This window comes from Roseateles sp. NT4, assembly GCF_051857475.1.
In the GTDB taxonomy this organism is placed as follows: Bacteria; Pseudomonadota; Gammaproteobacteria; order Burkholderiales; family Burkholderiaceae_C; genus Pelomonas.
Genome location: NZ_JBPZGZ010000006.1, coordinates 1 through 57,671, shown reverse-complemented (window position 1 = coordinate 57,671; position 57,671 = coordinate 1). Strand labels below are relative to the sequence as shown.

Below are 57,671 nucleotides of genomic sequence, written 5' to 3'. Positions count from 1 at the left end.
CCGGCGCGGCGCTTGCGAAGGCGGGTGTTCTTCATGGCAGCGTTGTCGGCCCGGATGTGCTGAGGTGTGGGGAACCGAAGGGGCGACATCAAGCGCAGAAGCGGTTGACGAGGTTCTCGAAGACTTCCTGGCGGCCCGAGACGGGCGCGACGTCGGTGTTGGTCTCGAGCACCTGGTCGGCGAGGTCGCTCAAGGAGCGGCGACCCTGCAGGATGTCCTGGCCGGCGGCGCTGTCCCAGCCGGCATAACGGCTGTCCACAGCGGCTTTCAGTCGGCCGTCGTTGATCATCTTTTCGGCGATCAGCAGGGCCTGGGCGCAGACATCCATGCCGCCGATGTGGCCGTGGAAGAGGTCGGCCGCGTCGATGGACTGGCGGCGCACCTTGGCGTCGAAGTTCAGGCCGCCCGAGCCCAGGCCACCGGCCTGCAGCACGTGGTAAAGAGCCACGGCCATCTCGGGCACGTTGTTGGGGAACTGGTCGGTGTCCCAGCCCAGCTGCGGGTCGCCGCGGTTCATGTCCAGGCTGCCGAGGATGCCCAGGGCGCCGGCGGTGGCGATCTCATGCTCGAAGCTGTGGCCCGACAGCGTGGCGTGGTTGGCCTCGATGTTGACCTTGACCTCCTTCTCGAGGCCGTAGCGAACCAGGAAACCGTAGACCGTGGCCGTGTCGAAGTCGTACTGGTGCTTGGACGGTTCGCGCGGCTTGGGCTCGATGAGGATGGCGCCCTTGAAGCCGATCTTGTGCTTGTACTCGACCACCATGTCGAGGAAGCGGCCCAGCTGGTCCATCTCCTGGCCCAGGCGCGTGTTCAGCAGGGTCTCGTAGCCTTCGCGGCCGCCCCAGAGCACATAGTTCTCGCCCCCCAGCTTGAGCGTCGCGTCCATCGCATCGCGCACCTGCAGGGCGGCCATGGCGAACAGGGCCGGGTCGGGGTTGCTGGCCGCGCCCGACATGAAGCGGCGGTGGCTGAACAGATTGGCCGTGCCCCACAGCAGCTTGAGGCCGGTGGCCTGCTGCTTCTCGCCGAGCACGTCGACGATGCGCAGAAAGTTGTCGTGGCTCTCGCGCGGCGTGGCGCCTTCGGGAGCGACGTCGCGGTCATGGAAGCAGTAGTAGGGCACGCCGAGCTTGGCAAAGAACTCGAAGGCGGCATCGGCCTTGGCCTTGGCCAGCTCCATGGGCGTGCCACCCTGGAACCAGGGGCGCTCGAAGGTCGCGCCGCCGAAGGGGTCCAGGCCAGTCCACACGAAGTTGTGCCAGTAGCAGGCGGCAAAGCGCAGGTGGTCTTCCATGCGCTTGCCCAGCACGAGGCGGTCCTTGTCGTAGTGCTTGAAGGACAGTTCGTTGGGGCTGTCGGCGCCCTCGTAGCGGATGGGCTGGATGTGTTCGAAGTAGCTCATGAGTCAGGCGCCGCGCAGGCGCTGGTACAGGTCACGGAAGCGCGCCAGGCGAGGGGCCAGGCGGGCATGGCGTTGGGGGTCGGGAGAGAAGAGGGCCGCGACGGGCGGGCGGGTGCAGACGGCGTCGATGGCTCCACCGCAGGCCAGCCAGCCCAGGCGTGCTGCACCGAGTGCGCCGCCGGCCTCGCTGCCGGTGTGCAGCACGATGTCGACCTTCACCGCGTCGGCGATCAGCTGGGCCCAGAAGTGGCTGCGCGAGCCGCCGCCCACCAGCGACAGCTGATGGACCTGCGTGCCCGCGGCCCGCAACGCATCCAGGCCGTCGGCGAGGCCGAAGGTCACGCCTTCCAGCACGGCGTAGGTGCAATGCGCGCGCGTCGTCTGCGCCTTCAGGCCATGGAAGACGCCGGGGGCAAACGGGTCGTTGTGCGGGGTGCGCTCACCGGCGAGGTAGGGCAGGAAGATGGGCGCATTGACTGCGCTGTCATTTGGCGAAAACGAAGCGAGCTCGGCCAGCAGCGTGGCCTCGTCGGCGCCCACGAGAGTGCAGAACCAGCGCAGGCAGCTCGCCGCCGACAGCATCACGCTCATCTGATGCCAGCGCTGCGGCAGCGCATGGCAGAAGGCGTGGACAGCTGACGCCGGGTTGGGCCGGTAGCGGTCGTTGACGACAAAGAGCACGCCCGAGGTGCCGAGGGAGATGAAGCCGTCACCGGGCTGGGTGGCGCCGATGCCGATGGCGCTGGCCGCGTTGTCGCCAGCGCCGCCGGCCACGATGACTTCGGGGGCCAAGCCCCAGGCCTTGGCGAGTTCGGGCTTGAGCACGCCGCTGGGTTCGCTGGCTTCGACCAGGCGTGGCATCTGCGCGCGCGTCAGGTCGCAGGAGGCCAGCAACTCGTCGGACCAGTCGCGGCGCGCAACATCCAGCCACAGCGTGCCGGCCGCGTCGCTCGGATCGGAAACCTTGTCGCCCGTGAGTTGCAGCCGCAGCCAGTCCTTGGGCAGCAGCACGCTCTTCACGCGCTCGAAGATGTCGGGCTCGTGCTTCTTCACCCACAGCAGCTTGGGCGCCGTGAAGCCGGGCATGGCGAGGTTGCCGGCGATGTCGTGCAGGCGCGGCGCTGCCGCGGTCAGCTCTTCGCATTCGGCGTGGCTGCGGCCGTCGTTCCACAGGATGGCGGGGCGCAGCACGGCGTCGGCCTCATCCAGCAGAACCGCGCCGTGCATCTGGCCTGACAGGCCGATGCCGTGGATGGCGGCGAATGCCATGGGATGGGCGGCGCGCAGCTTGGCCACCGCGTCTTGAGTGGCCGTCCACCAGTTGGCCGGCTCTTGTTCGGACCACAGCGACTCAGGCGAAGACAGCGTCAGCGCGCTGCCGGCTGTGCCGACGATATGGCCCGCGCTGTCGAGCAGCAGCAGCTTGACTTCCGAAGTGCCGAGATCGATGCCGAGGAACATCAGTGGGCTTCCTCAGCTTCCGCGATCACCGCACCGCTGTCGGCCAGCGGCAGGGCCGGGCGGGTCAGGCGATAGCGGGCCAGGGCCGCGGCGCCGACGGCGACGGCATTGGCGCCGAACATCGAGATGCGCACGCTGGGCGGCGGCAGGCTGGCCGCGTTGGCGTAGTCCAGCAGGGTGTCGAGCGCCGGTTTCAGGAAGGGCTCGCCCAGCTCGACGACCGAGCCGCCCAGCACGATGCTGGCGGGATCGTAGGCCGTGGCCAGGTTCTGCAGCAGCACACCGAGATAGCGGCCGGCGGAGTTGACGGCCTTCATGGTCTCGACGTCTTCGTCAACGAGATGGGCACGCACTTCGGCCAGCGAGCGCAGGGCCGCCTCTTCGCCGCTGCCGTGCAGCATGGCGCGTGTGGCGATCAGCGCTTCGGCGCAGCCGCGGCGGCCGCAGGAGCAGCGCGGGCCGCCCAGCTGCAACACCATGTGGCCGACCTCGCCCGCAAAGCCCCGGCTGCCGGTCAGCAGGCGGTCGCCGACGATGACGCCGGCGCCCAGGCCCTGGTTGATGGAGACGTAGAGCAGCGGGTCGGACGCCGGGGCGGGGTTGAACTCCATCTCGCCCAGGGCCGCCACATCGGCTTCGTTTTGTATGAAGAGAGGCACGCCGGCCAGGGCGGTGTCCTGCAGCTTTTCGGCCAGCAAGGCGCCGAAGGGGATGTCGCGCCAGCCCAGGTTGGGTGCGAAATGCAGCAGACCGCGCGCCTCGTTGACGCCGCCGGGCAGGCCCACGCCCAGGCCGAGCAACTGCTGGCTGGCGTCCAGTTGCTTGCTCAACTTGATCAGCGCATTGGCCAGGGTGGTGATGCAGGCCTTGGCCGTGCGGCTGGCGCCATAGTTGGCGACCGTGCAGGCCTTGACCTCGCCGGTGAGGGACGTGGCAACGACGCGCACCGATTCGATGCCGACCTCGGCGCCGAGCAGCAGCAGGCGGTCGGGGTCGATGAAGAGAGGGGTGGGGCGACGGCCCAGGTCGCCGGTGGCGACGACCTCGCGCTCGATGAGCCAGCCTTCGGCAATCAGCTCGCGCGTCAGCATGCTGACGGTGGACTTGGTCAGGCCGACGGCACCGGCCAGGTCGGCGCGCGACAGCCCCGGGTGGGCACAGAGGTGCCTGACCAGCGCCATGCGATTGATGACCTTGAGCAGCTGTTGGCTGCCGGCGGCTTCGGCCTGCATTTGTCTCCTGTCGTTGTCGGTAGCGCCCATGCTTCGACGGGCTTGAAGGCCATATTAGTTCGGCCATCGAACGAAGTAAATACGGTGTTGACCCCTATCGCGCTGCGACCGACCTCGCCGAAGATCGCGCCGCCCGCCGCTTGCGGTGAGGCCCCATAAAAACTGGCCCGAGACAGCCAATGCCTGATTCCCCCATCCGCAAGATCGTCATCGTCGGCGGCGGCACCGCCGGCTGGATGGCCGCCGCGCCGCTGGCCCAGCGCTTTGCGCAGGCGGGCCAGGGCGCTTGCGAGATCGTGTTGGTGGAATCGCCCGACATCGGCACCATCGGCGTCGGCGAGGCCACGCTGCCGCCCATCCGCGCCTACAACCGCACCCTGGGCCTGGACGGCGCCGACTTCGTCAGGAGGACGCAGGGCAGCTTCAAGCTCGGCATCGAGTTCCGCGACTGGGGCCGCATCGGCCACCGCTTCTTCCATGGCTTCGGCGACTTCGGCCCGGCCATCGAGAACCGCTCGGCCTGGCAGCACTGGCTGCGGCTCTCCAGCATCACCGACGGGCTGCCGGGCTACGAGGACTGGTCGACGTCCACCGTCATGGCGCGGCAGAACCGCTTCACGCCGCCCGAGGGCGGGGCGCCGTCGGCCGCCAACGCCTATTCATTCGCCTATCACTTCGACGCTGGCCTTTACGCCGCCTACCTGCGTGAATACGCGATGCAGCGCGGCGCCCAGCGCATCGAGGGGCTGATCGTCGACGTGGAATTGCGGCCCGAGGACGGCTTTGTCGCCGCGGTCAAGCTGGCCGATGGGCGTCGCATAGCCGGCGACCTCTTCATCGACTGCTCGGGCTTTCGCGCCCTGCTCATCGGTGGCGCCATGCAGTCGCCCTTCGAGGACTGGAGCGCGCTGCTGCCTTGCAACAGCGCTCAGGCCGTGCCCAGCGAGCGTGTCGAGCCGCTGACGCCCTACACGACGTCCACCGCAAAGGCCGCGGGCTGGCAGTGGCGCATCCCGCTGCAGCACCGCACCGGCAACGGCCATGTCTATTGCAGCCACTTCATCAGCGATGACGAGGCGGCCAGCACGCTGCTGGCTGGCCTGGACGGCAAGGCGCTGGACACGCCGCGCCAGTTGCGCTTCACGACCGGCCGACGCCAGGCCGGCTGGGTCAAGAACGTCGTCGCCATCGGCCTGGCCTCGGGCTTCCTGGAGCCTCTGGAGTCGACCAGCATCCAGCTCATCATGGACGGCGTTGGCCGCCTGATCCAGTTCTTCCCCGACAAGCAATTCAAGCCCCATCTCGCCGCCGAGTTCAACCGCCTGATGGCGCGCCAGTACGAGTCCATCCGCGACTTCATCGTCCTGCACTACAAGCTGACCGACCGGCGCGACAGCGAGCTGTGGCGGTATTGCGCGGCCATGCCCATCCCCGACACGCTGGCCCATCAGATCGAACTCTTCCGCAGCGCCGCCCGCGTCGCCATCTACGACCCCGATGGCTTCTCCGAGCCTTCCTGGGTGTCGCTGTACCTCGGCCTGGGCCTGCAGCCCGAGAGCCACGACCCCTTTGTCGACCACATCGAACCCCAGGCCCTGCTGCAGCACTTCGCAAGGTTGCGTCAGGCCATCCACCAGACCGTGGGCGGCATGCCCGGACACGGCGACTACATCGCGCGCCATGTGAAGGCGCCGTCCCTTTGAGGAGTTTGAGACAGCCATGAAGTTCACTGACGGACAGTGGATGCTCCAGCCGGGCGTCGCCGCGCATTACGCGGCCGAGGCCTATGCGCTCGAGGTCCACGAAGACCGCCTCGTCGTGCTCGCCACGACCCGCCCCATCAAGCACCGCGGCGACACGCTGCAGGGGCCTACGTTGACCGTGACGCTGAGCTCGCCGCTGCCCGGCGTCATCCGCGTCAGCGTCGAGCACTACTCGGCCTCGCAGGCGCCGCGCCTGCACATCCCCATGGTTGGCGCGGGCAAGCATCCGGTGCAGATCGTCGACGGCGAGACCAAGGCCACGCTGACCTCAGGTGCGATCTCGGTCGACGTGAAGAAGGGCGAGGGCTGGAGCCTGACCTTCCGCGAGGGCGACCGCATCCTGACCAAGAGCGACTGGCGCGGCCTGGGCTATATCCAGTGGGGGCCCAAGGGCAACCATGTGCACGAGCAGCTGACGCTGGCGGTGGGCGAGAACGTCTACGGCCTGGGCGAGCGCTTCACGCCCTGGGTCAAGAACGGCCAGATCGTCGAGAACACCAACAAGGACGGCGGCACGGCCTGCGAGCAGGCCTACAAGAATGTGCCCTTCTACCTGACCAACCGCGGCTATGGCGTGCTCGTCAACGAGGCTGGCCCGGTGTCCTTCGAGGTCGGCTCGGAGAAGGTCGCGCGCGTGCAGTTCAGCCGCGAGGGCGAGAGCCTGGACTACTGCGTCATTGCCGGCCCCACGCCCAAGGAAGTCGTTGGCCGGTTGACAGCGCTGACAGGCCGCTCACCGCTGCCGCCGGCCTGGAGCTTCGGCCTGTGGATGACGACCTCGTTCACGACCCAATACGACGAGGCCACGGCCACCCATTTCATCGACGAGATGGCACGCCGCGAGCTGCCGCTGTCGGTCTTCCACTTCGACTGCTTCTGGATGCGCGAGTTCCAGTGGTGCGATTTCGAATGGGACCGCCGCGGCTTCCCCGAGCCCGAGGCCATGCTGAAGCGCCTGCATGCCAAGGGGCTGAAGATCAGCTTGTGGATCAACCCTTACGTGGCGCAGAAGTCGCCGCTGTTCGCCGAAGGCGTCAAGCAGGGCTACTTCATCAAGAGAACGAACGGGCTGACCTTCCAGACCGACCAATGGCAGCCCGGCATGGCCATCGTCGACTTCACCAACCCGGCCGCCAAGGCCTGGTACCAGGGCCATCTGCGCCGCCTGCTGGCGACCGGCGCCGACTGCTTCAAGACCGACTTCGGCGAGCGCATCCCCAGCGAGGGCGTCAGCTACTTCGACGGCTCCGACCCCGTCGAGATGCACAACCTCTACGCCCTGCAATACAACCAGGCCGTGTTCGAGTTGCTGGAAGAAGTGCAGGGCAAGGACGCCATCGTCTTCGCCCGCTCCACCTATGCCTCGGGCCAACGCTTTCCCGTGCACTGGGGCGGCGACTGCTGGAGCACCTTCGAATCCATGGCCGAGAGCCTGCGCGGCGGCCTGTCGCTGACGAGCTGCGGTTTCGCCTTCTGGAGCCACGACATCGGCGGCTTCGAGGGCAACCCGCCGCCGGCCGTCTACAAGCGCTGGATCCAGTTCGGCCTGATGTCCTCGCACAGCCGCTTGCATGGCAGCAGCAGCTACCGAGTGCCATGGCTGGTCGACGAAGAGAGCTGCGACGTGCTGCGCGTCTTCACGCGGCTCAAGCACCAGCTCATGCCCTATCTCTACGCCAAGGCTCACGAGGCGACCGAGACCGGCGTGCCGCTGATGCGCTCCATGCTGATGGAGCATCCGCAGGACCCCGCCTGCACGACGCTGGACCGGCAGTACCAGCTGGGCGAGTCGCTGCTCGTCGCACCGGTGTTCACCGAGAGCGGTGAGGTGGAGGTCTATCTGCCCGAGGGCCGCTGGACGCACCTGCTGAGCGGCGAGAAGAAGCAGGGCGGCCGCTGGTACCGCGAGACGCACGGCTTCCTGAGCATGCCGCTCTACGCCGCGCCCAACAGCGTCATCGCCTGGGGTGCCGGAACCGAGAAGCCGGACTACGACTACAGCCGCGGCACGGTGTTGCGCGTGTTCGAGCTGGACGACGGTGCGAGCGTCGCCTTCACGCTCGTGGGTGTGGATGGTCGGGTTGCGGCCCGTGGTGTGGTCAGTCGTCAAGGCCAACGCTACGCGGCCGAGGTGACTGAAGGGGCGCTGCGCGACTGGTGCCTGGATGTCGACGGCCGGCGCAGCCCGGTGCAAGGCGACGGTGCGGCGCTGTACTGGACGGTTGCCTGAGGCAGCCCAGGCCCGTGGATGCGCCTGCCCAGGCCGTCCACCGGCTCATTGCTTGATGGAGTGATCATGGCCTGGCGTCGCCTTCTGGAAGTTCTTCTGCTGGCCCTGCTGGCAGTCTCCAGCTTCGCCCACGCCGGCCCGCGCGAGCGTCTGTCGCTCGACCAGGGCTGGCTCTTCCACCTGGGCGACGTGGCCACCCCGCCCATCAAGGGCCACGGGGCCTCGTACAACAGTGCCAAGGCAGGCTCAGCGCAGGGTGCAGCAGCCACCGACTTCGACGACTCCGCTTGGCGCCGGCTCGACCTGCCGCACGACTGGGCCGTCGAAGGCGGCTTCGACGCCAACGAGAACATCTCGCAGGGCTACCGAAAGCGTGGCATCGCCTGGTACCGCCGCTACTTCCAGCTGCCGCTTGCGGACCGCGGCCGCCATGTCGAGCTGCAGTTCGATGCCATCGCCACGCACAGCACCGTCTGGGTCAACGGCATCGTCGTCAACCGCAACTGGTCGGGCTACAACGGCCGCAACATCGACATCACGCCCTATCTGCGCTACGGCGAGGACGTGAATAACATCGCCGTGCGCGTGGACGCCGACGCGATGGAAGGCTGGTGGTACGAAGGTGCCGGTATCTACCGCCACACTTGGCTGGTCAAGCGAAGCGCCGTGCACATCGCCACTGACGGCATCCACGCCAACCCGGTGAGCACCGACGGCAAGCGCTGGTCGCTGCCGGTCGAGATCGAGGTGAACAGCAGCGGCCGCGCGGTGCGGGATGCCGAGGTCGAGGTGACGTTGATCGACCCCACCGGCAAGGAGGTCTCAAGCTCGCGCAGCAAGGTGCGCGTGCCACCGCTGGGCACCAGCACGGTCAAGCTGCAACTCGCTGTCCAGCGACCCAAGCTCTGGACGCTGCAGGATCCCAAGCTCTACCGCGTGCGCGCCCGCCTGATCGCGGGCCAAGCGCTGGACGAGGCCGAGACCACGACTGGCTTCCGCACGATTCGCTTCGACGCCGACAAGGGCTTCTTCCTCAACGGCCTGCCCGTCAAGCTGCAAGGCGTCTGCATCCATCAGGATCACGCCGGCGTCGGCGTCGCAGTGCCCGAAGCCATCTGGGCCTGGCGGTTGCGCCGCCTCAAGGACATGGGCGTCAACGCCATCCGCTTCGCTCACAACGCACCGGCTGCCGAGGTGCTGGACCTTGCCGACCGCATGGGCTTTCTCGTCATGGACGAGAACCGCAACTTCAACCCGTCGCCTGACTATCTTCAGCAGCTCACGTGGCTGGTGAAGCGCGACCGCAACCACCCCAGCGTCGTGCTGTGGTCGGTGTTCAACGAAGAGCCGATGCAGGGCACGGAGGTCGGCTACGAGATGGTGCGTCGCATGGTGCATGCGGTGAAGGCGCTGGACGCCACCCGCCCCGTGACGGCGGCTATGAACGGCGGCCTGTTCGCCGACATCAATGTGTCGCAGGCCGTCGACGTTGTCGGCTTCAACTATCAGATCGGCGAGTACGACCGCTTCCACAAGGCCAACCCCAGGGTGCCGCTGACCAGTTCGGAAGACACCTCCGCCTTCATGTCGCGTGGCGAGTTCAAGAGCGACCCCGCCAGGCACCTGATGGCGTCCGACGACAGCGAGGCCGCCTACTGGGGCAACACCCATCGCCAGGCCTGGAAGGCGATTGCCGAGCGGCCCTTCATCGCCGGCGGCTTTGTCTGGACTGGCTTCGACTACCGCGGCGAACCCACGCCCTTCGAGTGGCCCAGCGCGGGCTCGGTGTTCGGCGCGATGGACCTGTGCGGCTTTGCCAAGACGGCCTTCTGGCTGCATCGCGCGCAGTGGGTGAAGTTGGCTGAGCAACCGGTCGTCAAGATCGCGCCGCACTGGAACTGGCCGGGGCAGGAGGGCCAGAAGCAGCGCGTGATGGTGCTGAGCAATGCTCCGCGTGTGCGATTGCTGTTGAACGGTCAGGCGGTGGGCGAGGCCGATGTCGACCCCTACGAGATGGTCAGCTTCGACGTGGCTTACGCGCCGGGCAAGCTGGAAGCCGTCGCTCTGCAGGGCGGCAAGGAGGTCGCCCGCGACGTCGTCGAGACCAGCGGCGCGCCGGTTCGCCTGCTGCTGACGCCCGACCGCACCGCGCTGGCCGGCGATGGGCTGGACGCCATGCCCATCACCGTCAGCGCCTTAGATACCCAGAACCGGCCGGTGCCCACCGCCAACGTGAAGGTGCGCTTCGAGTTGAGCGGCGCGGCCAGCGTCATCGGTGTCGGCAATGGCGACGCGAACTCGCACGAGTCCGAGAAGGCGAGTGAGCGCAGCCTCTACAACGGGCTGGCCCAGGTCATCCTGCAGAGCCGTCGCGGCGGCAGTGGCGACGTGAAGCTGCGCGCCCTTGCTGATGGCCTGCAGCCGGCAGAAATCACCCTGGCCGTGCACGCCGCGCCCACACCGCCAGCCGTCGCCGCCGCCGAGCCCGTGACGCAGCTGCTGTACTGGCGCATCTCGCCCGCGCAGGCGCAGCAGCCCGACCCCAACGTGCAGCTCGCCGACAACGACATGAACACCTGGGGCTGGGGCGAGGTGCCGATCAAGCAAAAGGCCGAGTCGCCGGCCTGGCGCCTCTACCGCACCGATCTGCGCCTGCGCGCCGACCTCAACGACGGCCGTGCCCGCCTCGTGTTCCGTGAGTTGGCTGGCAAGGCCCAGGTGTGGCTGGCCGGCGTGAAGTTGGGCGAGAAGACGAATGCCGCGCCGGCCGAGCTCTCCGTGCTGCTGCCCCAAGGCGCAACGCAGCGGCAGCTGACCGTGATGGTCGAGTCCGACCCCGCGCAGCCTTCGGGTGTGAGCGGCAAGGTCGTCGTGCAGAAGCCATGAGGTTCTTGAGGTCGCTGCTGCTGGCGTGGTTGCTGTTGTGCGGCCAGGCTTGGGCGCGGCAGGTCACGCCTTTGGACGACGGCTGGCGGTTTTTGCGCGCTGATGTGACCGGCGCGAGCGCTGCGGACTTTGACGTCTCGGCTTGGGCTGCGGTGCGCCTGCCCCACACCTGGAATGGCGTCGACGGCGAGGCTGGCGGCGCTTACTACCGCGGCCCCGGCTGGTATCGCCGCGAGCTGCAGCTGCCGGCGACTAACCTGCGTCACTTCCTGCAGTTCGACGGCGCCGCACTGCGGGCCGAAGTCTGGGTCAACGGCCAACTGGCCGGCCGACACGATGGCGGCTACGCAGCCTTTCGCGTCGACATCAGCCGCTGGCTGCGCGCCGGTCGCAACCAGATCGCCGTGCGTGTGGACAACTCGATGGCGAAACACGTCGCGCCGCTGGGCGGCGACTTCACCGTCTTCGGCGGCCTCTACCGCGGCGTGAAGCTGCTTGTCGTGCCCGCTACGCACTTTGACTTGCTCGATGACGGCGGGCCGGGCGTCTATGCATCCGCCACCGACGTCAACGCCGAGCGTGCGCTGCTGACGCTGCGCGCTCGCGTGCGCAACGACGGCGGCGCGGCTCGCCCGCTGGCGTTGAGCCTCAGCCTGCGAGACGACACCGGCCGCGTCGTGGCACGCAGCGAACAGACGCTGCAGGCAGCACCCGACGCCACCGTCGTCGCCGAGCAGCCGTGGACCGTGCAGCGGCCCCGGCTCTGGCGAGGCCCCGCCGACCCTCATCTCTACACGCTGACCGCCGAGCTGCGCGACGGCGCCGCCGTGCTGGACACCGTGACGCTGCCCGTGGGCCTGCGCAGCGTGCAGATCGACCCGCAACGCGGCCTGCTGCTGAACGGCCGGCCCCATGCGGTGCATGGCGTCAACCTCTTCCACAGCGGCCGTCCGGGCCAGGGCCTGGCTGTCTGCGACGCGCAGATCGACGAGGACTTCCGCATCCTGGGCGAGCTGGGCGAGACCGGCCTGCGCTTCGTGCACTTCCAGCACCCGCAGCGTGCCTACGACAACGCCGACCGCGCCGGCCTGCTGGTGTGGACCGAGATCCCGTTGAACGCCGCGATGGACGAGGGAGAGGCCTTCCGCGCCAACCTCGCCCAGCAGCTGCGCGAACTCGTCAAGCAGAACCAGCATCACCCGTCTGTTTTCATCTGGGGGGTGGGCAATGAGGTCTATCGCTCGGACGACGCGGTGACCAAGCTGCTGGCCGACATGAGCCGCCTCGCGCATGAACTCGACCCGACCCGGTCCACCAGCTATGCCCACTGCTGCGCGCCGGACGACCACGCGATGGCGCGCCAGACCGACGTCATCGGCTTCAACCGCTACTACGGCTGGTACGACGGCCAGTTCGGCGACATCGGCCCCTGGGCTGACCGCGTGCATGCCGCGCTGCCGGCGCGCGCTATGGCCCTGGCCGAATACGGCGCCGGCGCCAGCGTGCTGCACCAGCAGGACCCGCCGACCCGTCCCAAGCCCACGGACCGCTGGCACCCCGAGCAATACCAGGCGCTCTTCCACGAGGCCTATTGGCCGCAGATCGCCGCGCGGCCCTGGCTGTGGGGCAGCTTCGTCTGGGTCGGCTTCGACCTCGCCTCCGCCGGCCGCAACGAAGGCGACCGCCCCGGCATCAACGACAAGGGTCTGGTGAGCTACGACCGCCAGACCCGCAAGGACGCCTTCCTGTACTACCAGGCGCAGTGGAGCCGCCAGCCGGTCGTCCACATCGCCAGCCGCCGCGCCACGCCGCGCGTTGCAGGCGGTGTCGACGTGAAGGTCTACGCCAATGGCACACGCGTCACACTCAAGCTCAACGGTGCCGACCTGCCCGCGCAGGACTTGCAGGGTGGCATCGCGACCTGGCCCGGCGTCAAGCTGCAGCCCGGGCGCAACCGCCTGCAGGCCCGTGCCGACAACGGCGCCACCGACACCATCACCTGGATCGCCACCCCATGAATCGACATCTCCGCCGCCTCGGCGCGGCCTGCCTGCTGGCCACCGGCCTGGCGCACGCCGATGGCATCGAGGTCAACCAGGTCGGCTTCACGCCCGGCGCGGCCAAGTGGGCTGCTGTTCCCGACACGGCCGCGCGTGGCTTCAAGCTCGTGCGCGCCGGCACCGACGAGGTCGTGCTGCGGGGGGTGCTGGGTGCCAGCGCGCGTTGGGCGCCGGCCGACCGCGTCGTGCGCCTGGCCGACTTCTCGGCGCTGAAGACACCCGGCGACTACGAACTGGTCGTCGACGGCCTGCCGCGCTCGCCGCGCATCCATATCGCGGCCGATGCCTATGCCGAGCTGAGCGCGGCGGCCCTGAAGGCCTATTACTTCAACCGCGCCAGCGCGCCGCTGTGGGGCGTCAACGCCGGCCGCTGGGCCCGCCGCGCCGGCCACGCGGACGACCACGTGCTGGTGCATGCGTCGGCCGCCGGGCCGGGCCGCCCTGAAGGCACGGTCATCTCCGCCCCCAAGGGCTGGTACGACGCCGGCGACTACAACAAATACATCGTCAACTCCGGCATCACGGTCTACACGCTGCTGGCGGCATGGGAGCACTACCCAGGCGTCTTCAAGGCCCAGCACCTCAACATCCCGGAGACCGGCAACGGCCTGCCTGATGTGTTGAACGAGGCGATGTGGAACCTCGAATGGATGCTGGCCATGCAGGACCCGGCCGACGGCGGGGTCTATCACAAGCTCACCAACAAAGGCTTTGACGGCGTCGTCATGCCGGCCGATGCCAGGGGCGAGCGCTACGTCGTGCAGAAGAGCACCGCCGCAGCCCTGGACTTCGCCGCCGTCATGGCCCAGGCCAGCCGTGTCTTCGCGGCCTTCAAGGGTCAGCGCCCGGGTTTATCGGCGCGCATGTTGTCTGCGTCCCAGCGAGCCTGGGATTGGGCGCAGGCTCATCCCAACGAGGTTTACAAGCAGCCGCCCGACATCCGCACCGGCGGCTATGGCGACGACAAGCTGGATGACGAATTCGCCTGGGCCGGCGTCGAGTTGTGGAGCGCGACGGGTGACAAACGCTTTCGCCCCGACCTCGCGAAACTCGCCATCAGCGTGCCCGGCTGGGGCGATGTGAAGGGCCTGGCATGGGTAACCCTAGGCCAGCATCTGGAGCAACTGAGTCAAAATGACAGCGTTGTCGTCAAGGCTCGGATTGTGGAACTTGCGGATGAACTCGCGGCGAATTGGCGTGCCTCGGACTATGGCGTTGGCATGCAGTCGCGCGACTACGTCTGGGGCAGCAACGCCGTGGTGTTGAACCAGGCATTGATGCTGATCCAGGCCTATCGCCTGCAGCCGAAACCCGAGCGCCTGGCCGCTGCCCAGGCCTTGTTCGACCATGTGCTGGGCCGCAACCCGCTGGGACAGTCCATGGTGACGGGCTTCGGGGCCAAGCCGCCGCTGCATCCGCACCACCGGCCGTCCGAGGCCGATGGCGTCGAGCCGCCGGTGCCGGGCTTCCTCGTCGGCGGCCCCAACCCGGGCCGGCAGGACCAGAAGGGCTGCCCGGCCTACCCGTCCGCACAGCCGGCCATGGCCTATCTCGACAACTTCTGCAGCTATGCCAGCAACGAGATCGCCATCAACTGGAATGCGCCGCTGGTCTATGTATCCGCGGCCCTGCAAGCGCTGACGCCAAAGCCGCACCCATAAGCACAACGGAGACCCCATGTCCTCGACCTCCCGCCACCCGCTCGTCTGGGTGCCCTCGCTCTATCTCGCCATGGGCCTGCCCAATGTCATGGTGGGAGTCGTCGCGGCCATCATCTACAAGAACCTCGGCGTCTCCAACGAGGACATCGCCCTCTACACCTCGCAGATGTACCTGCCCTGGGTGCTGAAGCCGCTTTGGGCGCCCCTGCTGGAGGCCTACCGCAGCAAGCGCTTCTGGGTCATCAGCATGGAGTTCACGATGGCGGCGGCCTTGGGCCTCGTCGCGCTGTGCCTGCCGCTGGCCGACTTCTTCAAGCTGTCGCTGGCCTTCTTCTGGATCGTCGGCTTTGCCTCCGCCACCCAGGACACCTGCGCCGATGGCGTCTTCATGACGACGGTCAGCAAGACCGACCAGGCGCGCTACTCAGGCCTGCAGGGCATGTGCTGGAACATGGGCGCCGTCATCGCTTCGGGCCTGCTGGTGTCGCTGACGGGCTATCTGCACAACCACCAAGGCATGAGCTGGGTGCAGTGCTGGGTTGTCGTCGTGTCGCTGGCCGCCGCGGCCATGGCGCTGTTCGGGGTCTACCACCTGCGCGTGCTGCCGCCCGGTTCGCCCTCGCATCTGCATGGCGCTGGCCTGGGTGGCGGCCTCAAGGCCACGGCCGAGGCCTGGATCACCTTCTTCCAGAAGCCGCAGATCTGGATGATGCTGGCCGTCATCTTCTTTTACCGCTTCGGCGAGGGCTTCATCGAGAAGTTCGGCCCGCTCTTCCTGCTGGATGCGCGCGAGGCCGGCGGCCTGGGCCTGGACAACGAGTCGCTGGGCCATATCAACGGCACCGTCGGCACGTTGACATTCATCGCCGGCGCCTTCCTCGGTGGCTTTTTCGTCGCCAAGCGCACGCTGCCGCGCAGCTTCTTCATCCTGGCCCTGGTGCTCAACATCCCGCACCTGACCTATTTCTATCTGGCCCAGACCATGCCGGTGGACACCACCACCATCGCCGTCGTCGTCGCTCTGGAGAAGTTCGGCTTCGGCATGGGCTCGGTCGGCCACATGCTTTACATGATGCAGCAGATCGCGCCGGGGCCTTTCCGCATGGCCCACTATGCGATGGCCACCGGCGTCATGGCCTTGACCAAGTGGGGCACGGGCAGCGTCAGCGGCCTGCTGTGGAATGCCGTCGACCACCACTACCTCGGTTTCTTCGGCTGGGTGCTGGTCTTCTCCATCCCGCCGGTGATCCTGGCCTGGCTGGCGCCCTTCCCGCATGACCATGAGCAGGCGCCCGAGGGCAACGAAGCGCCGGCCGGCGCTCATTGACGATGAGCCTGCTGCTCGCCATGGCCCTGGCCGCTACCGAGCCTGTCTGCACGCCCGACGCGCTGGGCACGTTCCGCACGCTGATCCTCAAGCGCGAGGCCGCGGCCTGGGGCAAGGCCCAGCATGCGGCTCTGCCCGGCCTGGCGCCCAAGGAAGTGGTTCTGACCTTCGACGACGGCCCCCGACCCGAGTCCACGCCCGTCGTGCTGAAGGCCCTGGCCGACCAGTGCGTGAAGGCCAGCTTCTTCATGAATGGCGAACCACTGCGCCAGCACGCCGCCCTGGCCCGCCAGGTGCGAGACGCCGGCCATACCGTGGGCATGCACGGCTACCGGCATGAGCACTTCTCGCAGTTGTCGCCGGCTGCGCAGCTGGCAGACCTGGAAGCCATGTTGGCCACCTACCGCGCTGCGCTGGGAGCCGAGCCTGCGGCCTACCGGTTTCCCTTCCTCGAAGAAACGCCCACGCTGGCCCAGGCCTTGGGCGAGCGCCGCATGGCCGTCATGTCCATCGACGCCGGCGCCGAGGACTGGCTGCCCGACCAGACGCCGCAGATGCTGGGCGACAAGCTGCTCGGCGAGCTCGCCAAGAGCGGCGGCGGCATCATCCTGCTGCACGACGCCCAGGACCAGACGGCGAGGGCGCTGCCCTTCCTGCTGCAGTCGCTGAAGGCCAAGGGTTACCGCGTCGTGCATCTGACCTGGCAGTGACAACGACCTAGGGTTTGTCCGTCAGGCAGCCGTGCGTCCAATTGCTTGACGTTTGAACTATTGATTTCTAAAGTGGTGCGATGCGCATCACCTGCATCGGCGGCGGACCCGCCGGCCTCTACTTCGCCCTGTTGATGAAGAAGGCCGACCCGGCCCACCAGGTGCGGGTGCTGGAGCGCAACCGCGCGGGTGACACCTTCGGCTGGGGTGTGGTGCTGTCCGACCAGACGGTGGACGCGCTGCGCGAGGCAGACCCCGAGACAGCCGAGGAGATCAGCGATGCCTTCAACCACTGGGACGACATCGCCGTCCACTTCAAGGGCCGAAGCATCGTCTCCAGTGGCCACGGCTTCTGCGGCATCGGCCGCAAGAAGCTGCTCAACATCCTGCAGGCTCGCTGCGAGGCGCTTGGCGTCGAGCTGGTCTACGAGACCGACGTGGCGGATGACGCCGGCATCGATGCTGACCTCATCATCGCGGCCGACGGCCTGAACAGCCGCATCCGCCAGAAATACGCCGCCACCTACCAGCCCGACATCGATCTGCGCGCCTGCCGCTTCGTGTGGCTGGGCACGACAAAACTCTTCGACGCCTTCACCTTCGACTTCCAGCAGACGGAGTGGGGCTGGTTCCAGGCGCACGCCTACCGCTTCGACGCGACCCACTCAACCTTCATCGTCGAGGCTCCCGAAGACGTCTGGCGAGCGGCCGGCATCGAGGCCATGAGCAAGGAAGAGGGCATCGCCTTCTGCGAGAGGCGCTTTGCCAAGGTGCTGGACGGTCACCCGCTGATCTCCAATGCCAGCCATCTGCGCGGCTCGGCCTCGTGGATCCGCTTTCCGCGCGTCGTCTGCAAGACCTGGGTGCACCGCAACGAACGCGGCACGCCCGTTGTGCTGATGGGTGACGCGGCCCACACGGCGCACTTCTCCATCGGCTCGGGCACCAAGCTGGCACTGGAAGACGCCATCGATCTGGCGCGCGACATCCAGGCGCACGGCGATCTGACTGCGGCCCTCGATGCCTACCAGGCTACACGCAGCATCGAGGTGCTGCGCATCCAGAACGCGGCGCGCAACTCCACCGAATGGTTCGAGAACGTCGGGCGCCATGCCCGCCTGGCGCCCGAGCAGTTCGCCTATTCGCTGCTGACGCGCTCGCAGCGCATCTCGCACGAGAACCTGCGCCTGCGCGACGCAAACTACGTCGGCGAGTTCGAGCGCTGGCTGGCATCGCAGAGCGGTGTTGATGCCCAGGTGCCGCCGATGTTCACGCCCTTCAAGCTGCGCGGCGTCACGCTGAAGAACCGCGTCGTCGTCTCGCCCATGGCCCAGTACAGCTGCGAGGACGGCATCCCCGGCGATTACCACCTGGCCCACTTGGGCGCTCGCGCTTTGGGTGGGGCAGGGCTCGTCTTCGCCGAGATGACTTGCGTGTCCCCCGACGCGCGCATCACGCCGGCCTGCCCGGGGCTGTGGAACGACGCCCAGGGCGCGGCCTGGCAGCGCATCGTCGAGCATGTGCACACCAACAGCAGCGCGCGCATCGCCATGCAGCTCGGCCACGCCGGCCCCAAGGGCTCAACCCGCGTGCCTTGGGAGGGTGAAGACCAGCCACTGTCCGGCGGCAATTGGCCGCTGATCTCGGCCTCGCCGCAGCAATACCTCGACGGCATCAGTCAGGTCGCTCGTGCGATGACGCGAGCCGACATGGACCGCGTGCGCGAGGACTTCGTGAATGCGGCCCGCCGCGCGGCCGATGCGGGCTTCGATTGGCTGGAGCTGCACTGTGCCCACGGCTATCTGCTGTCCGCCTTCATCTCGCCGCTGACCAACCAGCGCGATGACGACTACGGCGGTTCGCTGGAGAACCGGCTGCGCTATCCGCTGGAAGTCTTCACCGCCCTGCGCGAGGTCTGGCCGCTGGACAGGCCCATGTCGGTGCGCATCTCGGCCCACGACTGGGTGCCGGGCGGCACCACACCGGAAGACGCCGTGGCCATCGCCGCCGCGTTCAAGCAAGCCGGCGCCGACCTCATCGATGTGTCATCCGGCCAGGTCAGCAAGGCGCAGAAGCCGGTCTACGGCCGCATGTTCCAGACGCCGTTTGCCGAAAGCATCCGCAACCGCGTCGGCATCGCGACCATGGCGGTCGGTGCCATCTCCGAAGCCGACCATGTCAACAGCATCATTGCGTCCGGCCGGGCCGACCTCTGCGCCATCGCGCGCCCGCATCTGGCCAACCCGGCCTGGACGCTGACCGAGGCCGCGCGCATCGGCTACCGCGGCCCCATCGGTTTGGATTGGCCGAAGCAATATCTCTCGGGAAAAAGCCAGCTCGAACGCGAGTTCGAACGCCAGCGCTCGGCAGGCGTGGCCGCGGCCGAGCAGGCGAACAAGGCATTGGGCGTATGAAGCAACACGCAGTGGTGACGGGTGGTGGCAGCGGCATTGGTGCCGCGGTGGCGAAGAAGCTGATGGCCGAAGGCCTGCGCGTCACGCTGATGGGCCGCAACCTGCAGCGGCTTCAAGCGCAGCAGTCCGAACTCGGCGACGTCGCCATCCAGGTCTGCGACGTGTCCGACGAGGCCAGCGTCGCGGCAGCCTTTGCTGCCGTGGGTGATGTGGACGTCCTCGTCAACAACGCCGGCCAGGTCGAAACCGCGCCCCTGCACAAGACCTCGCTGGAACTCTGGCAGCGCCTGCTCAACGTCAACCTCACCGGCACCTTCCTCTGCAGCCGCGCCGTGCTGCCCGGCATGCTGGCGCGCAAAGACGGCCGCATCATCAACGTCGCCAGCACGGCGGCGCTGAAGGGCTATGCCTATGTGGCGGCCTACTGCGCCGCCAAGCACGGCGTGCTGGGCCTGACGCGGGCGATGGCGCTGGAGGTCGCTACCAAGGGCGTGACGGTCAACGCCGTCTGCCCGGGCTACACCGAGACCGACATCGTCGCCAACGCCGTCGACACCATCGTCGCCAAGACCGGCCGCACGGCCGAGCAGGCCAAGGCTGAGCTGGCCAAGGCCAACCCTCAAGGTCGGCTGATCCAGCCCGAAGAGGTTGCGGACACGGTGGCATGGCTGCTCGCCAGCCCCGGCGTCAACGGCCAGGCCATTGCCGTCTGCGGCGGGGAGACGATGTGAACGACATCGACCTTGAAACCCGACTGTCGGACGACGACCACCAGGCGCTCAAGCTCTGGTTGCGTCTGCTGTCCTGCACCACGCGTGTCGAAGACCAGATCCGCCAGCGCCTGCGCGCCGATTTCGGCACCACGCTGCCGCGCTTCGACCTGCTGGCCCAGCTGGAGCGGCACCCCGACGGCCTGACCATGCGCGAGCTGTCCAAGCGCCTGATGGTGACGGGCGGCAACGTCACCGGCATCACCGACCAGCTCGAAGCCGAGGGCCTGGTGCTGCGCGAGACCCGCGCCGACGACCGCCGCAGCTTCATTGTCAAGCTCACGCCCCAGGGCCGCCGCCAGTTCAAGCGCATGGCCGTCACCCACGAGGGCTGGATCGTCGAGCTCTTCGCTGGCTGGACGCCGACCCAGAAGACCCAGGTCCACGAACTGCTCGCGCAATTGAAAACGCATCTGGCCAAGGACAACGCCCCATGACGCCTCACCTGACTTCCGGCAACCACCTGAGCCTGCTCGGCCATGAAGCCCAGCATTTCCTGTGGCAGCAGCACGGCATGGTCGGCGTCATCACGCTGAACCGGCCCGAGCGCAAGAACCCGCTGACCTTCGCGTCCTATGCCGAGCTGCGTGACCTGTTCCGCGCCCTGTCCTATGTCGACGAGGTCAAGGCCATCGTCATCGAAGGCGCTGGCGGCAACTTCTGCTCGGGGGGCGATGTGCACGAGATCATCGGCCCGCTGACCGGCATGGGCATGCCTGACCTGCTGGCCTTCACGCGCATGACGGGCGATCTCGTCAAGGCCATGCGCGCCTGCCCCCAGCCCATCCTCGCGGCCATCGACGGTGTCTGCGCCGGCGCCGGTGCCATCATGGCCATGGCGTCCGACCTGCGCGTGGGCACGGCACGCAGCAAGACGGCCTTCCTCTTCACCCGTGTGGGCCTGGCGGGTTGCGACATGGGCGCCTGCGCCATGCTGCCGCGCATCGTCGGCCAGGGCCGCGCGTCGGACCTGCTCTACAGCGGCCGCAGCCTGGGCGGCGAAGAGGCGCTGAACTGGGGCTTCCTGAACCGTCTGGTTGAGCCCGAGCAATTGCTGGAGGAGACCTCGAAGTGGGCGCGCGAGATTGCCAGCGGTCCCAGCTTTGCCCATGCAATGACCAAGCGCATGCTGCATCAGGAGTGGGCCATGGGCGTGGACGAGGCCATCGAGTCCGAGGCGCAGGCCCAGGCCATCTGCATGATGACCAAGGACTTCCATCGCGCCTACGAGGCCTTCGCGGCCAAGCAGAAGCCGGCCTTCCAGGGAGACTGAGATGCAGCACCTGGATTGGCCCTTCTTCGACGCCAAGCACCGTGAGCTGGCCACCGCGCTGGACGCGTGGTGTGGCGAGCATCTGCAGCATGTCGACCACGACGGCGACGTGGATGCGCAGTGCAAGTCGCTTGTCGCGCAACTCGGCAAAGCCGGCTGGCTGAACCATGCCGTGGCTGGCGAAGGCCAGGCCATCGACACCCGCGCTATCTGCCTGATCCGCGAGACCCTGGCCAAGCATGACGGCCTGGCCGATTTCGCCTTTGCGATGCAGGGCCTGGGCTCGGGCGCCATCTCGCTGCAGGGCACACCGGCCCAGCGCGAGCGCTATCTGCCGCGCGTGGCTCGGGGCGAGGCGTTGTCGGCTTTTGCGCTGTCCGAGCCCGAGGCCGGCTCTGACGTGGCCGCCATGCAGTGCAGCGCGACGGAAGACGGTGACGCCTATGTGCTGAACGGTGAAAAGACCTGGATCTCCAACGGCGGCATCGCCGACTTCTATGTGCTGTTCGCTCGCACGGGCGAAGCGCCGGGCTCGCGCGGCATCAGTGCCTTCATCGTCGATGCTGGCCTGCCTGGCTTCGAGATTGCCGAACGCATCGACGTCATCGCACCTCACCCGCTCGCCCGCCTGCGCTTCACCAACTGCCGCGTGCCGAAGTCCCAAATGCTGGGCGCACCCGGCGAGGGCTTCAAGCTGGCCATGCGGACTCTGGACGTCTTCCGCACGTCGGTCGCTGCGGCCGCTTTGGGTTTCGCCCGCCGCGCATTGCTGGAAGGACTGAAGCAGGCCAAGGAGCGTCCCATGTTCGGCGCCCGCCTGGCCGACCTGCCACTGACGCAAGCCAAGCTGGCCGACATGGCCTGCACCGTGGATTCGTCCGCCCTGATGGTCTACCGCGCCGCCTGGCTGCGGGATCAGGGCAAGACCATCACGAAAGAGGCCGCCATGGCCAAGCTGATGGCTACCGAAGGCGCCCAACAGGTCATCGACGCCGCCGTGCAGCTCTTCGGCGGCCGCGGCGTGCGCCGGGGCGAGATCGTCGAATCCCTGTACCGCGAAATCCGCTCGCTGCGCATCTACGAGGGCGCCAGCGAAGTGCAGCAGCTGATCATCGGCCGCGAATTGTTGAAGGCCTGACCCATGCATCCTTCGGCCCATCTGGATACCTTCGCAAGAGACCACCTCCCGCCGCAGGACCAGTGGCCGGAGCTGGTGTTTGATCTGCCCGAGCTGCAGTTCGGCCCCAGGATGAACGCGGCCACCGAGCTGCTGGATCGCTGGGTCGAGCAGGGCCAGGGCAACCGGCCGTGTGTGCAGGGCGGCGGTGTGCGCTGGACCTATGCGCAGCTGCGGGCCGAGGCCAACCGCATCGCCAACGTGCTGGTCAACGAACTGGGCGTCGTGCCCGGCAACCGCGTGCTGCTGCGCGGCGCCAACACGCCGCAATTGGCGGCCTGCTGGTTCGCCGTCATCAAGGCCGGCGCCATCGCGGTGGCCACCATGCCGCTGCTGCGTGCCGTGGAGCTGGGCAAGGTCATCGCCAAGGCCGAGGTCACGCATGCGCTGTGCGACGCGGCCCTGGCCGAAGAACTCGCCGCGGCGCAGCTGCTGAACCCCGTGCTGCGTGGCATCTGCCACTACCGCAGCAACGAGCCCGACGGCCTGGAAGCCCGCGCGGCGCGACAGCCCGAGACCTTCACCAACGTCGACACGGCCAGCGACGACTGCGCGCTGATCGCCTTCACCTCGGGCACGACCGGCCAGCCCAAGGGCACCATGCATTTCCATCGCGACATCCTCGCGATCTGTCGCTGCTGGCCGGTGCATTGCCTCAAGGCCCGGGCCAGCGATGTCTTCATCGGCAGCCCGCCGCTGGCCTTCACCTTCGGCCTGGGCGGCCTGCTGCTCTTCCCGATGAGCGTGGGCGCCTCCGCCGTTCTGCTGGAGAAGGCGTCACCCGACCTGCTGCTCGCCGCGATTGCCGAACACCGCGCCACGGTCTGCTTCACGGCGCCGACGTCCTACCGCGCCATGGCGCAGGTGGCCGGCCAGCACGATCTGTCCTCGCTGCGCAAATGCGTCAGCGCCGGCGAGGCCCTGCCCGCGGCCACGCGCGCGCTGTGGAAGCAGGCGACGGGCATCGAGCTCATCGACGGCATCGGTGCCACCGAGCTGCTGCACATCTTCATCTCCCACACCGAAGAGACGGCCAAGGGCGGCGCCACCGGCAAGCCCGTGCCCGGCTACCAGGCCTGCATCCTGGATGACGCGGGCCAGCCGCTGCGCGCGGGTCAGGTCGGCCATCTCGCCGTCAAGGGGCCGACCGGCTGCCGCTACCTGGCTGACGAGCGCCAGCACCAGTATGTGCAGGACGGCTGGAACCTGACCGGCGATTCCTACCTGATCGACGAAGAAGGCTACTTTGTCTACCAGGCCCGCACTGACGACATGATCATCTCGGGCGGCTACAACATCGCCGGCCCCGAGGTCGAGGCCGCGCTGCTCTGCCACCCGGCCGTGGCCGAATGCGCCGTCATCGGCGTGGCCGACGAAGAACGTGGCCAGTTGGTCAAGGCTTTCGTCGTGCTGCGCGAGGGCCATGCCGGCGACGTGAAGGCCTTGCAGGAGCATGTGAAGGCCACCATCGCGCCCTACAAATACCCGCGTGCCATCGAGTTCCGTACCAGCCTGCCGCGCACCGAAACCGGCAAGCTGCAACGCTTCCGTCTCAGAGACACTCCCTGACCCTTTCACCGGAGAGCCCGCTCATGAATAAGACCCTCGCCGCCGTCGCCATCAGCCTCGCCCTGCTGCCTGTTGCGCATGCCGCGGACAAGCTCAAGGTCGGTTTCCTGAGCACCTTGTCCGGTCCCGGTGCCGGCCTGGGCGTGGACATCCGCGATGGCTTTGCGCTCGGGCTCAAGCACAGCGGTGGCAAGCTGGGCGGTCTGCCCGTCGAGATGGTCACGGCCGACGACCAGCAGAACCCCGAGGTCGCCAAGCAGACCGCCGAACGCCTGATCAAGCGCGACAAGGTCGACTTCATGACCGGCATCGTCTTCTCCAACATCATGCTGGCCGTCGGCCCGGCGGTCTTCGATGCCAAGATCCCCTACATCAGCGCCAACGCCGGCCCCTCGCAGTACGCCGGTGAGCAGTGCAACCCTTACTTCTTCAACGTCGCCTGGCAGAACGACAACCTGCACGAGGCCGTGGGCAAGACGGTGACCGAGAAGGGTTTCAAGAAGCTGGTGCTGCTGGCGCCCAACTACCCGGCGGGCAAGGACGCGATGACGGGCTTCAAGCGCTACTACAAGGGCGCCGTCGTCGAGGAGATCTACACCAAGCTCGGCCAGTTGGACTACGCCGCCGAGCTGGCCCAGGCGCGCGCCGCCAAGCCGGATGCGATGTACATCTTCCTGCCCGGCGGCATGGGCATCAACTTCATCAAGCAGTTCGTCGGCGCCGGCCTGTCCAAGGACGTGACCTTGTTCGGCCCCGGCTTCTCAGCCGACGAGGACGTCATCAAGGCCGTGGGCGAACCCATGCTGGGCATGTTCAACAGCTCGCACTGGGCCCACGACATGGACAACCCGGCCAACAAGAAGTTCGTGGCGGACTTCGTCAAGGACTACGGGCGTCTGCCGTCGCTGTATGCGAGCCAGGGGTATGACGCTGCGCTGCTGATGAATGCGGCGGTGCGCGACGTGAAGGGCAAGACGGAAGACAAGACCGCGGTGCTGAAGGCGCTGAAGGCGGCGAAGTTCGAGTCGGTGCGGGGGGCGTTCAAGTTCAATCGGAACCAATATCCGATTCAGGACTACTACCTGCGGGTCATCACCAAGGATGGGCAGGGGAGGGTGACGAATCGGACGTTGGGGAAGATCTTTACGCAGCATGAGGATGCGTATGCGTCGGCTTGCAAGATGTGACTGAGATGGGCGTGGTGGTGATTGGTTGCTTGTGCGGGCAGTCTTCATGACCCGTTGCAGTGCCGCGGGAATCCGCCCCGCGATGGCGGGTAACTTTTCTCTGACGCGCCAGAGAAAAGTCACCAAAAGAGGAGCGCTGAATGCAATCCGCACTCGAGCGGCGTCTGCCGCTCGCGATGCTCGGAGCATGACCGTGCCTACACGCGACCCGCTACGCTCTCGCTGCTGACCCTATGACGAGCATCACTGATCGCCGCTTCACCATCGTTAACGCCGGCTGCACGCCGGGCTTATCAGGAATACCGCGTCGCTGGGGCGACGGCGAGGGCGGTGTTGGTCGTCGCGTCGCCCGAGCGACGCTGTCTTTTGGTTTTCTGGTGAGCCCGGCGTGGAGCCGCGCGTTCATCGGCCCGCTGTTGCGATGCTTGGCCCTCGTCATAGGGACAGCAGCGAGAGCGAAGCGGGTCGCTTCTTGTCGCAATACCGCGGGACGTTTTCGCGCGCCGCTCCTCGCGACGTCGGGATCGTGTGCGGTTCAGCGCCTCTTCTTTGGTGACTTTCTTCTGGCGCCGCAGAAGAAAGTTACCCGGCTGCCGGGACGGACTCCCGGCACCTTACTTGCCATCAACCAGAAGTAGCGAGCGGCATCCAACCCATGGACTGGATCCTTGTCACCGAGCAAGCCCTCAACGGCCTCCAATTCGGCCTGATGCTCTTCCTGCTTGCCGCTGGCTTGACCCTCGTGTTCGGCATCATGGACATGATCAACCTGGCCCATGGCTCGCTGTACATGGTCGGCGCCTACCTCGCCGCCGCCACGGCCACGGCGACCGGTTCCTTCCTGCTGGCCGTCATCGCCGCACTCGTGGGCACCGCCATCCTCGGCATGGCCCTCGAAGTCACGCTGCTGCGCCGCCTCTACGCGCGGGACCATCTCAGCCAGGTGCTCGCCACCTTTGCGCTGATCCTGATGCTCAACGAAGGCGTCCGCATCATCTGGGGTGACCAGCCGCTGATGCTGAACACGCCGGCTGCGCTGTCCGGCCCCGTTGAACTGCTGCCGGGCTTGAACTACCCGGCCTATCGACTGCTCATCATCGGCGTCGGTCTCGCGGTCGCCCTGCTGCTGTGGGTGCTGGTCACGCGCACGCGCTACGGCGCCTGGGTGAGGGCCGGTGCTTCCAACCGCCAGATGGCCACGGCCATGGGCGTCAACATCCGCATGTTGTTCACGGTCGTGTTCGGCTTCGGCGCGGCGCTGTGCGCGTTGGCGGGCGCACTGCTCGGCCCGCTGCTGGCCGTGCAGGTGGGCATGGGCGAGAGCATCCTCATCCTCGCCTTTGTCGTCATCGTCGTCGGCGGCATCGGCTCGGTTCGCGGCGCCCTGGTGGGTTCGCTGCTGGTCGGCGTGGTCGACACCGCCAGCCGCACGCTGCTGCCGGCGATGCTGCGGCAGCTCGCCTCACCCGAGGTCGCGTCCAACCTCGGCCCGGCGATGGCTTCCATCCTCATCTATGTGCTGATGGCGGCCATCCTGTTCTGGAAGCCTCGCGGCCTCTTCCCGGCTCATGGCTGAAGCTCGCTCACTTCATCATCACGGGCTGGGTGTCTGGGCCTGGCCGTTGCTCATCGTGCTCGCCGCCTTGCCGCCTGCGCTGCAAGCTGTGGGCCTGGAGTTCTATACCGTCGTCGCGACGCGCATCCTCATCTTCGCCATCGCGGCATCCAGCCTGAACCTCATCCTCGGCTTCGGCGGCTTGGTCAGCTTTGGCCACGCGGCTTACGTCGGTCTCGGCGCCTACACCGTCGGCGTGCTGATGGATGCGGGCGTCACCTCGGCCTGGATTGCCTGGCCTGCGGCTTGTGTTGTCAGCGCGGCCGCAGCGGCGCTGATCGGCGCCATCAGCCTGCGCACGCGCGGCGTCTACTTCATCATGATCACGCTGGCCTTTGCCCAGATGTTCTATTTCCTGGCGGTGTCGCTGAAGGCCTATGGCGGTGATGACGGCCTGCCGCTGGCGCAGCGTTCGGTGCTGGGGTTCGGCCTCGACCTGAAGGACGACGCGAGCTTCTACTGGGTTGTGCTGGCCTTGGTCGCCCTCGTCATGGCCGGCCTGCAGCGCCTCGTGAACTCACCCTTTGGCTGGTTGCTGCAGGGCGCGCGTGAGAACGAGGTGCGCGTCGCCGCTGCGGGTGGCCGCGTGTTTGCACTCCGCTGGCAGGCCTTTGTGCTGGCCGGAGCACTGGCAGGCCTTGCGGGAGCGCTGCTGGCCAATCTCAACGGCCTGGTCACGCCGCATCTGATGCACTGGTCGCAATCCGGCCAGCTGATGGTCATGGTCATCATCGGCGGCGCCGGTGCCTTGTGGGGCGGGCCGTTGGGCGCCGCTGTGCTGTTGCTGCTGGAAGCGCTGTTGCCCGCTTACACCCTGCATTGGCAGCTGGGCCTGGGTGCGCTGTTGCTGCTTGTCGTGCTGTATGCGCCGCGGGGTCTCGCAGGAGTTTGGCGTCGTGCTTGAGGTCAAGAACCTGGTGAAGCGCTTCGGCGCCTTGGCCGCAACCGATGGCGCGAGCTTCGAGGTGCGTGCGGGCGAACTGCATGCGCTGATCGGCCCCAACGGTGCCGGCAAGACGACGCTGATCCACCAGATCTCCGGCGCGCTCGCGCCGGATTCCGGCCAGATCGTGTTCGACGGCCAGGACATCACGCGCCTGGACATCGCCCGCCGCGTGCAGGCCGGCCTGGTGCGCAGCTTCCAGATCACCAGCCTCTTCAAACCCTGCACGGTGCGCGACAACCTCGTGCTGGCCTTGCTCGCCCGAGACGAGCGTGCACCTTCGTGGTGGCGATCCGCAAAGCTGGATGCGGTGGCCCATGAGCAAGCCGATAGCCTGCTGGCGCGCGTCGGCCTCAGCGCTCAGGCCGACCGCATCGCCGGTGAGTTGGCCCATGGTGAGCAGCGCCAGCTCGAAATCGGCCTGGCCCTGGCCGCCCGGCCGCGCCTGCTGCTGCTGGACGAGCCGCTGGCCGGCATGGGGCCGGACGAGTCGGCGCGCATGGTGGAACTGCTTCAGGCGCTGAAGGTTGAAGGCCAGACTCTGCTGCTGGTTGAACACGACATGGACGCCGTCTTCCGCCTGGCCGATCGCATCTCCACGCTGGTGGGTGGCCGCGTCATCGCCAGCGACGTGCCCGACGCCATCCGCGAGCACCCCGAAGTGCGCCGCGCCTATCTCGGCGACGAGCTGGAGGCCACCGCATGAGCGCCCTGCTGGAGATCGAACAACTCGAGGCCGGCTACGGCGCCAGCCAGGTGCTGTTCGGCATGCAATTGAGCATGCAGCCGGGCGAGGTTGCCACGCTGCTGGGCCGCAACGGCATGGGCAAGAGCACACTGCTGCGCTGCTTGTGTGGTTGGTTGAAACCCAGCGGCGGGCGCATCCGCTTCTGCGGCGAAGACATCACGGGCTGGCCGGCCGACCGCATCGCGCGGCTGGGTCTGGCGCTGGTGCCGGAGGGGCGGCAGGTCTTTCCCAACCTCAGCGTGCGCGAGCACCTGGACGCCTTTGTCACCAACCGCAGCGGTGCGGCTGAGCCGTGGACGACGGCACGCGTTTTCGACCTCTTCCCGCGCCTGGCCGAGCGTGCCAGCAACTCCGGCCAGCAGCTTTCGGGCGGCGAACAGCAGATGCTGGCGATCGGTCGTGCCCTGGTCACCAACCCGCGCTTGCTGGTGCTGGACGAAGCGACCGAAGGCCTGGCGCCTCTCGTGCGCGAGGAGATCTGGCGCTGCCTGGACTTGCTGCGCGCCGCCGGCCAGACCATCCTGGTCGTCGACAAATACGTGCAGCGCCTGATCCGCCTGGCCGACCACCACACGCTGGTGGAGCGCGGCCGTGTCGCCTGGGCCGGCCCGTCTGCCGCACTCGCGGCCGAGCCCGCGTTGTGGCAGAAACATCTGGGGGTCTGACGATGAGCGGCCTTGCTTTCCAGCGTGAACAGCTCGTGCGCTTCGGCCATTGCGACCCGGCCGGCATCGTCTTCTACCCGCGCTACTTCGAGATGCTGAACGAGCTGATCGAGGACTGGTTCGCCTGCGCGCTCGGCCTGCCCTTCGATGTGCTGATCGGCCAGCGCCAGGTCGGCATGCCGACGGCGCAGCTCGACACCCGCTTCCTGCGCGTCAGCCGCCATGGCGACCACTTGCAGCAATCCATTTCTATCGAGCGGCTGGGTGGCGGTTCGCTGAAGCTGAACATCGCCTTTGTTGGCGATGACGGCCCACGCGTCGAGTTCACGCAGGTGCTGGTCTGCACCTCGCTCGCGACCCACAAGCCCCAAGCCTTTCCCGACGACCTGCGTGCCGCGCTGGAGCGCTCGCTCGCCGCACAAGAACAGGAGACAGACAAACCATGAGCAACAAACAAATCTTGCAGCCGGCAGGCTGGACCCAGCCCCGCGGCTACGCGAACGGCGTGGCCGCGAGTGGCCGCCAGGTCTTCGTCGCCGGCCAGATCGGCTGGAACGAGCGCTGCGAGTTCGACAGCGACGACTTCATCGCCCAGTTGCGCCAGACCCTGCTCAACATCCGCGCGGTGCTGGCCGAGGCCGGCGCAGCGCCCGAGCACATCGTGCGCATGACCTGGTACCTCATCGACAAGCGCGAATACATCGCCCGCGGCCGCGAGGTGGGCCAGGCCTATCGCGAGGTGCTGGGCCGCGACTACGGCATCGCCATGAGCGCCGTGCAGGTGTCGGCGCTGATGGAGGACCGGGCCAAGGTGGAGATCGAGGTCACTGCCGTGGTGCCGGCGTGAACTTCCACAGCTCGTAGCGTTCCTGGCCGGCGGCGACGCGGCCGGCGAAGTGGTCGTTCAGCGAACTGGCGGTGAAGACGAGATCGCCATTCGGCAGCAGGGCCGGCGTGTCGGGCCAGTGCACGCCGTCGTCTGCGCCCACGAGCGTGAAGCGGCCATCGCGCGGGTCGTAGCCAACGATGCCGTTGCGCGTGACGTTGGTGATGTAGACGCGGCCATCGGCGGCGACGACGAGGCCGTCGGTGTTGCCACCCACATCGCCCAGGTCGCGCACGGCGGCGGCGAGCTGGGCTTCGGTGGTCTTCGCGTTGCGCAGCAGCGCGGCCGGCACCGAGAACAGATGCGTGCCCGTCGTGACGGCCCAGTACAGCGTGGCGCCGTCGGGCGAGAGGCCGATGCCGTTCACACCCAGCATGAGCGGGTTGCCGGGCCAGACCTCCGCGCCGTGCGACATCACCTTGGCGCCCGGCTCAGGCAGCACGCCGGCGTGGCGGTGAAGCACGCGGCGGGCATTGCCCGACGCAAAGTCCAGCACGATGAGGGCCGCCTGGTTGGCGGGCGCGCTGCGCAGGCCGCTGTCGGAGATGAAGGCGATGCGGCGCTTCTCGTCGACCGCGATGTCGTTGAGGAAGCTGCCGCGGCGGTTGGCCACGCTGTCCAACGGCATTGCCTTCACCAGCTTGCCCGTGGCCAGTTCGAACACCAGCACCTTCTGCGCACCGGCCGGCGCCTCGGCCTCGCCAGCCACAAAGCCCTGGTCCAGGGCCCACAGCCAGCCGTTGCGGCGGTCGATGTGGAAGCCCAGCACGCTGCGCAGGTGCGTGGCCGGCGCGGTTGTGGGGTCGTTGGCTTCGGCCGACGGGAAGGCCGTCAGCCGCGCAGGGCCATCGGTGACCGAGGTATCGAGCCGGCTCAGCGTGGCCGGCGTGTTGGCGGCAAGCACGCGCGGCGTGCTGACGAAGCCGCCGCCTTGGGCATCGAAGTGCAGGCCGGCGATGGGCGACTTGGCCGAGTCGGCATAGGGCGCCGGCGCGCTCCAGGTGACGCCGGTGTAGCTGCGCCAGCGTTCCAGCGGCACGTCGGCAAACGCGGTGTGGGTGAAGGCGAGGGCGAGCAGAAGGGAAGTGATCTTCATGACGATCTCCTGGGTGTGATTCAGTGAGCGAGGGGGCGGGCGCCGGCGGGCATGCGGGCCGGCTGGCCTTCGCGGCGGTCGAGGGCGCCGCTCCATTGCGTCAGCGCCAGGGCCACCAGTACGACGAGGGCGCCAATCCAGGGCGCGTGCATCAGGCCCAGATGGGTCACGATCAACCCACCGGCCCAGGCCGCGAAGGCGATGCCGAGATTGAAGGCGGCGATGTTCAGTCCGGAGGCCACGTCCACCGCCTGCGGCGCGAAGCGCTCGGCCTGGCGCACCACATAGAGCTGCAGGCCCGGCACATTGCCGAAGGCGACGGCACCCCACAGCAGCACAGTGATCAGCGCCGCCACGCGACTGTGGATGGTGAAGGTCAGCGCGAACAGCACGACGGCCAGCAGCGCAAAGATCAGCTTCAGCGCGGCGATGGGCCCCTGTCGGTCGGCCAGCTTGCCGCCCCAGATATTGCCGGCGGCGACCGACAGGCCATAGACCAGCATGACGCCGCCCACCGCGCCGGCGCTGAAACCGGCCACGTCCTGCAGCAGCGGCGCGAGGAAGGTGAAGGGGATGAAGGTGCCGCCATAGCCGATGGCCGTCTTGGCGTAGACCAGCAGCAGCCGCGGCTCGCGCAGCACGCGGGCCTGCTGGGCCAGCGAAGCCGGCGGTGCACCGCGCAGGCCGCGCGGCACGAAGGCGAGGCTGGCGACAAAGGCGATGACACCCAGCAGCGCGACGGCCAGGAAGGTGGCGCGCCAGCCGAAGTGCTGGCCGATGAAGGTGCCCAGCGGCACGCCGGTGGCGAGGGCGACGGTCAGCCCCGTGAACATGATGGCGATGGCGCTCGCAGCCTTGTCCTTGGGTACGAGGCCTGTGGCCAGCGTGGAGCCGATGGAGAAGAACACGCCATGGGCCAGGCCCGTCAGCACGCGGGCGGCGATCAGGGCTTCGTAGCTGGGCGCGAGCCAGGCCAGCAGGTTGCCGGCGGTGAACAGGGCCATCAGTGCGCCTGCAGCGCCTTGCGTGGCAGGCGGCCGGTGAGGGCGGTCAGCACCGGCGCGCCGATGGCAACGCCCAGCGCGTAGAGGCTGACCAGCAAGCCCGCCGAGGGCAGGGTGATGCCCAGATCGCCCGCGACCGTGGGGATGAGGCCGACGATGACGAACTCGGTCGTCCCGATGGCGAAGGCGCTGATGGTCAGCGCAAGGAGTGCGAGAGACATGGCAGAAGTCCAGAGACTGCGAAGGCCCGCAGTGTGTGGATTTCATTCATGCCGAAAAAGTCGGGTTGGAGCAGAATATTCTTGACTTGAAATCAAGAGTCATGAAAACCAGCCTCGACGAACTCCTTGCCTTCACGACCGTCATCGACACCGGCTCCATCACTGCCGCGGCCGAGCAGGTGGGGCAGACGGTGTCAGGTGTCAGCCGGTCCCTGAGTCGCCTGGAAGAGAAGCTCGGCACCACGCTGCTGACGCGCACCACGCGCCGGCTGGAGCTGACGCCCGAGGGCCATCTCTTCCTGGCCAGCGCGCGCGGCATCCTCGCTTCGGTGGAGGCGGCCGAGGAGCAGATGGCCGTCTGCCGCCAGAAGCCTGCCGGCCGCCTGCGCGTCAACGCGGCCTCGCCCTTCATGCTGCATGTCATCGTGCCCCTGGTCGACGACTTCCGCCGCCAGTTCCCCGACATCGAGCTGGAGCTGAACAGCAACGAGGACATCATCGACCTCATCGAACAGCGCACCGACGTCGCCATCCGCATCGGTACGCTGCGCGACTCCACGCTGCATGCGCGGCCGCTGGGCAGCCACCGGCTGCGTGTGTTGGCCAGCCCGGCCTATCTGGAGCGCGCCGGCCGGCCGCGCAGCGTGGCGGGCTTGGGCGGGCACAGCTGCATTGGCTTCACCCAGCCCGACAGCCTGAACCAATGGCCGCTGAGAAGTGCATCGGGCGAGCGCCACGAGATTGCGCCTTCCATGCGGGCCTCCAGCGGCGAGACGGTGCGGCAGTTGGCGCTGGCCGGCGCGGGCATTGCCTGCCTGGCCGACTTCATGACCGCCGAGGACCGCAAGCGCGGCGATCTCGTCCAAATCCTCGCCAAGGACACCGCGGAGGTGAGGCAGCCGGTCAACGCGGTGTACTACCGGAACACGGAGCTGGCGTTGAGGATTCGGTGTTTCCTGGACTACTTGGCAGGGCGGCTGCAAGGCCTGGACTGATGCCGCAGCCATCTGCGACCATCAAAGATTATTGAACTCCCTGATCAAGGGCTCATTGACCGACAAGACGTTCATGCATCCGTTGGATGTGCAGATGAACCATTCCCGAAAGCTACCCACGGCATCAGTGGTACTCAGCATGCCCGTTTGCTGGCGCTCCTGATCAAGCCAACCCCCGGCCTCGATTTCGAAGAGACGGTGGCCGCTGGCGAATGCCTTGCTTTGCCAGTAGGCCAAGAGGTCACCTTCATCGAGGTAGCGAAATCCGCGCGCTACTTCGAAAAGAAATTCGGTCCCTGGTCTTGCATCCGTGTCGTGCGGATAAGTCTCCACCAGCACGCGTAAGCCCGAGCGCCCCAGGGACGCTTCGACGATATCGGATTCGGCTTGCCCCGTGTAAGGACGTCCAACGGGCTTGGCTGAGATTTGCATAAACCAGCCGGCTAGGCCAACACCACCTCAATCCCCCGCCCCCGCAACTGATCCACGATGGCCTGATCCGCTCCGCTGTCGGTGATCAGGACGTCCAGCTGTTCCACCGGCGCGATGACGGACAGGTTGCGCTTCATCAACTTGGACGCGTCAGCCACCGCCACGACCTGACGGCTGATCTTCATCATCTGGGCGTTCAACTGCGCTTCGAGCAGATGCGGCGTCATGAGGCCGATGTCGGGGTCGAGGCTGTCGACGCCCAGGAACAGCCGGTCGGCGTACAAGCCCTGCAGCGCCGCCACGGCCTGAGGGCCGGACAGCGAAAAGGAGTTGGGCCGCAACTGGCCACCCGGCATGATGAGGTTGATGTGGGACACCGGCGCCAGCAGGGCGGCGATGTTGAGGGCGTTGGTGATGACGTTCAGCGACGTCAGGCGCAGGCCGCGGATCTGCTTGGCGATCTCTTCGGTGGTGGAGCCGGAGTCCAGCAGGATGGTCTCGCCGTCGCGGATCAGCTTGACCGCCTCGGCGGCGATGCGGGCCTTCTGTTCGTGGCGCAGCTTCTGCTTGACGCCGATGGGCACTTCCTCGGTGTCGCGCTGGGCCAGCGCGCCGCCATGGGTACGCAGCACGGCGCCGGTGGACGCCAGCGCGTTGAGGTCGCTGCGGATGGTGACGACCGAGGTGCCGAAGCGATCGGCCAGTTCGTCCACCGTCACGCGGCCCTGGCTTTGCACCAGTTCGCGGATCAGCCGGCGCCGCTCGTCGATGAGGAGCGGGCTTTCGGTTTTCGCGGATGAAGCCGCAGAAGAGGCGGTGGCGGGCATTCGGGGTCGAAAGGCAGGAGGTTTGGCTTTCGAATGATATCGACGCGCTTACGAAAGCCGAGTCAGGGCTTCAGCCGACAGCGGCCGGCCACCCAGACGGGCCGCGTACAGGGCGGCGCCGAGCTCGGGGCCGAAGCGGGGCGTCTTCAGCACGGCGCCCGGCAGCCGACGGGCCAGCGCCGCCTGCAGCGGGCCCAGCACCAGCTCACCGGCCGCGAAGACGCCGCCGGAATAGGAGACGGGAATGGCCTGGATGCCGTTGGGCCCACCAATGCCGAGGTTGCGGGCGACACCGGCGGCCAGGGCGGCCAGTTCGTCACCGGCGCGCACCAGGAGCTGGCGGGCCTGCACGTCACCGGCGTTGGCGGCGGCGGTGGCCAGCCGGGCGATCTGGGCCAGCTCGCTGCGCGCGGCGCTGCCGTTGATCTCGCCGCAGAGGTCGAGGTCGTGTTGAAGCTCGAAGTGCTCGCGCACCAGGCCGAGCAGCGGCCCGGGTTCGGCGCGGCAGTCGGCCATGCGCGAGAACAGCGCGAGCGTCTCGCGGGCCAGCCAGTGGGCCGAGCCCTCGTCGCCGAAGACCTCGCCCCAGCCGCCGCAGCGCGCGCCGCGGCCCATCCATTCGCCATAGGCGATGGAGCCGGTGCCGGCGACCAGGCTGATGCCGTCGGCGCCGGCCAGGGAGCCGGCCCAGCTGCAGACCATGTCGTTGCCGATGGTGCTGCGTGGCACGACGTCCTTCAGCAGCGCATCGAAGGTGGTGAGCAGCTCGCTGTCCTCGCCGTGCGCCGGCAGGCCGGCGAAGCAGTGGGCGATGTCGCTGGCCGGAACACTGGCCAAGCGCAGCGCGGCCTGTACACCGTCCCGCAGCAGGGCGCGCAGCGCGTCGAAGCCGATCTCGATGTAGTAGCTGGTCGTCGCCTCGTGGCGCGCCAGCAGGCGGCCATCGCCGTCGATGAGGACGAAGGCGGTCTTGGTGCCGCCACCGTCGATGCCGAGGAACAGGGAAGCGCTCATCAGGAGTGCCGCTGGGAAGTCAGGGGGTGAATGGTGACACCTTGGACGACGCGGTTCACCGTGCCGGAGGCGCTGGGGTTGTCGGGCGTGATGCCCAGCTGCAGCGAGGCGAGCAGGGCCAGGCATTGGGCGAAGACCAGGGCGACGGGAGCCAGGGCCAGGTCGGGCGCGGAGGCGGGCAGGGCGAGGTGGACGTCGTCGGCATGCGGAGCCTCGGCGCCGTTCAGCGACGAGGTCCGGATGGCCAGCACGCGAGCGCGGCCTTCGCGGCGCAGCTCGTTCAGCAGGTCGAGGTCGTACTGGCGGGTGTAGGCGTCGTTGGACAGGAAGATGACGACCAGGCTGCGTTCGTTCAGGATGGTCTTGGGGCCGTGGCGGAAGCCCAGCGGCGAATCCGCCAGGGCGACGAGCTGGCCGTCGGTCAGCTCCAGCAGCTTGAGCGCGGCCTCGCGGGCCAGGCCCAGCAGCGCATTGCTGCCGAGGTAGACGACGCGCTCGAAGGGCTTGTCGGTCAGCGCATAGAGGCGGTCGGTCTCGGCTTCGGCCAGCGTGGCAGCGGCGCGGGCCAGCTCAGTCACCGGCGCCAGCGGCAGGCCGAAGGCCCAGGCGGCGGCCAGCAGCATGCCGGTGAAGCTCGACGTCATGGCGAAGGCGCGGTCATGCGTCTCGTCGGGCAACAGCAGCACGTATGCACTGGCCTTGCCGGCCAGGCGCTGGTTCAGCGTGCCTTCGGAAGCGCAAGTCACGGCGAGGTGGAAGCAGCGCTTGACGAAGCGGTCGGCCAGCTCGACGGCGGCCAGGCTCTCGGGGCTGTTGCCGGAGCGGGCGAAGGAGACGAGCAGGGTCGGCACTTCGGGCTGCAGGCATTGCTCGGGGCTGGAGACGATGTCGGTCGTCGCCACGGCCTCGACGCGGATGCCGGGGCGTTGGCCGAGCAGCTTGAGCAAGGCCGGTGCCAGGCACTGACCGATGAAGGACGAGGAGCCGGCGCCGGTCAGCACGATGCGCAGATCGGGCAGGGCCAGCAGGGGTTGCAGGAAGGCATCCAGCCTGAGGCGCTCGGCCAGCAGCTGCTGGTGGATGGCCTGCCAGACATCGGGCTGGTGGGCGATCTCGCGGGCCGTGTGCGTGCCGCCGCGGTGCGCGAGGTCGGTGGGGTCGAGGTGCAGAAGAGTCATGTTCAGGCGGCGCAGGCTTGCAGATAGGGGCGCAGGGCTTGGACGGTGCCGTCGCGCAGCAGGGAGTCGGTCTGGGTGTTGATGCGGCCATCGCGAACCGCCTCGTACTGCCGCGGCAGGTACTGGCTGAGCAGCGTCAAGGGCGGCGGTGCGGCATCCAGGCGGGCCAGCATGGTCCGGCAGGCCTCGCGCACGGCGGGGTGGGCCCAGTAGTAGCGGATGCGGTCGCTCAGGGAGTAGGCAAGGTCGACGTTCAGGCGCTGGGGGTCCTGGTAATAGCCGCGCCAATGCTCGGGCTCGGCGCGCATGACGCCCAGCACCGTGTCGACGAGGCCTTCGCCCTTGCCCACCCATTCGCGCTCGACGGCGGCCAGGGCCCACAGCGTCTCGCGCAGTGCGAAGGTCACGCCGGGGCCGACCTTGAGGATGGCGAAGTGGTCGCGGGCCAATTGGGCCAGGCGCTCGGGCGTCTGGTAGTCGGTGGAATGGGCCTCGAAGACCAGGCCGGGCTGGCTCTCGATGAAGGCGCTCAGGGACCGCGCCTTCTCGGGCCGGTAGTCGATGACCTTGTGGTGGTCGAATTCGACGCCGGGCTGCACGACCATGGCGACGACGCGCTCCCAGGCGGCTTCGAGGCCGGCGCGGACGAAGGCGTGGCGGTGCAGTTCCAGCGTGGACGAGGCGGCCTCGGGCGAGGTGACGGCCAGCTCGCCGAGGTCTTCGTGCGCGCCACCGGGCACGGGCACTTCGGTGCCGATGACGTAGACGGGCGGCTCGCCGCGCTCAGAAGCGTCGCGCCAGGCTTGCTCAGCCGCTCGGCACAGGCGCACGGCGCGAGCGGCGATCTCAACCTCGGGCAGGGGCACCGGGTCGCCGGCACAGCTCATGGAGCAGTCGAGGTGGATCTTGCGAAAGCCTGCGGCCACGTATTGCGCCACCATGATTTCGGCCTTGGCCATGGCCGCATCGGCCGGCAGCCTGCGCCAGGCATTGGGGCCGAGGTGGTCGCCGCCCAGCAGCAGCAGTTCAGGCGCCAGGCCCTCGTTGGCGGCCAGGTCCTGCACATGGCGGCGGAAGTCCAGCGGCGTCATGCCGGTGTAGCCGCCATCCTGGTTGACCTGGTTGGACGTGGCCTCGATGAGGGCCGGACGGCTCTGGGCAGCGCACTCGCGCAGCGTGGCGGCGATGACGACGGGGTGGGCGGAACAGACGGACGGGATGCCGATGGCAGCGGCGTCGCCATGGGCGGCTTGCTTGTGGCGGCGCACGAGGTCGAGCATGAGCTTCATGCGGCGTCTCCTTGAACGGGTTGGGAAGAGGAAGAAGAAGGCGTTTCAGGCTGCAGCGCCAGCAGCAGCGCAGCCATCAGGGCCAGGGCGATGCCGGCCAGCTTGGCGCCGGTGGGGGCGGTGCCGCTGACGGCCATGGACAGCACGGCCGTCAGCAGCGGTCCGCCGGCGTTGACCAGGGGAGACACGACCAGGGCCTTGCCGTAGCGGAAGGCGTAGACCAGGGTCAGGGCGCCAATGGCGTTCAGCACCTGGATGACGGCCGACAACCCCGGGCCCTGCCAGCCCCAGTTGATGGGCTGGCTGAAATCGGTCATCCACAGCGCGAAGGGCACGCAGGCCAGGGCGCCGACGGCCATGTAGAAGAAGATGCTTTCGGCGCTGGTGCCCACATTGGCCAGCTTGATGAAGTAGGCCTGCAGGCCCCAGGCGACAAGCACGGCCAGGGCCAGTACGAACCACAAACCCACGGCCTGACCCTGCTGGCCGAACTGGAAGTCGAACAGCGGCAGGGAGCACAGGGCCAGCGCGATGCCGGTCATGCCCAGCTTGCCGGTGCGCTCGCCCAGCAGGCCGAAGGACAGGGCGATGGTGATGGCCGGCGACAGCGACACGATGGGGAAGACCAGATAGGCTGGGCCGAGCTGCACTGCGCGGAACAGCAGCATCTGGCCGCCAGCGCCGAGCAGGCCGACGGCCAGGCCCAGCGCGACAGAACGGCGGTCGCGGTCCAGGCGCCAGCCGGCGCGGGCCAGCACGATGACGCCGGGCACCACCATGGTCAGGGCCCACACCACGTAGATCAGCGTGTCGGGAAATCCGTGTTCGGCCGGCAGGCCGGTGAAGGCGCCCCACACGCCCCAGAGCAGGGTCGTGATCAGCGTGTAGGTGAGCCAGTTGCTCTGCATGGGGAGTCTTTCGTGGGCCAGGGAGTTCTGTTTTGAACTTTCGAGCGAAAGCTTAAACGAACGAAAACGAAAACACAACAGCGAAAACGCCTTCGTATGCCAAATCCCGTGGGTGAGGGGTGATTTCCCATATAGCTCTGGCTGTTCTCTCTATGTCAGCCCCATGGAAGGCTTTCGTGGCATGCTTCAACGAAAGCAATCGGCATCCGTGAAAACTCTATACGAAATTAAACGAAAGCATTCGTAGACTTGCGTCAAGCCGGTTCGAGGGGCATCCGAGGAGCCGGCACCAGCACCGGGGAGAGCTGCCCCGGCATCCAAAGCAGATGACATCGCGCTGCCCCGACGGCAGCCCCGACACACAAGATCAAAGGAACTGTTCGATGAGTCCTCGCCTGCAACCCCGTTGTTTCGCGCTGCACCCGCTGACGCTGGCCGGCCTGATGGCCCTGGCCGCCCCGGCCTTTGCGCAGGAGGCGGCCAAGACCGACGCCGACAACACGCTGGACCGCGTGGAAGTGACCGGCACCCGTGCCAGCCTGCAGAAGTCCCTGGCGCTGAAGCGCAACGCCGCCGGCGTGCAGGACAGCATCAGCGCGACCGAGCTGGGCCGCTTCCCGGACAACAACGTCGCCGACTCGCTGAGCCACATCACTGGCGTGTCGATCTCGCGCACGGCCGGCGGCGAAGGCCAGAAGGTCAGCATCCGCGGCCTGGGCCCCGAGTACACGATCACCACCTTCAACAACCGCCTGCTGGGCACCGACAGCGCGGGCCGCTACTTCGCCTACGACGTGCTGCCCGCCGACGTCATCAGCGGCGCCGATGTCATCAAGTCCACCCAGGCCTCCATCATCGAAGGCGCCATCGGCGGCCTGGTGAACCTGCGCTCCGCCAGCCCCTTCGACCAGAAAGGCCAGCGCGGCCTGCTGCGCGTGGAAGCCGACCGCAACCAGATGAGCAGCCTCAATGGCCAGAAGCTGTCAGGCACCTACAGCAACACCTTCGGCGACACGCTGGGCGTGCTGCTGGGCGTGGTCTATGCCAACCGCGATGTGCGCACCGACACGGCCGGCAACGACGGCGGCTGGAGCCGCAACCCCAAGCCCAGCGACCCGGCGGCCTTCTGGCCCTGGGGCAACACCTGGGGCGGCAACATCGACCCCAACGGCAATGGCCAGCTGGACCTGAACGAGGAAGGCCTGATCGGCCCGGGCCAGTTCCGCTTCGGCACCATCATGGAGAAGAAGAAGCGCACGGCGCTGTCGGGCAAGGTGGAGTGGCGGCCGAGCAATGACCTCAAGGTCGTTGTTGACGGCTTCAAGACGCGGCTGGACTCGCCGCAGGTGGGCTACCAGCTGTCCTTCTACCCGCTGTTTGCACCGGGCCGCTGGTCCAATATGCAAGTCACCAACGGCGTGGTGACCGATTTCACGCTGGCCAATCCCAACCCGGAACTGGCCCTCAATCCCGAGCTGCTGAACAAGACGGAATACCGCGTCGTCGACACGGCCATGTACGGCGCCAACGCGGAATGGAAGCTGTCGCCGACGCTGAAGGCCACGGGCGACATCTACGAGTCCACCTCCAAGCGCCACTCCGGCGGGCAGGACAGCTATGTCGTGCTGCGCATGAACCAGCCCAACGTCACGCGCATCCAGCTGACCGGCTCGGCCGTGCCCGACGTGAAGACCACCTTCAACGATGGCCGCGACCTGCAGACCGGCTTGGCCCAGGGCCTGTTCACGGCCAAGGACTTCAACACCCACTACTTCAGCCTGGCCGGCGACAACATCGACGACAAGATCAATGGCGCCACCGGCAACCTCGAATGGAAGGTGGATCGCTTCAACATCGACCAGCTGAAGTTCGGCTTGAGTGAGACCCACCGCAAGAAGTCGCGCGACCTCATCAACAACGCCTTCAATGCGGGCGACGGCCAGTACTCTGGCGCCAATGCCATCAACGTCGGCGCGCTGGGCGGCAACGTCATCAACCAGACCCTGAGCCCGTCGGGCTTCATGGACGGCGTCAGCGGCAACTTCCCGCGCACCTTCCTGGGCTTCGACATCAACAACTATGTGCAGGCACTGAAGGCCTATGACGGCAAGGCCCGTCCGGGCGGCGGCGTCTACGACTTCAGCAAGGCGGCGCCGGCCTGGAACCCGCTGGAAAGCTACCGCGTGACGGAGAAGACGACGACGGCCTTCGTGCAGGCCGACCTGTCGGGTGATGGCTGGAACGCCGACGCCGGTGTGCGCTTCGTGAAGACCAAGACGACGTCACAGGCCTGGGACGCCAAGATCACCGACATCATCGAGAACGGCGCTTTCAACTACACGGCCGTCTACGCGCCGCCGTCGGTCGTGCAGCAGGAGTCGACCTACAACTTCGCGCTGCCGTCGGTCAACTTCACCTGGCTGATCACCAGCGATCTGCAACTGCGCCTGGGCGCGGCCAAGACCATGGCCAGGCCGTCGGTGGACAAGCTGGCACCGACGAGCACGACGCAGAGCATTTCCTGGGGTGACTTCACCCAGGTCTTCGGCGGCAATGCCGACCTCAAGCCCTACAGCGCCCGCCAGGCTGATGTGTCGCTGGAGTGGTACTACGCCAAGGACTCGGCGCTGAACTTCGCCGTCTACCAGAAGAACATCAAGAACCAGATCACCAGCGAGTACCTGACCGGCCAGAACATCGGTGCGCCGGGAGGCCGGCTGTTCAACATCAGCCGCCCCATCAACGGCGACAAGGCCATGGCACGCGGCTTCGAGATCGGCCTGCAGCATCTGTTCGACAACGGCTTCGGCGTGCGCGCCCAGTACACCCGCAACAAGTCGCGCAGCTGGGTGGGCGGCGAGGAGCGTGCGCTGGAAGGCATCGCGCCGGCCACCTCGTCCTTTGGTGTGCTGTACGAGAAGGGCCCGTGGAGCATGAGCGCCACGGCCGACCACACCGACGCCTTCGTCACCGCCACCAATGTGCTGGGCGCCGGCTTCAACGAGCGCGCCAAGGCCGTGACCTGGGCAACAGCCCAGATCGCCTACGAGGTCAACAAGTGGCTGCGCATCAGCATCGAAGGCAACAACCTGACCGATGCGACCCAGGAGTACACCCTGGGCAATGACAGCGTGAAGCTGCCGCAAGGCTATTACCGTTACGGCCGAGCCTTCACCCTCGGCGCCTCCATCAAATTCTGATGAAAGTTCTCCTCCGTATTGCCGCCCTGCTTGCCGGGGCGGCTTTTTTCTCCGCACAGGCGGCCGAGCCCAAGCCCTACACGATGGCCGACTACGGTCGCATCGTGAAGATCGATGTGCACATGCATCTGCACAACCCGGCGCCGGCCTTCATGGCGGCGGCGAAGCGCCAGAATTTCAAGGTGCTGACGATCAACGTCGACTACCCCGACTTCCCGCCGCTGGACGACCAGCAGCGCGTGGCCATCGAGTTGCAGAAAGCTTTTCCGCAGGATGTGGCCTGGGCGGCCAGCTTCTCCGTCGATGGCTCCGACAAGCCCGAATGGCTGCCCGCCACGCGCCAGCGCATCGCCACGGCCATGAAGGCCGGCGCGGTGGGCGTGAAGGTCTGGAAGAACATCGGCATGAGCCTGAAGGGTGCCGACGGCCAGCTGGTCATGATCGACGACTCCCGCTTCGCGCCACTGTTCGACGACTTTGCGAAGCAGGGCATCCCGCTGCTGGGCCACCAGGGCGAGCCCCACAACTGCTGGCTGCCGCTGGACCAGATGACGGTCAACAATGATCGCGAATACTTCAAGGCCCACCCGCAGTACCACATGGCCCTGCACCCCGAAATGCCGAGCTGGGAGGCCCAGATGGCCGCGCGCGACCGCATGGTGGCGGCCCACCCGGGCCTGAACTTCATCGGCGTGCATCTGGCCTCGCTGGAGCGCAACGTGGATGAGCTGGCGGCCTTCCTCGACAAGTTCCCGAATGCCAAGGTCGACGTGGCCGCACGCATCGGCCAGCTGCAATACCAGAGCCAGAAGGACCGCGAGCGCGTGCGCCGCTTCTTCATCAAATACCAGGACCGCGTCATGTACGGCAGCGACATGTCGCAGGAACCCGGTCAGGACGGCGCGGCTCTCGCCAAGGAAGCCGAGGGCGTCTGGCGCATGCACTGGCGCTACTTCAACACCGCCGACAGCTTCAAGGTCGCCGACCTCGACAAGCCGGTCAAGGGCCTGGCCCTGCCGCGCGAGGTGGTCGACAAGCTCTATCACCTGAACGCCGAACGCACCTTCCCCACGGCCTGGGGCGGCAAGCGATGACGGCACGCCGGGCTTTCCTGCAATGGCTGGGCGCGGCACCTCTGGCCGCCCAGCGGCCGCTGGCACAAGCGCAAGGCCGTGGCCATGTGCGCGTGCAGGATGCAGCGGTCTCGCTGCAGTTCGACGAGCAGATGCGCTGCCGCGTGGTCAGCCTGCTGGGCAAGCAGCCGGTGGAGCTGACGGGCTTTGATGCCAGCGAGCATCTGGTCGTCAAGGGCAGGGTGCTGGCGCGCTTTGCGCTGCAGAAGGCCGAGCCCGGCAAGGCGGTGACGCCGTTCGGTGCCGCCCAGACATTGCGCCTGGTCGGCCGCTCCGCTGAAGGCGTGGAGAAGCGCGTCACGGTCACGCTGCTGGACGAGCATCCCGGCGTCGCACTGCTGGACGTCAGCTACGTCAACACGACGGACAAGCCGCTTGCCATCGATGCCTGGGTCAACGCCGCCCACCGCCTGGCTGCTGCGCCTCGCCATGCCGGTGGAGCGAAAGGCTATTGGACCTACTCCGGCGCGAGCCATGCCGACCGGCGCGACTGGGTACAGCCTGTCAAGCGCGGTTTCGAGCAGCGCAACTTCATGGGCATGAATGCGTCGGACTACGGCGGCGGCACGCCGGTCGTCGATGTCTGGCGACGGGATGTCGGCCTGGCCGTCGGCCACCTGGCACTTCAACCGCAGCTCGTCGCGCTGCCCGTGAAGGCCAGCGGCGACCAGGTCGACATTTCTCTTCGAGGTGATGAGCCGCAAGTGCTGGCGCCCGGCGCCACGCTCAAGACACCGCCGACCTTCCTCACCGTCCATCGTGGCGACTTCTTCGTGCCGCTGGACCGCTACCGCCGCCTGATGGCCGCACAGGGCCTGGCCGCGCCGCAGCCGCCGCAGAGCGCCTACGAGGCGCAGTGGTGCGCCTGGGGCTATGAGCGCGACTTCTCGCTCGACTATGTGCGCGCCACCCTGCCCAAGGTGCAAGAGCTGGGCTTCAAGTGGGCCGTGCTGGACGACGGCTGGCAGGTCAAGACCGGCGACTGGACGCCCGACCTGGCCAAGTTCCCCAAGGGCGAGGCCGACATGAAGGCCCTCGTCGCCGACATCCATGCCCGCGGCATGAAGGCCCGGCTGTGGATCGCCCCACTGGCCGTCGCGCCGGGCAGCGACGAGCTGCACGACCACACCGACCTGCTGCTGCTGGACAAGGACGGCGCAGTGCAGAACGTGACGTGGTGGAACAGTTTTTATCTCTGCCCCGCCTACGAGAAGACCCAGGCCCGCCTGGCGGCCACGGTGAAGAAGATCATCGGTGACTGGGGTTTCGACGGCCTCAAGGTCGACGGCCAGCACCTCAACGGCGTGGCACCCTGCTTCAACCCGGCGCACAAGCATGCGAGGCCGGAGGATGCGGTGGAGAAGCTGGCCGACTTCTACAAGGTCATGCACGCCTCCGCCCACGCGGCCAACCCGGAGGCTGTCGTCGAAGTCTGCCCCTGCGGCACCGGCTATGCCTTCCACAACATGCCCTTCATGGACCAGGCGCCGGCGTCCGACCCGACGTCGAGCTGGCAAGTGCGACACAAGGGCAAGACGCTGAAAGCGTTGATGGGACCGTGGGCGGCCTATGCCGGCGACCATGTGGAGCTGAGCACCGGCGGGCAGGACTTCGCGTCCAGCGTCGGCATAGGCGCCGTCGTCGCCACCAAGTTCACCTGGCCGGTCGACCCCAAGCCCAAGGACTCCTTCCTGCTGACGCCCGAGCGCGAGCCGCACTGGCGCCAGTGGGTGGACCTCTACAACCGCCAGCGCTTGGCCGAAGGCCGCTACCGCGGTGAGCTGTATGACCTGGGCTTCGACAAGCCCGAGACCCATGTCATCGAGCAGGGTGGGGCGTTGCATTACGCCTTCTATGCCGAACGCTGGGACGGCCCGGTCACGCTGCGTGGCCTGGGTGTGGGCCGCTGGACGCTGCGTGATGCGCTGACGGGCAAGGAGATCGGCAAGGTCAGTGCCGACCAGCCGACGCTGCCGGTGCGCTTCACGCACAGCCTGCTCATCGAGGCGCACCCCGATGCGCCCGACAGCCTGCCCGTGGCCTTCGCTGGCAAGGTCACCCGGGTCGGCGCCGACGGCTTCCCGCTCGCCTCGCAATGGGCCGATGCGCCGACGAACTTCTTCCGCCACGACTGGCAAGGCAAGTCGATCGCCGGCCCGCAGTCCACCCGCGTGCAACTGCTGCGTGGTGCCAACCAGCTCTATCTGCGCTTCATCTGCAAGTACGAGGCTCTGAGCACCTTCGACCGCGCCGCCTCGGCCACCGACATCTGGCCGCTGTGGGAGCGAGATGTCGTCGAGGTCTTCCTGCAGGCCCCGGACCGCGCCGGGCTGAAGAGCTACCGCGAGGTCGAGGTGGCGCCCAATGGCCTGCTGCTGGAGGTCGCCGTCGAGGCCTCGGGCAAGAAGCGCATCGTCGGCGAGAGCCGCGCCAAGGCCAGCATCGATGCCGAGCACAAGGTCTGGACGGCCGAGCTGGCCGTGCCCATGCGAGGCGCAGAGGACGGCTGGCGCCTGAACCTGTTCCGCGTCGAAGGCCAGGGCAAAGATCGGGTGTATTCCGCGTGGAGCCCGATCCAGACCGCCGCGCCCGATTTCCATGTGCCGACAGCCTTCGGCCGCCTGCTGCCCGCCGCATGAAGTTACTCGCCCTCGCCCTGCTCGTCGCGTTTTCTGCGCAAGCCCAGCAGCCGCTGGCCGCCACTGGTCGCTGGCAACACCAGCCCGTCGGCAGCGCGCCCACGCCGCCCATGGGCTGGTCGAGCTGGAATGCCTTCCGCGTCGACATCACGGAGGCCAAGGTGCTGGCCTCGGCCCAGGTCATCGTCGACTCGGGCCTGGCGGGCGCGGGCTACCGCAGCATCAATATCGACGACGGCTGGTGGCTGAAGCGCCGTGCGGACGATGGCCGCCTGCAGGTGCGCACCGGCCTGTTCCCGAGCGCAGCCACGGGCAAGGACTCGTCACTGCGGCCGTTCACCGACCGCATCCATGCCATGGGGCTGAAGGCCGGGCTGTACACCGACATCGGCCGCAATGCCTGCTCCCAGGCCTATGACGCCGACAGCCCCAACCTGCCCGAAGGCACGGCGGCCGAGCGCGAGGTCGGGCTGATGGGCTTCATGCGCCAGGACGTGGCGCTGTTCTTCGGCGAGTGGAATTTCGACTACTTGAAGGTGGACGGCTGCGGCCTGTCTTCCTACGGCCGCGACCGGCCCCATGTCGCCTCGGGCCAGTACCGCGAATACCCACCCACCATCGTCGAAGGCAATATCAACCAGTCCGATGTCGAGGGCACGAAGAAGCTCTACACCGGTCTGAAGCAGGCGCTCCACGATGTGAGGCCGCGCGGTGACTATGTGCTGTCGGTTTGCCTGTGGGGCACGGTCAATGTGAGGAGCTGGGGCCAGGACGCCGGCACGATGTGGCGCACCAGCCGCGACATCGCCAACAGCTTCTCGCAGATGGTGCACAACTTCGACAGCGTGGCCACGCGCGAGTTCTATGCCGGCCCGGGCCGCTGGAACGATCCCGACATGCTGGAGATCGGCAACGGCGACTTCGACAGCAGCCACCTGCTCGAAGCCCGCACCCACATGGGCCTGTGGGCCATCGCCGCGGCACCGCTGATGATCGGCACCGACCTGTCCAAGGTCTCGCCGGCCGTCATCGACATCCTGAAGGCGCCCGAGGTGGTCGCCATCAACCAGGATGCGGCCGGCCACCAGGGCGTCATCGCCTATGCCGACAGCGACCGTCAGATCCTCGTGAAGACCTTGGCCGATGGTCGCAAGGCGGTGCTGCTCTTCAACCGCACCGGCTCGCCAGCCAAGTTCACGCTGACCGCCGAGCACCTGAAGATGGATGCGACGGCGCCCATCGCGCTGCGCGACGCCTGGGCGCGCGCTGACGTGGGCACCTTCACCGGCCAGCGCGAGTTCGAGCTTCAAGCCCGCGAGGCCCTGCTGTTCACGGCGAGCGGCAAGCATCTGCTGCCGCGCGGTTACTTCGTGTCCGAGCGGCCCGGCAATGTCTACGTGGCCCGCGACGGCATCAAGGCGCTGGAGCAGGACCCGGTCGCCTACCGTTCGCTGGCCTCCTGGGGCACGACGGACAACGGCGGCACCCGCCCGGCCTACGCCGGCTGGGGCGGGCCGCGTGCGGATTCGACGCCCTATGACCAGGCGTTGAGCGTGCAGCGCCAGGCCTTCCGCCATGGCATCGGCGTGCTGGCCGATTCGCGCCTGCAGGTGCAGCTGGCGCCGGGTTCGCAACGCTTCAGCGCGCGCGTCGGCGTGGACGACTCCACGCGCGGCAAGACCGCTGCCGTCAGCTTCGAGGTCTGGGGCGATGGCCGCCGGCTTGCGGCGACCGCACCGATGAAATTCAACCAGCCGGCGCGCGACCTCAGCGCCGACCTGCGCGGCGTGAAGCTGATCGAGCTGATCGCGCGCCAGCACGGGACCGACACCGCGGGCCCCGTCGTCGTCACCTGGGGCGAGGCTCGCATCGAGTAGCGGCCCCACCGCTTCCCTTTCTTCACGCCTTTTGGCACCGGTCGCGCCGGTGCTCCGGCCGCGCTCGCGCTGACGCGGCTGGCGCTCCCCTGTCAGCGCTCTGTCGTTCATGAGGAGAACTCCATGCCTTCCATGCGTCCCTGTCCCGCGCCGCGCTCTCGCGCCGGGCTGAAGCTCGCTTTCCCTCTGGCCCTGCTGGCCGCCTGGCCCGTCGTTTCGACGGCAGCGCCCCTCGTCTCCAACCCGCTGGGCGCCTGCCTGGAAGCCAAGGTCGACAGCTGGGACATCCGCCTCGCGACCTGCAATGGCGCCGCCGTGCAGGACTTCGTGCTGACGCCGGTCAGCACGGGCAGCAGCATCTACACACTGAAGAACACGCAGTCGGGCCTCTGCGTGGCGGCCACCGGCACCAGTTCCGGCGCCTTCGTGGAGCTCAACAACTGCCAGAGCGGCCAGACGGGCCAGCGCTTCTCGGCGGTGGCACTGGCCGGTGGCTCGACGTCGCAGCTCAAGCTCGCCGCCAACAACCTCTGCCTGACCGCGCCGACCCAACTGGCCCAGGTGGCCTTCTCGGTCGCGACCTGCAGCACCAGCAATGCCAACCAGGCCTGGCGCCTCAACGCGCCCAGCCCGGCGCCCACACCGGCACCGACGCCGGCGCCCACACCCGCGCCGACGCCGGCCCCTACGCCTGCTCCCACTCCCGCACCGACCCCGGCGCCAACACCGGCTCCCACGCCGGCCCCGGCTCCGGTCGAGACCAGCTTCACCGTCAGCACCGCCGAGATCGCCAACCCCGAGCGCGGCATGTACACCTGGGCGGCCGACGACGTGTTGACCTGGACCCAGGCCAATGCCGATGCGCAGTTCCAGGCCGGCTTCCGCGCCGTCTACGGCCCCGTGCGCCTGGATGCCTATGCCAACACCACGCTGCCCGCCAGCGTGCTGACGCAGCTCACCAACGCTTTCGCCATCGCACGCCGCGCCGGCTTGAAGCTCGTCCCGCGCTTCCTCTACAACTACCCCGAGAACGAGACCGAGTACCAGAACGTCAAGGATGCGCCGCTGGCGCGCGTGCTCGGCCACATCGACCAGCTCAAGCCGGTGCTGACGGCCAACGCCGACGTCATCGCCTATCTGCAGGCCGGCTTCATCGGCGCCTGGGGCGAATGGCACACCTCGTCCAACAACCTGACCGCCGTCAGCCCGCGCACCCAGATCCGCGATGCGTTGCTGAACGCGCTGCCGACGGACCGCTTCCTGCAGCTGCGCTATCCGCCCTATCTGATGCAGTGGTCGGCCCAGGTGCCGAGCTGGCGCGACGGCTCGGCGGCCTCGCGCATCGGCGTGCACAACGACTGCTTCCTGGCTTCGGCCACCGACGTCGGCACCTACAGCGAAGACGCCGCCACCCGCCAGAACGAGCGCAACTACACGGCCTCGCTGTCCGGCGTGGCGCCCTTCGGTGCCGAGACCTGCAACCCCGCCGACGAGGAGGGCGCGGTGCCGCGCACCAGCTGCGCCGACATCCTCGCCGAGGGCAAGCAGTTCAAGCTGACCTATCTGAACAACGACTACTACCGCGACCTCTTCCATACGAAGTGGGAGCAGCAGGGCTGCATGGCCGAGGTCAAGCGCAGCATGGGCTACCGCTTCGAGCTCTCGACGCTGCGCCATACCGATGCGGTGACAGCCGGGCAATCGGGCACGCTGCTGCTGACCGTGCGCAACAGCGGCTGGGCACGCGCCTTCAACCCGCGCGCGGTGCAGCTGCTGCTCAAGCACAAGACCACGGGCGCCGTCGTGCGCATCGCGCTGCCGGCGGTGGACCCACGGGGTTGGTTGCCCAACAGCACCAGCACCGCGTCGGCCGGCTTCACCGTGCCCGCGGGCACGCCGACCGGCGCCTACGACGTGTTGCTGGCCCTGCCCGACGGTGCGGCGTCGCTGAGCGCCGATGTGCGCTACAGCGTGCGCCCGGCCAATGCCGACAACGCCGCCAAGGCCCAGGCCTGGGACGCCACGCTCGGCGCCTTCCGTGCCGGCACGACGCTGACCGTCCGTTGAACCCCCTTCTTCCGGAGAAACGCATGTCCAACTTTCGCGTGAAGCTCGCTGCCGCGAGCCTGCTGACCCTCGGCGCCACGCTGGCACCCGCCGCACCCACCGGCTTCGGCATGGTGGCCTACTGGGGCGAAACCGCCAGCACCTACGGCGGCCAGATTCCCAGCGGCGCCTATGTCGTCATCAACCCTAACAGCGGCGCCACCGGCTTGACCAGCAGCCAGGTCACCAACTGGAAGGCCGTCATCGCCAATATCCGCGCCCAGGGCGGCAAGGTGCTGGGCTATGTGGCCACCGGTTACGACCACAACACCGCCGACGAGCTGGCCCGCTACAACGCCATCAACGCCAACCTGACGGCCTACAAGACCGCGCTGGGCGGCGTGGACGGCTTCTTCTTCGACGAGGCTGCCTTCGACGACGCGGCCCTGACCGACACGCAGAAGTGCAATGGCACGGGCCCCAAGTTCAGCGCCGTGCGCGCCAAGATGACGGCCACCGGCACCAGCGGCACCGTGGTGTGGAACGCCGGCTGGCCCGGCGCCAGCAGCTGCTTCGTCGGTGCAGCCACCTACGGCGAGCACATCGTCGTCTACGAGGCGGCCTACGCCGACTACCTGAACGCGGCGAGCTGGCTCAATGGCGGCGTGCAGACCTACGCTGCCTCGCTCGGCCTGAAGACCTGGCTGCTCGTGCACTCGGCCACGCAGGCCCAGATGCAGGCGACGCTGAAGGGCAGCGCCGCCAACTACGTCTACGTGACCAGCATGACCTACAACCCCAGCCTGCCCTGGGGCGGCCCGATCTGGAACTACACACCCACCTATTGGGGCAACAACAGCCTCTCGGGCTCCGAGCGCTGGTGCCTGAACAGCCTGAAGACCGGCGGCAGCTGCTGAGCGGAGGAGATGAGATGAAACGCTTGAAGACCCTTCTCGCCACGCTGGCCCTGACCGCGGCGGCGCCCTTCGCCTCGGCCGTCGAGATCGTCGTGCCGGCCTATTTCTACCCGTCCTGGATGCCCGAGCTGAACGAGTGGCACCAGCTGACCTGGGCCGCCCAGCAGGGCGCCAACGTGACGGCCATCATGAACCCGGCCAACGGGCCGGGCCTGTCATCCAACAGCGACTACGTGGCCTCGATCAACGAGTTCCGCGCCGCGGGCGGCAAGGTGATCGGCTATGTCTACACCTGCTATGGCGTCAACCACTGCACGCCGGAAGTGCCGCCGACACGTTCGACCAGCGAGGTGCTGGCCGACGCCGAGAAATACGCCAGCTGGTATCACGTCGACGGCGTCTTCCTCGACGAGATGGCGACCCAGCCCGGGGCGCTGCCCTTCTATCAAACCGTCAGCAACGGACTGAGGTCCGCCCACCCCGGCTGGGAGATCGTCGGCAACCCCGGCGTGACGCCTACCGCCGGCTACAACGGGCTGGCCAACACGCTGATGAGCTTCGAGGGCTCTTACAGCGACTTCGTTGGCGGCTCCTTCCTGAGCGGGCTGTCGACCCATGCAGCGTCGACAGGGGCCATCGTGCACAGCGTGGCGACGGTCGCGCAGATGCAGGAGGTGATGGGCTTGGCCAGGCAGTACGGCCTGGGCGCCATCTACGTCACCGACGGCACGATGGCCAGCGGCAACCCCTATCTGCATCTGCCGAGCTATTGGCGGGCGGAGGTGGCGGCCGCTGCAGCCGTGCCGGAGCCGGCATCGGCTGCGATGGCAGCGGGTGGCTTGCTGGTGTTGTTGGGCGCACTGCGTAGTCGGCGTGTGCGCTAGCTGAGGATCGGGTGCGCCTCAGAGTGCATCCAACCCTTCGAGTTGTGCCACCGTGGTGCGCAGCAGGTCCGTCACCAGGCTGAGCACCCGGTCCCTTTCGAGCGCGATCTGCTGCTGCCTCGCGTCGGCGGCATCCTTGTTGGCGTCGCCTGTGCTCAACAGCAGGTGAAAAGGCAGCGACAGCGGCCTGCCGGCCATGACGCCCCGGGGCCCTTCCGGCAGGCCGGTGCTGGGCGTGGGTGCGCGCTGGGTCAAATCGATCATCGTTCCCACCATGCGCAGGGCACGCCCCTCGGGGCTGCGCTCGATCACCCTTCCACGGGAATGGACGGACCGATAGCCCGAGCCGTTGCTGCGCAGACGAAAGCGCGCCTCGTAGTCGGGCTGGCTGCCTTGGGCGTGCCGGCGTATGGCGGCCATCATGCCGGCCAGGTCTTCTGGGTGGACCCTGCAGCGCCAGAAATGGGTGCTATCGGCGCCGTGAGGCTCCGGGAAGCCGAAACGCTGCTTCCACTGCGGGGAATACTGGACGGTTTCGAGGTCCAGGCGGAGGTCCCAGACCCCCAACTCACCGGTTTCGATGGCCTGTCGCCAACGCATCTCCATCGGTGGATTCTGCATTTCCATGCGGGTGATTGTGAGGCTGCGGGCCTGCCGCCCCGTGAAGCCTTGCAAGCAGGCGCTGTGGCAGGCGTAACCTCCGCCTATCAACACTTGGCACAGCGACCCAGGAGGGCGACGATGCCGGTGGCTTGATCCAACGGCTTCAGACCGGACAGGAGACACGCATGCAGGCGCAGACAAACGCAGGTGGCCCGAGGGCCGAACGCATGGAAGAAGTCATCAAGCTGGTGCGCAGCCGCGCCGGCGAAGACCAGCGCGAGGCGCTGGTGGACTTTGTACAGAGGTATTTCGGCCAGGTCGACCCGGAGGAGCTAGCCGAGCGCCAGGTGGCCGACCTGTACGGCGCGGCGGTGTCGCACTGGAGCTTTGCGCGCAAGCGCGAGGTCGGCCGGGCGCGGGTCAGGGTGTTCAACCCGACGATTGCCGAGCATGGCTGGCAGTCGACGCACACCGTCATCGAGATCGTCAACGACGACATGCCCTTCCTCGTCGACTCCGTGACCATGGAGGTCAACCGCCACGGCCTCACGCTGCACCTCATCATCCATCCGCTGGTGGCGGTGAACCGCGATGCCGACGGCACGCTGCAGAGCCTGGCCGCCGATGGCGTGCGCGAGTCGCTGATCCATGTCGAGGTGGACCGCATGCCCGAGCAGGCCCGCATGGACGCGCTCGCTGCCGACGTCAGCCGCGTGCTGGAGGACGTGCGTTCGGCCGTGAACGGCTGGCGGCCCATGCGCCAGCGCATGCTGGACATCATCGACGAGCTGCAGGGCCAGGCGCCGCCGCTGCCGGGCGACGAACTGGCCGAGGGCCTGGACTTCCTGCGCTGGCTGGCCGACAACCACTTCACCTTCCTGGGCTACCGGCGCCACGGCCTGGCCAGTGTCGACGGGCAGGACGTGCTGACCGTCGTGCCCGACTCCAGCCTGGGCATCCTGCACGACGTGGCGTCGCTGGACGCCGTGGCCGCCTTCGCGGCCCTGCCGGCCGAGGTGCGCGCCCAGGTGCGCCGGCCCGAGTTGCTGGTGGTGACCAAGTCCACGGCCCGCTCCACCGTCCACCGCCCGGGCTATCTGGACTACGTGGCCGTCAAGCGCTTTGACGCCGCCGGCCGGGTCTGCGGCGAGGAGCGCTTCCTGGGCCTGTTCACGTCCACGGCCTACAGCGCCAACCCCGCCGACATCCCGCTGCTGCGCCGCAAGGTGGCGGATGTGGTGGCGCGCGCCGGCCTGCCCGCAGGCGGACATGCCGGCAAGGCCCTGATCAACATCCTGGAGACCTACCCGCGCGACGAGCTTTTCCAGACCAGCAACGACGACCTGCTGCAGACGGCGGTGGGCATCCTGCACCTGGGCGAGCGCCAGCGCTTCCGCCTCTTCGTGCGGCGCGACCCCTTCCAGCGCTTCGTGTCCTGCCTGATCTATGTGCCGCGCGAGCACTACACGACCGAGCTGCGCCAGAAGTGGCAGGCCATCCTGCTGCAGGCCTTCAACGGCAGCGGGTCGGAGTTCAACGTGCACCTGTCGGAGTCGGTGCTGGCCCGCATCCAGATGACGATACGCACCCAGCCGGGGCACATCCCGGCCTTCGACGTGCGTGAGCTGGAAGCGCGCCTGGCCGTGGCGGCGCGGCGCTGGGACGACGAGCTGAAGACGGCCCTCATCGAAGCCACCGGCGAGGCCCGCGGCGTGCAGCTGCTGCGCCAGTTCGGCAGCGCCTTCCCGGCCGCCTACCGCGAGGAGTTCGAGGCTCGCGCCGCTGTGCCCGACGTCGAGATGATGACCCGGCTCAGCGATGCCGAGCCGCTGGGCATGAACCTCTACCGGCCGCTGGAAGCCGCGCCCGGCCATCTGCGCTTCAAGCTGCTGCGCCGCGGCGAGCCGCTGACGCTGTCGGACAGCCTGCCCATGCTGGAACACATGGGCATGAAGGTGCTGGACGAGCTGCCCTACCGCATCGCACCGACCGACTCGGCGCCGGTCTGGATCCACGACTTCGGGCTGAAGCTGAGCAGCGCCCATGCCGAGGTCGAGGTGGACGCCCTGCATCAGGTCTTCGAGAACGCCTTTGCGGCCGTGCTGCGCGGCGATGTCGAGGATGACGACTTCAACCGCCTCGTCGTGGCGGCGCGGCTGACGGCGGAGCAGATCGTCGTGCTGCGCGCCTATGCCAAATACATGCGCCAGATCGGCTTCGCGCTGTCGCAGTCCTTCATCGAGGCCACGCTGGTGGCCCATGCCGGCATCGCGGCCCAGCTGGCGCGGCTGTTCGAGCTGCGCTTCGACCCGGCCGGCGGCGCGGAGGCCGAAAGCATGGCCGCCGCCCAGGTCGAGGCCATCACGGCCGCGCTGGAGGAGGTCGACAACCTCTCCGAGGACCGCGTGCTGCGCCAGTACCTGGCGTTGATGCTGGCCACGACGCGCACCAACTTCTGGACCCGCGACGCGGCGGGCCAGCGGCGCAGCTTCCTGTCCTTCAAGTTCGACTCGTCCAAGGTGCCCGGCCTGCCTCCCCCGAAGCCGATGTTCGAGATCTTTGTCTATTCGCCGCGCTTCGAGGGCGTGCACCTGCGCGGCGGCCGCGTGGCGCGTGGCGGTCTGCGCTGGTCGGACCGGCCGGAGGACTTCCGCACCGAGGTGCTGGGCCTGGTCAAGGCGCAGATGGTCAAGAACACCGTCATCGTGCCGGTGGGCTCCAAGGGCGGCTTCGTGCTGAAGAAGGCACCGCCGGCCAGCGACCGCGAGGCCTTCATGAAGGAGGGCGTGGCCTGCTACCAGAACTATCTGCGCGGCCTTCTGGACCTCACCGACAACCGCGTCGGCGACAAGATCGTGCCGCCGCCGCAAGTGCGGCGCCATGACGTCGACGACCCCTATCTCGTGGTCGCCGCCGACAAGGGCACGGCCACCTTCTCCGATTACGCCAACGGTGTCAGCAAGGAGTACGGCTTCTGGTTGGGCGATGCCTTCGCTTCTGGCGGCTCCATCGGCTACGACCACAAGGCCATGGGCATCACGGCGCGTGGCGCCTGGGAGTCGGTCAAGCGCCATTTCCGCGAGATGGGCGTGGACACGCAGACGACGGACTTCACCGTGGCCGGCGTGGGCGACATGTCGGGCGACGTGTTCGGCAACGGCATGCTGCTGTCGCGCCACATCCGCCTGCTGGCGGCCTTCGACCACCGCCACATCTTCCTCGACCCGTCACCCGACGCCGAAACCTCCTTCGTCGAGCGCGAGCGCATGTTCAAGCTGCCGCGCTCGTCCTGGGCCGACTACGACGCCAGCCTGATCTCGGCCGGCGGTGGCATCTACCCGCGCACGGCCAAGTCCATTCCCCTCACGCCCGAGGTGAAGGCGGTGCTGGGCATCACGGCCGACGCCATGACGCCGACCGAGCTCGTCAACGCCATCCTGAAGGCGCCGGTCGACCTCATCTACAACGGCGGCATCGGCACCTATGTGAAGGCCGCGAGCGAGACCCACGCCCAGGTGGGCGACCGCGCCAACGACGCGCTGCGCGTCAACGGCGGCGAGCTGCGCTGCAAGGTCTTCGCCGAGGGCGGCAACCTGGGCTGCACCCAGCGCGGCCGCATCGAGTTTGCGCTGGCGGGCGGTCGCATCAACACCGACGCCATCGACAACTCGGCCGGCGTCGACACCTCCGATCACGAAGTCAACATCAAGATCCTGCTCGGCCTGGCCGTCAGCGAGGGCGAGCTGACCGAGAAGCAGCGCAACACCGTGCTGCCGCAGATGACCGACGACGTCGCCGCCCTGGTGCTGCGCGACAACATTTTCCAGACCCAGGTGCTGTCGGTCACCGGCCACCTGGCGCCGCAACTGCTGGATGCGCAGTCACGCTTCATGCAGTACCTGGAGAAGGCTGACCGGCTCAACCGCGCCATCGAGTACCTGCCGTCCAACGAGGAGATTGCCGACCGCCGCGGCAAGGGCCTGGGCCTGACCAGCCCCGAGCGCGCGGTGCTGCTGGCCTACAGCAAGATCTGGCTCTACGACGAGCTGCTGTCTTCCACGCTGCCCGACGACCCCTGGGTGTCTACCGCCCTGGTGCGCTACTTCCCGACGCTGCTGCAGGACAAGTTCAGCGGGTACATGCAGCGCCACCCGCTCAAGCGCGAAATCATCGCCACCCACGTCACCAACAGCATGATCAACCGGGTCGGCAGCACCTTCGTGCACCGCTTGCTCGAGACGACCGGCGCGCGCGCCTTCGAGATCGTGCGCGCCTATCTGCTCAGCCGCGAGATCTTCGGCATGGTCAGCTTGTGGCAGGGCATCGAGGCCCTGGACAACAAGGTGGCCGACGAACTGCAGTCGCGCATGCTCATCGACACCAGCCGCCAGCTGGAGCGCGGCACCAAGTGGTTCCTGCGCTCCAACCGCCTGGTCGACGACATGGGCGCCACCATCGATCACTTCACCGCCAACTTCAGCAAGCTCGCGGCGCGCCTGCCGCAACTGCTGGACGCCGACGAGCGCGCCCGCGTCGATGCGGCAGCGGCCGCCTATGTGGCCGGCGGCGTGCCGCGCGAGCTGGCCGAGCGCGTGGTCACCTTCGGCACCTTGTACGCAACGCTGGACATCGCCGAGATCGCCGGCAGCGCACGCTGGCCGGTCGAGCTGGTGGCCGCCATCTATTTCGACCTCGCCAACCGCCTGGGCCTGCCCTGGCTGCGCGACAAGATCAACGCCCTTCCGGGCGACCAGCACTGGCAGATGCTGGCCAAGGGCGCCATGCTGGACGACCTGTGGGGCCTGCAGCGCGCCATCACCGGCGCTGTGCTGGCCGGCGACGGCGACCACGACTCACCGACGGCCTTGGTCGAGGCTTGGCAGGCCAGCAATGGCCGCACCATCGAGCGCGCCGAGCAGCTACTGGGTGAGCTGAGGGCGGTGCCAGCGCCGGATGCCGCGATGTTGTCGGTGGCGTTGAGGGAGTTGAGGGGGCTCACCTAGGTCGACAGCGTCTCGTGCGATCGAGTGGCTCCAGCAAGAAATCTGCGGCCACCTCAATTGATCGGATACAGCTATCGCGCAATTTCGCTTTCTTGCCCAACGGAATGCTCTAGCCACCTAGTCATCACGGTCGGCGATTTTGGCGCTTGACTCAGGTTGAGCTGCTTGCATTGGTCGTGAACGATTTCCGTTCAGGTGAACGGCCAGATGTCTGAAGCTAGGGCTTTTCCGCCGTGAAGCAGCAGTCTGCTTAAGGCTGAGAGCAGCGGTTCGGTCGGTTGTCGGCGAACGACGGCTATCGACGGCGGATTCAACCGGTCATCGCAACACATTCGCTGAATCGCTCAGCGGGCGTCTGGAAGCCGAGCGTCTTGCGCGGCCTCTCGTTCAATTGTCTGGCGATCGAGTTGAGCTGCAGCTGTGAGT

General features: G+C 67.7%; 41 protein-coding genes and 1 pseudogene. 30 read left to right on the top strand and 12 right to left on the bottom strand.

Going from position 1 to position 57,671, the window contains the following annotated elements:
* Positions 1-88 precede the first annotated feature (88 nt).
* From xylA to ACS5PN_RS27575, 3 genes are read right to left on the bottom strand one after another with little or no spacing between them, the layout of a single operon-like run.
* A complete protein-coding gene (gene xylA, locus ACS5PN_RS27585; RefSeq protein ID WP_439467245.1) occupies positions 89-1,402 on the bottom strand; it encodes a xylose isomerase in 1,314 nt (437 codons plus the stop codon).
* Positions 1,403-1,405: 3 nt separating this feature from the next.
* Positions 1,406-2,863 (bottom strand): xylulokinase, encoded by a 1,458-nt coding sequence (gene xylB / locus ACS5PN_RS27580; protein ID WP_439467244.1) that lies wholly within the window; start codon positions 2,861-2,863, stop codon positions 1,406-1,408.
* Positions 2,863-4,095, bottom strand: a complete 1,233-nt coding sequence (locus tag ACS5PN_RS27575; protein ID WP_439467243.1) for an ROK family protein — start codon at positions 4,093-4,095, stop codon at positions 2,863-2,865. The genes xylB and ACS5PN_RS27575 overlap by 1 nt, the downstream gene beginning before the upstream one ends.
* A gap of 179 nt (positions 4,096-4,274) precedes the next feature.
* On the opposite strand from ACS5PN_RS27575, the gene ACS5PN_RS27570 reads away from it, so the two are divergent.
* The 21 genes from ACS5PN_RS27570 to ACS5PN_RS27470 all read left to right on the top strand — a co-directional run bounded on the left by ACS5PN_RS27570 (position 4,275) and on the right by ACS5PN_RS27470 (position 29,940).
* The gene (locus ACS5PN_RS27570; RefSeq protein ID WP_439467242.1) at positions 4,275-5,798 is read left to right on the top strand and encodes a tryptophan halogenase family protein; all 1,524 of its coding nucleotides are present in this window, start codon (positions 4,275-4,277) and stop codon (positions 5,796-5,798) included.
* Between the two features lie 16 nt (positions 5,799-5,814).
* The gene (yicI, locus tag ACS5PN_RS27565) at positions 5,815-8,088 is read left to right on the top strand and encodes an alpha-xylosidase (RefSeq protein WP_439467241.1); all 2,274 of its coding nucleotides are present in this window, start codon (positions 5,815-5,817) and stop codon (positions 8,086-8,088) included.
* Positions 8,089-8,154: 66 nt separating this feature from the next.
* Complete coding sequence (gene galA / locus ACS5PN_RS27560; RefSeq protein ID WP_439467240.1) at positions 8,155-10,974, top strand: beta-galactosidase GalA; 2,820 nt, start codon at positions 8,155-8,157, stop codon at positions 10,972-10,974.
* A complete protein-coding gene (locus ACS5PN_RS27555) occupies positions 10,971-12,992 on the top strand; it encodes a glycoside hydrolase family 2 TIM barrel-domain containing protein (protein ID WP_439467239.1) in 2,022 nt (673 codons plus the stop codon). The genes galA and ACS5PN_RS27555 overlap by 4 nt, the downstream gene beginning before the upstream one ends.
* Positions 12,989-14,695 (top strand): glycoside hydrolase family 9 protein, encoded by a 1,707-nt coding sequence (locus tag ACS5PN_RS27550; protein WP_439467238.1) that lies wholly within the window; start codon positions 12,989-12,991, stop codon positions 14,693-14,695. Before ACS5PN_RS27555 ends, ACS5PN_RS27550 begins: the two co-directional genes overlap by 4 nt.
* Positions 14,696-14,711: 16 nt before the next feature.
* Complete coding sequence (locus ACS5PN_RS27545) at positions 14,712-16,022, top strand: MFS transporter (protein WP_439467237.1); 1,311 nt, start codon at positions 14,712-14,714, stop codon at positions 16,020-16,022.
* A 2-nt stretch (positions 16,023-16,024) separates the two neighbouring features.
* Entirely contained in the window at positions 16,025-16,732 is a 708-nt protein-coding gene (locus ACS5PN_RS27540; RefSeq protein ID WP_439467236.1) for a polysaccharide deacetylase family protein, read from the top strand.
* Positions 16,733-16,812: 80 nt separating this feature from the next.
* A complete protein-coding gene (locus ACS5PN_RS27535; protein WP_439467235.1) occupies positions 16,813-19,146 on the top strand; it encodes a bifunctional salicylyl-CoA 5-hydroxylase/oxidoreductase in 2,334 nt (777 codons plus the stop codon).
* The gene (locus tag ACS5PN_RS27530; RefSeq protein ID WP_439467234.1) at positions 19,143-19,877 is read left to right on the top strand and encodes an SDR family NAD(P)-dependent oxidoreductase; all 735 of its coding nucleotides are present in this window, start codon (positions 19,143-19,145) and stop codon (positions 19,875-19,877) included. The genes ACS5PN_RS27535 and ACS5PN_RS27530 overlap by 4 nt, the downstream gene beginning before the upstream one ends.
* Positions 19,874-20,353 (top strand): MarR family winged helix-turn-helix transcriptional regulator, encoded by a 480-nt coding sequence (locus ACS5PN_RS27525; RefSeq protein ID WP_439467233.1) that lies wholly within the window; start codon positions 19,874-19,876, stop codon positions 20,351-20,353. The genes ACS5PN_RS27530 and ACS5PN_RS27525 overlap by 4 nt, the downstream gene beginning before the upstream one ends.
* Complete coding sequence (locus ACS5PN_RS27520; RefSeq protein WP_439467232.1) at positions 20,350-21,189, top strand: enoyl-CoA hydratase family protein; 840 nt, start codon at positions 20,350-20,352, stop codon at positions 21,187-21,189. Before ACS5PN_RS27525 ends, ACS5PN_RS27520 begins: the two co-directional genes overlap by 4 nt.
* A gap of 1 nt (position 21,190) precedes the next feature.
* Positions 21,191-22,327 (top strand): acyl-CoA dehydrogenase family protein, encoded by a 1,137-nt coding sequence (locus ACS5PN_RS27515; RefSeq protein WP_439467231.1) that lies wholly within the window; start codon positions 21,191-21,193, stop codon positions 22,325-22,327.
* Positions 22,328-22,330: 3 nt separating this feature from the next.
* On the top strand, positions 22,331-23,935 hold the full coding sequence (locus ACS5PN_RS27510) for an AMP-binding protein (protein ID WP_439467230.1): 1,605 nt from the start codon (positions 22,331-22,333) through the stop codon (positions 23,933-23,935).
* 23 nt (positions 23,936-23,958) lie between these two features.
* Positions 23,959-25,122, top strand: a complete 1,164-nt coding sequence (locus ACS5PN_RS27505; RefSeq protein ID WP_439467229.1) for an ABC transporter substrate-binding protein — start codon at positions 23,959-23,961, stop codon at positions 25,120-25,122.
* A 233-nt stretch (positions 25,123-25,355) separates the two neighbouring features.
* Entirely contained in the window at positions 25,356-25,760 is a 405-nt protein-coding gene (locus ACS5PN_RS27500) for a hypothetical protein (RefSeq protein WP_439467228.1), read from the top strand.
* A gap of 17 nt (positions 25,761-25,777) precedes the next feature.
* Entirely contained in the window at positions 25,778-26,698 is a 921-nt protein-coding gene (locus tag ACS5PN_RS27495; protein WP_439467227.1) for a branched-chain amino acid ABC transporter permease, read from the top strand.
* The gene (locus tag ACS5PN_RS27490; protein WP_439467226.1) at positions 26,691-27,641 is read left to right on the top strand and encodes a branched-chain amino acid ABC transporter permease; all 951 of its coding nucleotides are present in this window, start codon (positions 26,691-26,693) and stop codon (positions 27,639-27,641) included. Before ACS5PN_RS27495 ends, ACS5PN_RS27490 begins: the two co-directional genes overlap by 8 nt.
* Positions 27,601-28,386: an ABC transporter ATP-binding protein gene (locus tag ACS5PN_RS27485; RefSeq protein WP_439467225.1), complete on the top strand. Its 786-nt coding sequence runs from the start codon at positions 27,601-27,603 to the stop codon at positions 28,384-28,386. The genes ACS5PN_RS27490 and ACS5PN_RS27485 overlap by 41 nt, the downstream gene beginning before the upstream one ends.
* A gap of 5 nt (positions 28,387-28,391) precedes the next feature.
* Positions 28,392-29,093 (top strand): ABC transporter ATP-binding protein, encoded by a 702-nt coding sequence (locus tag ACS5PN_RS27480; RefSeq protein ID WP_439467428.1) that lies wholly within the window; start codon positions 28,392-28,394, stop codon positions 29,091-29,093.
* 2 nt (positions 29,094-29,095) lie between these two features.
* On the top strand, positions 29,096-29,539 hold the full coding sequence (locus tag ACS5PN_RS27475) for an acyl-CoA thioesterase (RefSeq protein WP_439467224.1): 444 nt from the start codon (positions 29,096-29,098) through the stop codon (positions 29,537-29,539).
* The gene (locus tag ACS5PN_RS27470) at positions 29,536-29,940 is read left to right on the top strand and encodes a RidA family protein (protein WP_439467223.1); all 405 of its coding nucleotides are present in this window, start codon (positions 29,536-29,538) and stop codon (positions 29,938-29,940) included. Before ACS5PN_RS27475 ends, ACS5PN_RS27470 begins: the two co-directional genes overlap by 4 nt.
* Here the strand turns inward: ACS5PN_RS27470 and ACS5PN_RS27465 are convergent.
* A complete protein-coding gene (locus tag ACS5PN_RS27465) occupies positions 29,918-31,075 on the bottom strand; it encodes an L-dopachrome tautomerase-related protein (protein WP_439467222.1) in 1,158 nt (385 codons plus the stop codon). The two genes, ACS5PN_RS27470 and ACS5PN_RS27465, sit on opposite strands and share 23 nt — an antisense overlap.
* 20 nt (positions 31,076-31,095) lie before the next feature.
* A pseudogene (locus ACS5PN_RS27460) lies at positions 31,096-32,300 on the bottom strand (MFS transporter).
* A 101-nt stretch (positions 32,301-32,401) separates the two neighbouring features.
* On the opposite strand from ACS5PN_RS27460, the gene ACS5PN_RS27455 reads away from it, so the two are divergent.
* Positions 32,402-33,295, top strand: a complete 894-nt coding sequence (locus ACS5PN_RS27455; protein ID WP_439467221.1) for a LysR substrate-binding domain-containing protein — start codon at positions 32,402-32,404, stop codon at positions 33,293-33,295.
* Between the two features lie 21 nt (positions 33,296-33,316).
* On the opposite strand, the gene ACS5PN_RS27450 is transcribed toward ACS5PN_RS27455, so the two are convergent.
* The 6 genes from ACS5PN_RS27450 to ACS5PN_RS27425 are packed head-to-tail and all read right to left on the bottom strand — an operon-like array spanning position 33,317 to position 38,943.
* On the bottom strand, positions 33,317-33,727 hold the full coding sequence (locus tag ACS5PN_RS27450) for a hypothetical protein (protein ID WP_439467220.1): 411 nt from the start codon (positions 33,725-33,727) through the stop codon (positions 33,317-33,319).
* 11 nt (positions 33,728-33,738) lie between these two features.
* Positions 33,739-34,554, bottom strand: a complete 816-nt coding sequence (locus tag ACS5PN_RS27445; protein ID WP_439467219.1) for a DeoR/GlpR family DNA-binding transcription regulator — start codon at positions 34,552-34,554, stop codon at positions 33,739-33,741.
* Between the two features lie 48 nt (positions 34,555-34,602).
* The gene (locus ACS5PN_RS27440) at positions 34,603-35,568 is read right to left on the bottom strand and encodes a BadF/BadG/BcrA/BcrD ATPase family protein (RefSeq protein WP_439467218.1); all 966 of its coding nucleotides are present in this window, start codon (positions 35,566-35,568) and stop codon (positions 34,603-34,605) included.
* Entirely contained in the window at positions 35,568-36,746 is a 1,179-nt protein-coding gene (locus tag ACS5PN_RS27435; protein ID WP_439467217.1) for an SIS domain-containing protein, read from the bottom strand. Before ACS5PN_RS27435 ends, ACS5PN_RS27440 begins: the two co-directional genes overlap by 1 nt.
* A 2-nt stretch (positions 36,747-36,748) precedes the next feature.
* Positions 36,749-38,035 (bottom strand): D-tagatose-bisphosphate aldolase, class II, non-catalytic subunit, encoded by a 1,287-nt coding sequence (locus tag ACS5PN_RS27430; protein ID WP_439467216.1) that lies wholly within the window; start codon positions 38,033-38,035, stop codon positions 36,749-36,751.
* Entirely contained in the window at positions 38,032-38,943 is a 912-nt protein-coding gene (locus tag ACS5PN_RS27425) for an EamA family transporter (RefSeq protein ID WP_439467215.1), read from the bottom strand. Before ACS5PN_RS27425 ends, ACS5PN_RS27430 begins: the two co-directional genes overlap by 4 nt.
* Positions 38,944-39,326: 383 nt before the next feature.
* Here ACS5PN_RS27425 and ACS5PN_RS27420 point away from each other — a divergent pair, with 383 nt between their 5' ends.
* The 7 genes from ACS5PN_RS27420 to ACS5PN_RS27390 all read left to right on the top strand — a co-directional run bounded on the left by ACS5PN_RS27420 (position 39,327) and on the right by ACS5PN_RS27390 (position 51,639).
* Positions 39,327-42,143 (top strand): TonB-dependent receptor, encoded by a 2,817-nt coding sequence (locus ACS5PN_RS27420; protein WP_439467214.1) that lies wholly within the window; start codon positions 39,327-39,329, stop codon positions 42,141-42,143.
* Positions 42,143-43,237: an amidohydrolase family protein gene (locus ACS5PN_RS27415; RefSeq protein WP_439467213.1), complete on the top strand. Its 1,095-nt coding sequence runs from the start codon at positions 42,143-42,145 to the stop codon at positions 43,235-43,237. The genes ACS5PN_RS27420 and ACS5PN_RS27415 overlap by 1 nt, the downstream gene beginning before the upstream one ends.
* Positions 43,234-45,915 (top strand): alpha-galactosidase, encoded by a 2,682-nt coding sequence (locus ACS5PN_RS27410; protein ID WP_439467212.1) that lies wholly within the window; start codon positions 43,234-43,236, stop codon positions 45,913-45,915. Before ACS5PN_RS27415 ends, ACS5PN_RS27410 begins: the two co-directional genes overlap by 4 nt.
* Positions 45,912-47,792 (top strand): NPCBM/NEW2 domain-containing protein, encoded by a 1,881-nt coding sequence (locus ACS5PN_RS27405; protein ID WP_439467211.1) that lies wholly within the window; start codon positions 45,912-45,914, stop codon positions 47,790-47,792. Before ACS5PN_RS27410 ends, ACS5PN_RS27405 begins: the two co-directional genes overlap by 4 nt.
* Positions 47,793-47,915: 123 nt before the next feature.
* Positions 47,916-49,859 carry a DUF4832 domain-containing protein gene (locus ACS5PN_RS27400; protein ID WP_439467210.1) on the top strand — a complete coding sequence of 648 codons (1,944 nt, stop codon included), beginning with the start codon at positions 47,916-47,918 and terminating at the stop codon, positions 49,857-49,859.
* 23 nt (positions 49,860-49,882) lie between these two features.
* Positions 49,883-50,755 carry a spherulation-specific family 4 protein gene (locus tag ACS5PN_RS27395; RefSeq protein WP_439467209.1) on the top strand — a complete coding sequence of 291 codons (873 nt, stop codon included), beginning with the start codon at positions 49,883-49,885 and terminating at the stop codon, positions 50,753-50,755.
* A gap of 14 nt (positions 50,756-50,769) precedes the next feature.
* Positions 50,770-51,639, top strand: a complete 870-nt coding sequence (locus ACS5PN_RS27390; RefSeq protein ID WP_439467208.1) for a spherulation-specific family 4 protein — start codon at positions 50,770-50,772, stop codon at positions 51,637-51,639.
* Between the two features lie 18 nt (positions 51,640-51,657).
* On the opposite strand, the gene ACS5PN_RS27385 is transcribed toward ACS5PN_RS27390, so the two are convergent.
* Positions 51,658-52,266 carry a PAS domain-containing protein gene (locus ACS5PN_RS27385; protein WP_439467207.1) on the bottom strand — a complete coding sequence of 203 codons (609 nt, stop codon included), beginning with the start codon at positions 52,264-52,266 and terminating at the stop codon, positions 51,658-51,660.
* Positions 52,267-52,427: 161 nt separating this feature from the next.
* On the opposite strand from ACS5PN_RS27385, the gene ACS5PN_RS27380 reads away from it, so the two are divergent.
* Positions 52,428-57,245, top strand: a complete 4,818-nt coding sequence (locus ACS5PN_RS27380; RefSeq protein WP_439467206.1) for an NAD-glutamate dehydrogenase — start codon at positions 52,428-52,430, stop codon at positions 57,243-57,245.
* Positions 57,246-57,671: the final 426 nt, after the last annotated feature.

What these genes read in the sequence shown, in the direction of transcription:
- xylA (WP_439467245.1), bottom strand. Translation starts at nt 1,402, where the DNA reads ATGAGCTACTTCGAACACATCCAGCCCATCCGCTACGAGGGCGCCGAC.
- xylB (WP_439467244.1), bottom strand. Translation starts at nt 2,863, where the DNA reads ATGTTCCTCGGCATCGATCTCGGCACTTCGGAAGTCAAGCTGCTGCTG.
- ACS5PN_RS27575 (WP_439467243.1), bottom strand. Translation starts at nt 4,095, where the DNA reads ATGCAGGCCGAAGCCGCCGGCAGCCAACAGCTGCTCAAGGTCATCAAT.
- ACS5PN_RS27570 (WP_439467242.1), top strand. Translation starts at nt 4,275, where the DNA reads ATGCCTGATTCCCCCATCCGCAAGATCGTCATCGTCGGCGGCGGCACC.
- yicI (WP_439467241.1), top strand. Translation starts at nt 5,815, where the DNA reads ATGAAGTTCACTGACGGACAGTGGATGCTCCAGCCGGGCGTCGCCGCG.
- galA (WP_439467240.1), top strand. Translation starts at nt 8,155, where the DNA reads ATGGCCTGGCGTCGCCTTCTGGAAGTTCTTCTGCTGGCCCTGCTGGCA.
- ACS5PN_RS27555 (WP_439467239.1), top strand. Translation starts at nt 10,971, where the DNA reads ATGAGGTTCTTGAGGTCGCTGCTGCTGGCGTGGTTGCTGTTGTGCGGC.
- ACS5PN_RS27550 (WP_439467238.1), top strand. Translation starts at nt 12,989, where the DNA reads ATGAATCGACATCTCCGCCGCCTCGGCGCGGCCTGCCTGCTGGCCACC.
- ACS5PN_RS27545 (WP_439467237.1), top strand. Translation starts at nt 14,712, where the DNA reads ATGTCCTCGACCTCCCGCCACCCGCTCGTCTGGGTGCCCTCGCTCTAT.
- ACS5PN_RS27540 (WP_439467236.1), top strand. Translation starts at nt 16,025, where the DNA reads ATGAGCCTGCTGCTCGCCATGGCCCTGGCCGCTACCGAGCCTGTCTGC.
- ACS5PN_RS27535 (WP_439467235.1), top strand. Translation starts at nt 16,813, where the DNA reads ATGCGCATCACCTGCATCGGCGGCGGACCCGCCGGCCTCTACTTCGCC.
- ACS5PN_RS27530 (WP_439467234.1), top strand. Translation starts at nt 19,143, where the DNA reads ATGAAGCAACACGCAGTGGTGACGGGTGGTGGCAGCGGCATTGGTGCC.
- ACS5PN_RS27520 (WP_439467232.1), top strand. Translation starts at nt 20,350, where the DNA reads ATGACGCCTCACCTGACTTCCGGCAACCACCTGAGCCTGCTCGGCCAT.
- ACS5PN_RS27515 (WP_439467231.1), top strand. Translation starts at nt 21,191, where the DNA reads ATGCAGCACCTGGATTGGCCCTTCTTCGACGCCAAGCACCGTGAGCTG.
- ACS5PN_RS27510 (WP_439467230.1), top strand. Translation starts at nt 22,331, where the DNA reads ATGCATCCTTCGGCCCATCTGGATACCTTCGCAAGAGACCACCTCCCG.
- ACS5PN_RS27505 (WP_439467229.1), top strand. Translation starts at nt 23,959, where the DNA reads ATGAATAAGACCCTCGCCGCCGTCGCCATCAGCCTCGCCCTGCTGCCT.
- ACS5PN_RS27500 (WP_439467228.1), top strand. Translation starts at nt 25,356, where the DNA reads ATGACGAGCATCACTGATCGCCGCTTCACCATCGTTAACGCCGGCTGC.
- ACS5PN_RS27495 (WP_439467227.1), top strand. Translation starts at nt 25,778, where the DNA reads ATGGACTGGATCCTTGTCACCGAGCAAGCCCTCAACGGCCTCCAATTC.
- ACS5PN_RS27490 (WP_439467226.1), top strand. Translation starts at nt 26,691, where the DNA reads ATGGCTGAAGCTCGCTCACTTCATCATCACGGGCTGGGTGTCTGGGCC.
- ACS5PN_RS27485 (WP_439467225.1), top strand. Translation starts at nt 27,601, where the DNA reads ATGCGCCGCGGGGTCTCGCAGGAGTTTGGCGTCGTGCTTGAGGTCAAG.
- ACS5PN_RS27475 (WP_439467224.1), top strand. Translation starts at nt 29,096, where the DNA reads ATGAGCGGCCTTGCTTTCCAGCGTGAACAGCTCGTGCGCTTCGGCCAT.
- ACS5PN_RS27470 (WP_439467223.1), top strand. Translation starts at nt 29,536, where the DNA reads ATGAGCAACAAACAAATCTTGCAGCCGGCAGGCTGGACCCAGCCCCGC.
- ACS5PN_RS27465 (WP_439467222.1), bottom strand. Translation starts at nt 31,075, where the DNA reads ATGAAGATCACTTCCCTTCTGCTCGCCCTCGCCTTCACCCACACCGCG.
- ACS5PN_RS27455 (WP_439467221.1), top strand. Translation starts at nt 32,402, where the DNA reads ATGAAAACCAGCCTCGACGAACTCCTTGCCTTCACGACCGTCATCGAC.
- ACS5PN_RS27450 (WP_439467220.1), bottom strand. Translation starts at nt 33,727, where the DNA reads ATGCAAATCTCAGCCAAGCCCGTTGGACGTCCTTACACGGGGCAAGCC.
- ACS5PN_RS27445 (WP_439467219.1), bottom strand. Translation starts at nt 34,554, where the DNA reads ATGCCCGCCACCGCCTCTTCTGCGGCTTCATCCGCGAAAACCGAAAGC.
- ACS5PN_RS27440 (WP_439467218.1), bottom strand. Translation starts at nt 35,568, where the DNA reads ATGAGCGCTTCCCTGTTCCTCGGCATCGACGGTGGCGGCACCAAGACC.
- ACS5PN_RS27435 (WP_439467217.1), bottom strand. Translation starts at nt 36,746, where the DNA reads ATGACTCTTCTGCACCTCGACCCCACCGACCTCGCGCACCGCGGCGGC.
- ACS5PN_RS27430 (WP_439467216.1), bottom strand. Translation starts at nt 38,035, where the DNA reads ATGAAGCTCATGCTCGACCTCGTGCGCCGCCACAAGCAAGCCGCCCAT.
- ACS5PN_RS27425 (WP_439467215.1), bottom strand. Translation starts at nt 38,943, where the DNA reads ATGCAGAGCAACTGGCTCACCTACACGCTGATCACGACCCTGCTCTGG.
- ACS5PN_RS27420 (WP_439467214.1), top strand. Translation starts at nt 39,327, where the DNA reads ATGAGTCCTCGCCTGCAACCCCGTTGTTTCGCGCTGCACCCGCTGACG.
- ACS5PN_RS27415 (WP_439467213.1), top strand. Translation starts at nt 42,143, where the DNA reads ATGAAAGTTCTCCTCCGTATTGCCGCCCTGCTTGCCGGGGCGGCTTTT.
- ACS5PN_RS27410 (WP_439467212.1), top strand. Translation starts at nt 43,234, where the DNA reads ATGACGGCACGCCGGGCTTTCCTGCAATGGCTGGGCGCGGCACCTCTG.
- ACS5PN_RS27405 (WP_439467211.1), top strand. Translation starts at nt 45,912, where the DNA reads ATGAAGTTACTCGCCCTCGCCCTGCTCGTCGCGTTTTCTGCGCAAGCC.
- ACS5PN_RS27400 (WP_439467210.1), top strand. Translation starts at nt 47,916, where the DNA reads ATGCCTTCCATGCGTCCCTGTCCCGCGCCGCGCTCTCGCGCCGGGCTG.
- ACS5PN_RS27395 (WP_439467209.1), top strand. Translation starts at nt 49,883, where the DNA reads ATGTCCAACTTTCGCGTGAAGCTCGCTGCCGCGAGCCTGCTGACCCTC.
- ACS5PN_RS27390 (WP_439467208.1), top strand. Translation starts at nt 50,770, where the DNA reads ATGAAACGCTTGAAGACCCTTCTCGCCACGCTGGCCCTGACCGCGGCG.
- ACS5PN_RS27385 (WP_439467207.1), bottom strand. Translation starts at nt 52,266, where the DNA reads ATGGAAATGCAGAATCCACCGATGGAGATGCGTTGGCGACAGGCCATC.
- ACS5PN_RS27380 (WP_439467206.1), top strand. Translation starts at nt 52,428, where the DNA reads ATGCAGGCGCAGACAAACGCAGGTGGCCCGAGGGCCGAACGCATGGAA.